The 56,568-nt window shown below is 72.7% G+C and carries 52 protein-coding genes (1 of these 52 only partly in view); 29 read left to right on the forward strand and 23 right to left on the reverse strand.

What is annotated here, in order from left to right:
• Positions 1-154: 154 nt before the first annotated feature.
• Positions 155-1,906 carry an acetyl/propionyl/methylcrotonyl-CoA carboxylase subunit alpha gene (locus ACGFNF_RS11300; RefSeq protein WP_393167358.1) on the reverse strand — a complete coding sequence of 584 codons (1,752 nt, stop codon included), beginning with the start codon at positions 1,904-1,906 and terminating at the stop codon, positions 155-157.
• A 146-nt stretch (positions 1,907-2,052) separates the two neighbouring features.
• Here ACGFNF_RS11300 and ACGFNF_RS11305 point away from each other — a divergent pair, with 146 nt between their 5' ends.
• From ACGFNF_RS11305 to ACGFNF_RS11320, 4 genes are all read left to right on the forward strand, one after another.
• Positions 2,053-2,664, forward strand: a complete 612-nt coding sequence (locus ACGFNF_RS11305) for a PadR family transcriptional regulator (protein WP_393167793.1) — start codon at positions 2,053-2,055, stop codon at positions 2,662-2,664.
• Between the two features lie 131 nt (positions 2,665-2,795).
• Positions 2,796-3,755 (forward strand): ATP-binding cassette domain-containing protein, encoded by a 960-nt coding sequence (locus ACGFNF_RS11310; RefSeq protein WP_393167360.1) that lies wholly within the window; start codon positions 2,796-2,798, stop codon positions 3,753-3,755.
• Positions 3,756-3,774: 19 nt separating this feature from the next.
• On the forward strand, positions 3,775-4,530 hold the full coding sequence (locus ACGFNF_RS11315; protein WP_393167361.1) for an ABC transporter permease: 756 nt from the start codon (positions 3,775-3,777) through the stop codon (positions 4,528-4,530).
• Positions 4,531-4,651: 121 nt separating this feature from the next.
• On the forward strand, positions 4,652-5,914 hold the full coding sequence (locus tag ACGFNF_RS11320) for an MFS transporter (protein ID WP_393167363.1): 1,263 nt from the start codon (positions 4,652-4,654) through the stop codon (positions 5,912-5,914).
• Positions 5,915-6,128: 214 nt separating this feature from the next.
• On the opposite strand, the gene ACGFNF_RS11325 is transcribed toward ACGFNF_RS11320, so the two are convergent.
• The 5 genes from ACGFNF_RS11325 to ACGFNF_RS11345 all read right to left on the reverse strand — a co-directional run bounded on the left by ACGFNF_RS11325 (position 6,129) and on the right by ACGFNF_RS11345 (position 10,959).
• The gene (locus tag ACGFNF_RS11325) at positions 6,129-6,782 is read right to left on the reverse strand and encodes an O-methyltransferase (protein WP_393167365.1); all 654 of its coding nucleotides are present in this window, start codon (positions 6,780-6,782) and stop codon (positions 6,129-6,131) included.
• 9 nt (positions 6,783-6,791) lie between these two features.
• Entirely contained in the window at positions 6,792-7,448 is a 657-nt protein-coding gene (locus ACGFNF_RS11330; RefSeq protein ID WP_393167367.1) for a Maf family protein, read from the reverse strand.
• A 100-nt stretch (positions 7,449-7,548) separates the two neighbouring features.
• Entirely contained in the window at positions 7,549-8,634 is a 1,086-nt protein-coding gene (gene mycP / locus ACGFNF_RS11335) for a type VII secretion-associated serine protease mycosin (protein ID WP_393167795.1), read from the reverse strand.
• Between the two features lie 1,486 nt (positions 8,635-10,120).
• Positions 10,121-10,606, reverse strand: a complete 486-nt coding sequence (locus ACGFNF_RS11340) for a hypothetical protein (RefSeq protein WP_393167369.1) — start codon at positions 10,604-10,606, stop codon at positions 10,121-10,123.
• 143 nt (positions 10,607-10,749) lie between these two features.
• On the reverse strand, positions 10,750-10,959 hold the full coding sequence (locus ACGFNF_RS11345; RefSeq protein WP_357577876.1) for an acyl-CoA carboxylase subunit epsilon: 210 nt from the start codon (positions 10,957-10,959) through the stop codon (positions 10,750-10,752).
• Between the two features lie 92 nt (positions 10,960-11,051).
• Here ACGFNF_RS11345 and ACGFNF_RS11350 point away from each other — a divergent pair, with 92 nt between their 5' ends.
• Positions 11,052-12,989 carry a protein kinase gene (locus ACGFNF_RS11350; protein WP_393167371.1) on the forward strand — a complete coding sequence of 646 codons (1,938 nt, stop codon included), beginning with the start codon at positions 11,052-11,054 and terminating at the stop codon, positions 12,987-12,989.
• 91 nt (positions 12,990-13,080) lie between these two features.
• The gene (locus tag ACGFNF_RS11355; RefSeq protein ID WP_393167373.1) at positions 13,081-13,311 is read left to right on the forward strand and encodes a hypothetical protein; all 231 of its coding nucleotides are present in this window, start codon (positions 13,081-13,083) and stop codon (positions 13,309-13,311) included.
• A 98-nt stretch (positions 13,312-13,409) separates the two neighbouring features.
• Here ACGFNF_RS11355 and ACGFNF_RS11360 read toward each other — a convergent pair whose 3' ends face one another.
• Entirely contained in the window at positions 13,410-14,162 is a 753-nt protein-coding gene (locus tag ACGFNF_RS11360) for a GH25 family lysozyme (RefSeq protein WP_393167375.1), read from the reverse strand.
• 164 nt (positions 14,163-14,326) lie between these two features.
• Positions 14,327-14,872: a Uma2 family endonuclease gene (locus ACGFNF_RS11365; RefSeq protein WP_393167377.1), complete on the reverse strand. Its 546-nt coding sequence runs from the start codon at positions 14,870-14,872 to the stop codon at positions 14,327-14,329.
• A gap of 101 nt (positions 14,873-14,973) precedes the next feature.
• Here ACGFNF_RS11365 and ACGFNF_RS11370 point away from each other — a divergent pair, with 101 nt between their 5' ends.
• From ACGFNF_RS11370 to ACGFNF_RS11380, 3 genes are all read left to right on the forward strand, one after another.
• A complete protein-coding gene (locus ACGFNF_RS11370) occupies positions 14,974-15,723 on the forward strand; it encodes a M50 family metallopeptidase (RefSeq protein WP_393167379.1) in 750 nt (249 codons plus the stop codon).
• Positions 15,724-15,792: 69 nt separating this feature from the next.
• On the forward strand, positions 15,793-16,293 hold the full coding sequence (locus tag ACGFNF_RS11375) for a SigE family RNA polymerase sigma factor (protein ID WP_132233334.1): 501 nt from the start codon (positions 15,793-15,795) through the stop codon (positions 16,291-16,293).
• On the forward strand, positions 16,286-17,149 hold the full coding sequence (locus tag ACGFNF_RS11380) for a hypothetical protein (RefSeq protein ID WP_393167382.1): 864 nt from the start codon (positions 16,286-16,288) through the stop codon (positions 17,147-17,149). The genes ACGFNF_RS11375 and ACGFNF_RS11380 overlap by 8 nt, the downstream gene beginning before the upstream one ends.
• A gap of 109 nt (positions 17,150-17,258) precedes the next feature.
• Here ACGFNF_RS11380 and ACGFNF_RS11385 read toward each other — a convergent pair whose 3' ends face one another.
• Positions 17,259-18,842, reverse strand: coding sequence for an acyl-CoA carboxylase subunit beta (locus tag ACGFNF_RS11385; RefSeq protein ID WP_393167384.1), 1,584 nt, complete (start codon positions 18,840-18,842; stop codon positions 17,259-17,261).
• A 105-nt stretch (positions 18,843-18,947) separates the two neighbouring features.
• On the opposite strand from ACGFNF_RS11385, the gene ACGFNF_RS11390 reads away from it, so the two are divergent.
• Together ACGFNF_RS11390 and ACGFNF_RS11395 are read left to right on the forward strand one after the other, a co-directional pair.
• Positions 18,948-19,823, forward strand: coding sequence for a biotin--[acetyl-CoA-carboxylase] ligase (locus tag ACGFNF_RS11390; RefSeq protein ID WP_393167386.1), 876 nt, complete (start codon positions 18,948-18,950; stop codon positions 19,821-19,823).
• A gap of 84 nt (positions 19,824-19,907) precedes the next feature.
• Positions 19,908-20,480: a PH domain-containing protein gene (locus ACGFNF_RS11395; protein ID WP_132233342.1), complete on the forward strand. Its 573-nt coding sequence runs from the start codon at positions 19,908-19,910 to the stop codon at positions 20,478-20,480.
• An 86-nt stretch (positions 20,481-20,566) separates the two neighbouring features.
• Here the strand turns inward: ACGFNF_RS11395 and ACGFNF_RS11400 are convergent, their stop codons facing one another.
• Entirely contained in the window at positions 20,567-21,313 is a 747-nt protein-coding gene (locus tag ACGFNF_RS11400) for a GtrA family protein (RefSeq protein ID WP_393167797.1), read from the reverse strand.
• A gap of 65 nt (positions 21,314-21,378) precedes the next feature.
• The gene (locus ACGFNF_RS11405; RefSeq protein WP_132233346.1) at positions 21,379-21,924 is read right to left on the reverse strand and encodes a GtrA family protein; all 546 of its coding nucleotides are present in this window, start codon (positions 21,922-21,924) and stop codon (positions 21,379-21,381) included.
• A 383-nt stretch (positions 21,925-22,307) separates the two neighbouring features.
• Here ACGFNF_RS11405 and ACGFNF_RS11410 point away from each other — a divergent pair, with 383 nt between their 5' ends.
• The 4 genes from ACGFNF_RS11410 (at position 22,308) to ACGFNF_RS11425 (ending at position 28,058) form a co-directional block, all read left to right on the forward strand.
• Positions 22,308-24,149: a phosphoenolpyruvate carboxykinase (GTP) gene (locus ACGFNF_RS11410; protein WP_357577885.1), complete on the forward strand. Its 1,842-nt coding sequence runs from the start codon at positions 22,308-22,310 to the stop codon at positions 24,147-24,149.
• Between the two features lie 43 nt (positions 24,150-24,192).
• Positions 24,193-25,053, forward strand: a complete 861-nt coding sequence (locus ACGFNF_RS11415; protein ID WP_393167389.1) for a hypothetical protein — start codon at positions 24,193-24,195, stop codon at positions 25,051-25,053.
• Between the two features lie 1,045 nt (positions 25,054-26,098).
• On the forward strand, positions 26,099-27,256 hold the full coding sequence (locus ACGFNF_RS11420) for a geranylgeranyl reductase family protein (protein WP_393167391.1): 1,158 nt from the start codon (positions 26,099-26,101) through the stop codon (positions 27,254-27,256).
• Between the two features lie 31 nt (positions 27,257-27,287).
• Positions 27,288-28,058: an isoprenyl transferase gene (locus tag ACGFNF_RS11425; protein WP_393167393.1), complete on the forward strand. Its 771-nt coding sequence runs from the start codon at positions 27,288-27,290 to the stop codon at positions 28,056-28,058.
• Between the two features lie 119 nt (positions 28,059-28,177).
• Here ACGFNF_RS11425 and otsB read toward each other — a convergent pair whose 3' ends face one another.
• The 3 genes from otsB to ACGFNF_RS11440 all read right to left on the reverse strand — a co-directional run bounded on the left by otsB (position 28,178) and on the right by ACGFNF_RS11440 (position 30,063).
• A complete protein-coding gene (otsB, locus tag ACGFNF_RS11430; RefSeq protein WP_357577888.1) occupies positions 28,178-29,002 on the reverse strand; it encodes a trehalose-phosphatase in 825 nt (274 codons plus the stop codon).
• Positions 29,003-29,106: 104 nt separating this feature from the next.
• Positions 29,107-29,460, reverse strand: coding sequence for a hypothetical protein (locus tag ACGFNF_RS11435; RefSeq protein WP_393167395.1), 354 nt, complete (start codon positions 29,458-29,460; stop codon positions 29,107-29,109).
• Positions 29,461-29,622: 162 nt separating this feature from the next.
• Positions 29,623-30,063, reverse strand: coding sequence for an XRE family transcriptional regulator (locus ACGFNF_RS11440; RefSeq protein ID WP_151455784.1), 441 nt, complete (start codon positions 30,061-30,063; stop codon positions 29,623-29,625).
• A 264-nt stretch (positions 30,064-30,327) separates the two neighbouring features.
• Between ACGFNF_RS11440 and ACGFNF_RS11445 the strand changes: the two genes are divergently transcribed.
• From ACGFNF_RS11445 to ACGFNF_RS11470, 6 genes are all read left to right on the forward strand, one after another.
• Positions 30,328-30,672 (forward strand): hypothetical protein, encoded by a 345-nt coding sequence (locus ACGFNF_RS11445; protein ID WP_089003683.1) that lies wholly within the window; start codon positions 30,328-30,330, stop codon positions 30,670-30,672.
• Between the two features lie 31 nt (positions 30,673-30,703).
• A complete protein-coding gene (locus ACGFNF_RS11450) occupies positions 30,704-31,039 on the forward strand; it encodes a hypothetical protein (RefSeq protein ID WP_357577890.1) in 336 nt (111 codons plus the stop codon).
• Positions 31,040-31,420: 381 nt separating this feature from the next.
• A complete protein-coding gene (locus ACGFNF_RS11455; protein WP_393167398.1) occupies positions 31,421-32,836 on the forward strand; it encodes a PhoH family protein in 1,416 nt (471 codons plus the stop codon).
• 277 nt (positions 32,837-33,113) lie between these two features.
• Positions 33,114-33,812, forward strand: a complete 699-nt coding sequence (locus ACGFNF_RS11460; RefSeq protein WP_393167400.1) for a lytic transglycosylase domain-containing protein — start codon at positions 33,114-33,116, stop codon at positions 33,810-33,812.
• 112 nt (positions 33,813-33,924) lie between these two features.
• Entirely contained in the window at positions 33,925-34,578 is a 654-nt protein-coding gene (locus tag ACGFNF_RS11465) for a rhomboid family intramembrane serine protease (RefSeq protein WP_393167402.1), read from the forward strand.
• A gap of 118 nt (positions 34,579-34,696) precedes the next feature.
• Positions 34,697-35,665 carry an NAD(P)/FAD-dependent oxidoreductase gene (locus tag ACGFNF_RS11470; protein ID WP_151455781.1) on the forward strand — a complete coding sequence of 323 codons (969 nt, stop codon included), beginning with the start codon at positions 34,697-34,699 and terminating at the stop codon, positions 35,663-35,665.
• A gap of 194 nt (positions 35,666-35,859) precedes the next feature.
• Here ACGFNF_RS11470 and ACGFNF_RS11475 read toward each other — a convergent pair whose 3' ends face one another.
• Together ACGFNF_RS11475 and glpX are read right to left on the reverse strand one after the other, a co-directional pair.
• Positions 35,860-36,837, reverse strand: a complete 978-nt coding sequence (locus ACGFNF_RS11475) for a DMT family transporter (RefSeq protein WP_393167404.1) — start codon at positions 36,835-36,837, stop codon at positions 35,860-35,862.
• Positions 36,834-37,865, reverse strand: a complete 1,032-nt coding sequence (gene glpX, locus ACGFNF_RS11480; protein ID WP_132233372.1) for a class II fructose-bisphosphatase — start codon at positions 37,863-37,865, stop codon at positions 36,834-36,836. Before glpX ends, ACGFNF_RS11475 begins: the two co-directional genes overlap by 4 nt.
• Before the next feature lie 152 nt (positions 37,866-38,017).
• Here glpX and ACGFNF_RS11485 point away from each other — a divergent pair, with 152 nt between their 5' ends.
• From ACGFNF_RS11485 to ACGFNF_RS11495, 3 genes are all read left to right on the forward strand, one after another.
• Positions 38,018-38,731, forward strand: a complete 714-nt coding sequence (locus ACGFNF_RS11485; protein WP_393167407.1) for a DUF4245 family protein — start codon at positions 38,018-38,020, stop codon at positions 38,729-38,731.
• A 117-nt stretch (positions 38,732-38,848) separates the two neighbouring features.
• The gene (locus ACGFNF_RS11490) at positions 38,849-39,658 is read left to right on the forward strand and encodes a hypothetical protein (RefSeq protein WP_393167409.1); all 810 of its coding nucleotides are present in this window, start codon (positions 38,849-38,851) and stop codon (positions 39,656-39,658) included.
• Positions 39,659-39,903: 245 nt separating this feature from the next.
• Positions 39,904-40,758, forward strand: coding sequence for a hypothetical protein (locus ACGFNF_RS11495; RefSeq protein ID WP_393167411.1), 855 nt, complete (start codon positions 39,904-39,906; stop codon positions 40,756-40,758).
• 229 nt (positions 40,759-40,987) lie between these two features.
• Here the strand turns inward: ACGFNF_RS11495 and ACGFNF_RS11500 are convergent, their stop codons facing one another.
• Complete coding sequence (locus tag ACGFNF_RS11500) at positions 40,988-41,200, reverse strand: exodeoxyribonuclease VII small subunit (RefSeq protein WP_357577913.1); 213 nt, start codon at positions 41,198-41,200, stop codon at positions 40,988-40,990.
• A gap of 85 nt (positions 41,201-41,285) precedes the next feature.
• Positions 41,286-42,452: an exodeoxyribonuclease VII large subunit gene (xseA, locus tag ACGFNF_RS11505; protein WP_311414055.1), complete on the reverse strand. Its 1,167-nt coding sequence runs from the start codon at positions 42,450-42,452 to the stop codon at positions 41,286-41,288.
• Positions 42,453-42,637: 185 nt separating this feature from the next.
• Here xseA and ACGFNF_RS11510 point away from each other — a divergent pair, with 185 nt between their 5' ends.
• Entirely contained in the window at positions 42,638-43,627 is a 990-nt protein-coding gene (locus tag ACGFNF_RS11510; RefSeq protein ID WP_393167413.1) for a 4-hydroxy-3-methylbut-2-enyl diphosphate reductase, read from the forward strand.
• A 42-nt stretch (positions 43,628-43,669) separates the two neighbouring features.
• Entirely contained in the window at positions 43,670-44,125 is a 456-nt protein-coding gene (locus tag ACGFNF_RS11515) for a hypothetical protein (RefSeq protein WP_393167415.1), read from the forward strand.
• A gap of 276 nt (positions 44,126-44,401) precedes the next feature.
• On the opposite strand, the gene ACGFNF_RS11520 is transcribed toward ACGFNF_RS11515, so the two are convergent.
• Together ACGFNF_RS11520 and ACGFNF_RS11525 are read right to left on the reverse strand one after the other, a co-directional pair.
• Complete coding sequence (locus ACGFNF_RS11520) at positions 44,402-47,671, reverse strand: S8 family serine peptidase (RefSeq protein WP_393167417.1); 3,270 nt, start codon at positions 47,669-47,671, stop codon at positions 44,402-44,404.
• 162 nt (positions 47,672-47,833) lie between these two features.
• The gene (locus tag ACGFNF_RS11525; RefSeq protein WP_393167419.1) at positions 47,834-49,012 is read right to left on the reverse strand and encodes a DNA recombination protein RmuC; all 1,179 of its coding nucleotides are present in this window, start codon (positions 49,010-49,012) and stop codon (positions 47,834-47,836) included.
• Positions 49,013-49,198: 186 nt separating this feature from the next.
• Here ACGFNF_RS11525 and ACGFNF_RS11530 point away from each other — a divergent pair, with 186 nt between their 5' ends.
• Both ACGFNF_RS11530 and ACGFNF_RS11535 read left to right on the forward strand, forming a co-directional pair.
• Positions 49,199-50,347 carry a hypothetical protein gene (locus ACGFNF_RS11530; protein ID WP_393167421.1) on the forward strand — a complete coding sequence of 383 codons (1,149 nt, stop codon included), beginning with the start codon at positions 49,199-49,201 and terminating at the stop codon, positions 50,345-50,347.
• Positions 50,348-50,574: 227 nt separating this feature from the next.
• On the forward strand, positions 50,575-51,342 hold the full coding sequence (locus ACGFNF_RS11535) for a hypothetical protein (RefSeq protein WP_393167423.1): 768 nt from the start codon (positions 50,575-50,577) through the stop codon (positions 51,340-51,342).
• A 113-nt stretch (positions 51,343-51,455) separates the two neighbouring features.
• Here ACGFNF_RS11535 and ppc read toward each other — a convergent pair whose 3' ends face one another.
• From ppc to ACGFNF_RS11550, 3 genes are all read right to left on the reverse strand, one after another.
• A complete protein-coding gene (ppc, locus tag ACGFNF_RS11540; protein WP_393167425.1) occupies positions 51,456-54,242 on the reverse strand; it encodes a phosphoenolpyruvate carboxylase in 2,787 nt (928 codons plus the stop codon).
• 128 nt (positions 54,243-54,370) lie between these two features.
• Positions 54,371-55,408, reverse strand: coding sequence for a hypothetical protein (locus ACGFNF_RS11545; RefSeq protein WP_393167427.1), 1,038 nt, complete (start codon positions 55,406-55,408; stop codon positions 54,371-54,373).
• Between the two features lie 75 nt (positions 55,409-55,483).
• The gene (locus ACGFNF_RS11550; protein WP_393167429.1) at positions 55,484-56,140 is read right to left on the reverse strand and encodes a hypothetical protein; all 657 of its coding nucleotides are present in this window, start codon (positions 56,138-56,140) and stop codon (positions 55,484-55,486) included.
• Positions 56,141-56,254: 114 nt separating this feature from the next.
• Here ACGFNF_RS11550 and ACGFNF_RS11555 point away from each other — a divergent pair, with 114 nt between their 5' ends.
• Positions 56,255-56,568, forward strand: the 5' end (the start) of a protein-coding gene (locus ACGFNF_RS11555; RefSeq protein WP_393167431.1) for a S66 peptidase family protein. It continues 727 nt past the right edge of the window; the window shows 314 of its 1,041 coding nt (coding positions 1-314); its start codon is at positions 56,255-56,257; its stop codon lies beyond the right edge, outside the window.

A 56,568-nucleotide genomic window follows, 5' to 3' on the forward strand; every position in this document is an offset into this window, starting at 1 on the left:
ACCCGCGCCTACGCCGACCGCCGACGTACCCAAGGCAAAACCGACCGCGAAATCAAACGCTGCCTCACACGCTACGTCGCCCGAGAGCTCTACCGGCGCCTCGAAACCCCACCCCAACCACTTGACGCGGCATAGGAGCGTCCGCCCGGCGGGCTCAGGCGATGGTGCAGATCGCCGCGCCGGCGGTGATGACGGCGCCGACCTCGGCCGCGAGGCCGCTGACCGTGCCCGCCTTGTGGGCGTGCAGCGGCTGCTCCATCTTCATCGCCTCCAGCACCACGACCAGGTCACCCTCGGCCACGGTGTCGCCGTCGGCGACCGCGATCTTGACGATGGTGCCCTGCATCGGGGAGGTGAGCGCGTCGCCGCTGACCGCGACGCCGGCCTTGGTCCCGCCGCCCCGGCGGGCCGGCTTGCGCGCGGCGGGCGCGGCGGTGGCCGTACCCCCGCCGAGGCCGACGGGGAGGCTGACCTCCAGCCGCTTGCCCCCGACCTCGACCACGACGGTCTCCCGCTCGGCCGGCGCGTCGGCGGGGCCGGCGGCGGCGGTGAACGGCGCGACGGTGTTGTCGAACTCGGTCTCGATCCACCGGGTGTGCACGGTGAAGGGCTCGGCGGTGAACGCCTCGTCCCGGACGACCAGCCGGTGGAACGGCAGCGCGGTGGCCATGCCCTCGACGACCATCTCGTCCAGGGCGCGCCGGGCGCGCTCCAACGCCTCGGTACGCGTCTCGCCGGTGATGATCACCTTGGCCAGCAGCGAGTCGAAGTTGCCGCCGATCACGTCGCCGGCGGAGATGCCGGTGTCGACCCGGACGCCGGGGCCGGTGGGCAGCCGCAGCGCGGTGACCGTGCCGGGGGCGGGCAGGAAGTTGCGGCCCGGGTCCTCGCCGTTGATCCGGAACTCGATCGAGTGCCCGCGCGGCGTCGGGTCCTCGGTGAACCGCAGCCGCTCGCCGTCGGCGATCCGGAACTGCTCGCGGACCAGGTCGATGCCGGCGGTCTCCTCGGTGACCGGGTGCTCGACCTGGAGGCGGGTGTTGACCTCCAGGAAGGAGATGGTGCCGTCGGCGCCGACCAGGTATTCCACCGTGCCGGCGCCGTGGTAGCCCGCCTCGCGGCAGATGGCCTTGGCGCTGTCGTGGATCTGGGCCCGCTGCGCGTCCGTGAGGAACGGCGCGGGGGCCTCCTCGACCAGCTTCTGGTGGCGGCGCTGGAGCGAGCAGTCCCGGGTGCCGACCACGATCACGTTGCCGTGCCGGTCGGCCAGCACCTGCGCCTCGACGTGGCGTGGCTGGTCCAGGTAGCGCTCGACGAAGCACTCGCCCCGGCCGAACGCGGCGACCGCCTCGCGGGTGGCCGACTCGAACAGGTGCGGGATCTCCTCCATGGTGCGGGCCACCTTGAGCCCGCGCCCGCCGCCGCCGAAGGCGGCCTTGATGGCGACCGGCAGGCCGTGGTCGACGGCGAACGCCAACACCTCGTCGGGGCCGCCGACCGGGTCGGGGGTGCCGGGCACCAGGGGCGCGCCGGCGCGCTGGGCGATGTGCCGGGCGGTGACCTTGTCGCCGAGGTCCCGGATCGCCTGCGGGGTGGGGCCGATCCAGGTCAGCCCGGCGTCGATGACGGCCTGGGCGAAGTCGGCGTTCTCGGAGAGGAAGCCGTAGCCGGGGTGGACCGCGTCGGCGTCGGCCTTCGCGGCGACCTCCAGCAGCTTGTCGATCCGCAGGTACGTGTCGGTGGCGGTGTCCCCGCCGAGCGCGTACGCCTCGTCGGCCAGCGTGGTGTGCAGGGCGTCCCGGTCGGAGTCCGCGTAGACGGCGACGCTGCCGAGGCCGGCGTCGCGACAGGCGCGGATGACGCGGACGGCGATCTCGCCGCGGTTGGCGATGAGTACCTTGCGCACCTTGCTGGCTCCTCCCGGAGGGTCACTGACCGGGAGTGTATCGGCCACCGTGGCGGCCCTAACGATCGCTCAGTGTGGGATGCCGCACTGTTCACCGCGCCCTAGTCAAATTTGCTTATTACGCTCGTCCGGTGTCTGCCACGCGAATGATGATCCTCGGGCTGGTGCGCTGGATGCAGCCGGTGCACGGCTACGACGTGCGCCGTGAGCTGCTCAGTTGGAGCGCCGACAGGTGGGCGAACGTGCAGCCCGGGTCGATCTACCACGCCCTGCGCAAGCTGACCCAGGAAGGGCTTTTGCGCGAGGTGGCCACCGAGCAGGTGGGCGCCCGTCCGGCCCGCACCACGTACGAGGTGACGCCGAAGGGCGAGGAGGAGTTCGAGTCGCTGCTGCGCGGCCTGTGGTGGCAGCTGCACGAACCGCCGGATCCGTTCGCGGCGGCGTTCTCCTTCCTGCCCGCGATGCCGCGCGAGGAGGCGGCGGCCGCCCTGCGCAACCGGGCGAACCTGCTGCGCGCCGGTGTCGAGTGGATGCGTACGTCGTTGAGTTCTGGCTGGCTGCGTTCGACGAAGCCGGTGCACGTGGGGTGGATGTTCGAACTCTGGACCGCCCGCTCCGAGGCGGAGATCTCCTGGTGCGAGCGGATCGCGGAACGGATCGAGTCGGGGGTGTCGTACCTGCCCGAGGGGCTGGAGCGGGCGCAGGGCTGGGAGGGCTGGGAGGAGCAGCTGCCGCCCCGGCCGACGGAGGGCGAATAATCAACGTTGACCAAAAGAGCTATATCGCGTTAGCCTGCCCGGGGCGCCACGGGGGAAGCATGCCGTCCGGCGTCGTCTCCGAGGGACAGACAGGTGGCCGGTGGCACCGGCCCGGACGACCAGGAGCAGACATGATCGAGACCAGAGGGTTGCGGAAGTCGTTCCGCTCCCGAGAGGGTCGCCAGAAGAAGACCGTCGACGCGGTGCGCGGCGTCGACCTGAAGGTCACCGAGGGGGAGATCTTCGGTTTCCTCGGCCCCAACGGCGCCGGCAAGACCACCACCCTGCGGATGCTGGCCACGCTCATCGAGCCGGACGGCGGCGAGGCGACCGTCGCCGGGGTCGACCTGCGCAAGGACCCGGCCGAGGTGCGCCGCCGCATCGGCTACGTCGCCCAGGGCGGCAGCACCTGGGACGAGTCCACCGCCCGGGAGGAACTCGTCCTGCACGCCCGGATGTACGGCATCGGCAAGGCCGACGCGCACCGGCGGGCCGCCCGCGCCCTCGACGCCTTCCAGCTCACCGAGTACGCCGACCGCAAGTGCAAGACGTACTCCGGCGGTCAGCGCCGGCGGGTGGAGATCGCCCTCGGCATCATCCACGAGCCGAGCATCGTCTTCCTCGACGAGCCGACGACCGGCCTCGACCCGCAGAGCCGGGCGCACATGTGGGACGAGATCCGCCGGCTGCGGGGCGACGGCATGACCGTCTTCATCACCACCCACTACCTGGAGGAGGCCGACGCGCTCTGCGACCGGATCGCGATCATGGATCACGGCGAGGTGGTCGCGGAGGGCACCCCGACGGAGCTGAAGCGCGAGATCTCCGGCGACGTCGTCCTGGTCGGGCTCGACACGGCGGCCACCCCGCAGGCCGCGCAGCTGCTCGACGGCGAGCCGTACGTCAACAAGCTGGAGACCGCCGAGGAGGGCGGGCTACGCCTCTACGTCGACGAGGGCGCCACGGCCATCCCGCAGATCCTGCGCCGCGTCGACACCGCCGGCCTCGGGCTCAGGTCCATCGAGCTGCACCGGCCCAGCCTCGACGACGTCTTCCTCACCAAGACCGGCCGCTCGCTGCGCGAGTCCTGATCCCGACCGGAGAGATCCCATGAAACTCGCCCGTGACACCTGGCTGATCTTCCAGCGGCAGCTCCAGCTACTGCTGCGCAACCCCGTCTGGGTCTTCGTCGGCGTCTTCCAGCCGGTGATGTACCTGCTGCTCTTCGCCCCGCTGCTCAAGCCGGCGCTGAACGCGCCCACCCAGGCGGAGGCCTACAAGATCTTCGTACCCGGCCTGCTGGTGCTGCTGGCCATCTTCGGCGGCCTGTTCCAGGGCTTCGGCCTGATCGCCGAGCTGCGCGCCGGGGTCATCGAACGCTCCCGGGTCACCCCGATCAGCCGCCTCGCCCTGCTGCTCGGCCGCTCGCTGCGCGACGTGGTGTCGCTCATCGTGCAGGCGGTCATCATCACCCTGCTCGCGCTCCTGTTCGACCTGCGCGTCTCCCTCGTCGACCTGCTGCTGGCGTACCTCATGCTGGCCCTGATCGCGCTGATGACCTCGGCCGTCTCCTACGGCATCGCGCTCAAGGTCAAGAGCGAGGACGCGCTGGCCCCCCTGATGAACACCGTGGCCCAGCCCGTGCTGCTGCTCTCCGGCATCCTGCTGCCGTTGACCTTCGCCCCCGGCTGGCTGCAGGGCATCGCCGAGTGGAACCCGTTCTCCTGGGCGGTCGACGGCACCCGGGCCCTCTTCGCCGGCCAGCTCGGCGACGACAAGGTATGGCAGGGCCTCGGCATCATCGCGCTCCTCGCCGCCGCCGGCGTCGTCTGGGCCGCCCGCCAGTTCGCCCGCAGCGTCCGCTGAGGTGTAAGGAAGGGCACCTTCCTGACGCCTGCGGTAGCGGAAGGTGCCCTTCCTGACGCCGGGGGAGAGTTGCCTCTCACCACGGGCGGGGCGCCGCCCCGGCGCTTGTAGCGTGAGGCCGGTGCCCCAGCTAACCCGTGACCGGCTCACCTGGCTGACCTACGCCCAGCTGGGACTGTGGGGCTTCTTCCTCTACGGCTTCGGGCCGGTCGTGCCGCTGCTCCGCGACGAACAGGGCACCTCCGCCGCCGTCGCGAGCCTGCACAGCACCGGCATCGCCGTCGGCGCGCTGGCCGGCGGGGCGCTCTTCGCACCCCTGGCCCGCCGCCTCGGCCGGGGCCGGGCGATCTGGGTCGGGCTGGCCGGCGTGGCGGCCGGCGTCGCCGCCCTGGGCGTCGTCCGTGCCCTGCCCGCCACGATCACCGCCGTGGCCGTGATCGCCACCTTCGGCATGCTGGTGATCAGCGGCGTGTCCGTGGTACTCACCGACCGGCACGGCGCCGGCGCGCCAGCGGCGCTGACCGAGGCCAATGCCGCCTGCGCCGGCGCCGGCATCCTCGCCCCGCTGGTCATCGGCGCCAGCGTCGACGCAGGATGGGGCTGGCGACCGGCGATGGCCGTCGAGGTCGGCCTGATCGCGCTGGTCGCGCTCGCCGCCGTGACCTTCCGCGTACGCCTGCCGCAGCCCGCCCCCGCTGCCGCGGCTCCCGGCTTTCCGGCTCTCGGCTCTTCGGCTTCCGGCCTTCCGGTTTCCGGCGGGGTCGCCTCGGGGGCCGGCGTCCACGGGGCCGGCCGACGCCTGCCGGTGGCGTACTGGATCGCCTGGGTGCTGATGGCGGTCACCGGCTCGATCGAGGTCTGCCTGTCGCTCTGGACGGCCGACGTGCTCCGCTCGCACGCCGGGATGGCGGCCGGCGGCGCCTCGGCCGCCGTCGCCGCGATCGTCTGCGGCATGTTCGTGGGCCGGCTCGCCGGGGGCCGGCTCGCCCTGCGGTACCGGCCCGTGCCGCTGCTGCTGGCCGCGCTGGGCGTGTCGCTGGCCGGGTTCGCGCTCTTCTGGATCGCGCCGGTCGGCTGGCTCGCCGTCACCGGCCTGGTCGTCCTCGGCCTCGGCAACGCCCTGCACTACCCGCTGGCGATCTCGATCGCGCTCGCCGTCGCCGGGCCGGCTGCGGACCGGGCGGCCGGCTACGCGTCGTACTCGATGGGGGTGGGCTTCGGGATCGCGCCGGTCGCGCTCGGCTGGGTGGCCGACGGCGTCGGACCGCACCTGGCCTTCCTGCTGCTGCCGGCCTTCATCGCGGCGGCTGCGCTGCTCGCCGCCCGCCTGGGCCGCGCCCTGCGCCCGGCCCCCGCCGACCTCCGATCCCCGACCCCCGCCTGACGCCAGCGCCCCTCGCGGATCTTGGATCTCCGGCGGTTCTTGCGTCCTCCGTGGATCTTGCATCCCGGTTGACCTTGGGGCCCGGTGGACCTTGGGTCGCGGTGGACCTTGGGTCGCGGTGGACCTTGGGTCGCGGTGGATCCGCTGGATCTTGGTAGGCAACGGCCCCTCCAGGGGCTGTTGCCTACCAAGATCGCGCAGAGGTCGGTCAGGGTCAGTGCACTCGGGCCAGGGTGAGGCCGTCGGCGATCGGGAGCATCACCGCGTCGACGCGGACGTCGGCGAGCACCTCGTCGTTGAACGCCGCGATGGCCCGGTCGTCGGCGTTCTGCGGGGCGATCACCCGGCCACCGCGCAGCACGTTGTCGACCGCGATCACCCCGCCGGGCCGCATCCGGGGCACCAGCTCCGCCCAGTAGACCGGGTAACCGGTCTTGTCGGCGTCGATGAACGCGAAGTCCAGGTGGCGCTCGTGGGGCAGCTCGCGCAGCGTGTCGCCGGCCGGGCCGATGCGCAGCTCGATCCGGTCGTCCACGCCGGCGCGGGCCCAGTACCGCCGGGCGATGCCGGTGAACTCCTCAGAGATGTCGAAGCAGGTCAGCCGCCCGCCCTCGGGCAGCCCACGGGCGATCGCCAGCGACGAGAGGCCGGTGAACGTGCCCACCTCGACGGCCTGCCGCACCCCGAGCAGCCGGGTGAGGAAGGTCAGGAAGGCGGCCTGCTCCGGTGCGACCTGCATCTGCGCGTCGTTCGGCAGGGCCGCGCGGGTCTCCTCGGCCAGGTCCCGCATGATCTCGTCCGGCGGCGCCCCGTGCCCGACCAGGTACTCGTGCAGTTCCGACGTGAGCGGGATCGACTTGGTGGTCATGAGCGGACGCTAACCGAGCGACTCGACCGTCTGGTTGCCGGGCGCGACCTTCGTCCACAAATCTGTGAGCCGCAGGTCCAACTCGGCGAGCAGGCGGCGCAGCATCGGCAGGCTGAGCCCGATGACCGTGCTCGGATCACCCTCGATCCGCTCCACGAAGGGCCCGCCCAGGCCGTCGATCGTGAAGGCACCCGCCACGGCCAGCGGCTCGCCCGTACCCACGTACGTGGCGATCTCGTCGTCGTCGATGTCGGCGAAGTGCACGACGGTGGAGGCGACCGCCTCGGCCCGCCGCCCAGCCTCGACGTCGATCAGGCAGTGCCCGCTGTGCAGCACGCCGCTGCGCCCGCGCATCCGCTCCCAGCGCCACGTGGCGTCGGCTGCGTCGGTCGGCTTGCCGAAGATCTCCCCGTCGAAGGCCAACACGGAGTCGCACCCGATCACCAGCGTCCGCTGGTCGGCGGCCGGCCGCAGCCGGGTGAGTACCGCCTGCGCCTTCATCCGGGCCAGTTCCAGGCAGAGCTCCTCGGCCCGCTCCGTGACCACGAGGGACTCGTCGACGCCGCTGACCAGCACGTCCGTCTCGATCCCGGCGGCCTGGAGAATCTTTCGGCGGGCAGGGCTGGCGGAGGCGAGCACGAGGCGGAGCGGCAAGGACTTCGGCACGTCGCCGACGTTACCGGCTGACCTGGACGAGGACGTCTCGGGTGGGACGTGTCGACCCTTCCCTGCCCGTCTCCGTCTCCGGCTCCGTCCTCCGGGTTGCTCAGCGACTGACGCGGGGCGGCGGGTCGTCGCCCCGACGACGCCGACGGGCGATGAACGTCCACGCGCCGCCGGCTGCCACGATCACGCCGAGGGTGACCAGACCGCGAGCCGTCGCCGCACCGTTCCCGTCGCCCGCCGGCTCCGCTGCCGCCGTCGTGGTCGAGGGGGTGTGGGCCGGCACGCTCGCCGTCGCCGATCCGAAACCCAGCGGCGGCACGTCAGCCGTCAACGCCGCCACCAGGTCGATGACCCCGTGGCCGTACTCGTCGTCCCGTCCCGGCGGGCCCTTGTCGATCGCTGTGGCGGTGAGCCTGTGCGCCACCTCGGAGGCGGGCAGGTACGGGTACTTGGATCGGATCAACGCGACGGCCCCAGCGACGATGGCTGTGGAGTCCGAGGTGCCGGTAGCTCGGCGGTATCTACCGTCGACGCTAGTGCTCAGAATTTCTACGGCTGGTGCGACTACCTCGACCTCGGGACCCATCACTGATGTTTCGGCGCGTTTTCCCGTGCGGTCAATTCCGCCGACGGCGATGACACCTGGATGGCGGGCAGGATAACCAACGTTTTGCATTTGTGGTCGATTGCCCACTCCTGCGACCACTACAATATCCGCCGCCAGAGCAGCGTCCAACGCACGTTGGAGGCGAGCGCTTGCGCCACCGGCGGCGGAGATGTTGATCACGTCTGCGTTGCTTCTCACAGCGTGCTCCACCGCAGCGGCAAGGGCGTCAGTGTTTCCGTTCCGACTGGTTGTGCTGTCCAAAATCGGGATGATCTTTGCCTTTGGTGCAATGCCAAGAGCGCCGACTTTGCCTCGGCCGTGAGCTGCGATTAGGCCGGCCATTCCAGTTCCGTGGCCGTCTACGTCGTTGTGCCCGTTCCCGCTGCCGCCATGGATGACATCTGCGCCGGGAAGGAGATTTCGCAGGAGGTCGGGATGCGGAGCTACGCCCGTATCCAAAACGGCAACTGTTACGCCTGCACCTTGACTAATCCGATGGGCATCAGTAGCTCGCAAGAAGCTTAGGTGCCACTGCTCGCTTCGGATTTCATCAGGCGCCAATTCGATGGAAGTCCTGATCTGGGTAACGTTCGACGCGGTTCCGAGCGCAGCTGATGGAGTGCCTGAAGTAAAGAGGGCGACAAGTGCAAGTGCCACCCGTCCAGTAACAAGAATCACCGATTGAAGCCGATAGCGGGACCGGGATCGATTGGGCCATCTTCATCTGGCGGCCGGACTACCGGAGCAACGCCCTGATCTGTTTCCCAGGGGTGGTCCGGATCCCAGTGGCGCGGCTCGTCGCGACGGTCACGCCAACTCGTCCTAGCGGGTGGGCCAAGGGCCCCTGCGGTGTTACCCATACCAGGTAGTCCTCCGAATTGTGGAAGACCGTGCGCCGTTCCGATTCCGCGCCCACCGCCAGGGCGGGAGCCCGCCCCACCTGTCGGTGCTGTTCCTGCGCCTCCACCGCCGATTACCCCTCCGATAGGGTTGACGCGACGCGGCGAAGGATTGCTGGCGGCTGGTTGCCCGAGATTCATTCCCGGCACACCACCGATGAGCCCTCCCGGAGGCATCGCCTTAGGTGGCGTGACCTGGGGCGAGTTGCTCGGTGAGCCGGTTATGGATCGCATAGGTGGGAGAGGTTGCTGGTTGGGCGGATTTGGGTTGGTGGGCGTATTTGCAGTTCTCGGAGTAAAGGGCGGTGTCGCGCCCATGCCTGAAGTTGAAGGACTTGGCGTGATTGGTGTGGCAGGGCCAGTAGTGCCAGGGCTTGCAGGAGTCGGAGCCAGGCCAGTGCTAGCGCCTGCACCGCCCAGTACTGGTCCAACTCCGGGCGCCGTCGGTGTAGGGATCGTTTGTGGTCTGAGTGAGGAAGAGCCTGCGCTGCCCGACGTGGTTTTGGAAGTCAATGGAACCGGCACGATCGGAGGGATGACAGGAACAGAGCCCCCACCGGGGGGAAGAGCTATTTCTTCATCGATATTGGGGGCAGGCCTAGGTGGTGGTTGGCGGAGCATTACTCGGGCGTGTTGGAGTTCGCCGCTGAGGCCGTACATGATGCCGCGTGCCTGGACGTTGAGGCGTTCGAGGTCCGCGTCTGTCACAGGGCGATCGGGGACCCGGCTGCCCATGGCCGCCTTCGGGTCGGCGAGCGTCGCGTCGTACGTCTGCTTCTCCTGGACCTTGACGGCGTACGTCTCGTAGATCTTCTTCAGTTCCGTGCGGGTGGCGCTGATGGCCTGCGTGGCGGCGGAGAGTGCGGTGTAGTTGGCGCTGGCCGCGTCGTGCGTGCGCTGCACCTTGTCGATGAGCTCGTCCAGTTCGCGGACGTAGGCCCGGGCCGCCTCGTTGGTCTCCGGGGGCCATGCCTCGGCGAGCCCCTTGCGGTATTCCTGGAGCCGGCTCAGGTGCATCCGGGCGAGGTCGCAGATCTTGCGCCAGCCGGCGACCTGCTTCCAGTGGTTGGTGGTGTCGTGGTCCTGGAGGCAGGCCCACATGCTGGCGACGTCCATCAGCCGCCAGTCGGTGAGGGCGGACGTGCGGCCGCCGGTGCCCCGTTCGATCATGGCAGCACCACCGGACCCTGTCCCCGTCCCTGTCCCTGTCCCGGCGCGGGTTCCGGCCCGGTGGGATCGGGCAGCATCGGTGGCGCGCCGCGAGGTGCTGTGGGGGCCGGGTTGGCGAGGGCCCGCTCGATGTCGGTCACGCGCGCGGCGGCGAAGGCGTCGGACCCGGTGTAGCGGGTGGCGACGGTGCCGGCGGCGACGGCCAGGTGGCCGGTGACGTCGCGGACGCCCCAGACCATGTCGGCGGTGGCCTGCTGGGTCTCGTGGTGCGCGCGCAGGAAGTCGACCAGCTCGATGAACGCGTCGGCCGGGTTGGGCACCGGTGCTGTCAGGTCCGCGGCGATGTACGACAGGTGCGGGTCGTAGTTGCGTTCCACTTCGGTCTGGAGCTTGTCGGCGAACTCGCGGAGCTGGCGGATGTCGGCCTCGATGCCGCCGTAGCCGCGGAGCCAGGACGCTGGACCGTCCTCCTCGGGGATCATCGGCCCTCCCTGCCCGTCACTGCGTCGTTTCCCTGAGTGAGGTTAATAGGTCCCCGGGGGTGTCGGCAGCCCCGCCCCGGCACACACCGGCTCCCCTGCGGGTGTGCAGGGGCGCCGAGCTGCGGTGATCCGTGCGGAAAAGGTCAGCGGGGCAGGCCGGACGCCCGCCAGGCGCCGGGGCCGGCGACCGCCGCCGCGACGGGCCGGCCGGAGCGCGCCCAGGCGGACGCGGCGACCGGAGGGGTCGCGGCGGCCGGGCGGGACCGTACGACGATCGCGCCCACCAGCGCGGCCAGTTCCTCGGCGGTGGGAACCCCGCGGACGACCCGGAACAGCGGCTCTTCGGCAGACATGGCGTCAGCGTACGCGTCGGAGAGGTTGAGCTGAACCGCACAGTGGCGTGCCGGCGGTGTGAGCGTCGTCGGCTCCGGGTACCGTCTGGGCGATGTCGAACGCGCTGCCCCAACTCGTCGCTGACCGATACCGGCTTCTCTCGCCGCTCGGTCAGGGCGGCATGGGTCGGGTGTGGAAGGCGCGCGACGAGGTGCTGCACCGGGACGTGGCGATCAAGGAACTCGTCCCGCCGCCCAGCCTCACCGACGAGGAGCGCCGCGAGATGCGGGAACGCTCGCTGCGTGAGGCCCGGGCCATCGCCCGGCTCAACCACATCAACGTGGTCCGCATCTTCGACGTGCTGCGTACCGACGGCGACCCGTGGATCGTCATGGAGTACGTGGCGTCGAAATCGTTGCAGGACACCCTCGCCGAGGACGGCCCGGTGACGCCGGCGCGTGCCGTGGAGATCGGCCTGGGCGTGCTGGCCGCGCTGAAGTCGGCGCACAAGGCCGGCGTGATGCACCGCGACGTCAAGCCCGGCAACGTGCTGCTCGGCGACGACGGCCGGGTGGTGCTGACCGATTTCGGCCTCGCCACGATTCCCGGCGACCCCAACGTGACCCGCACGGGAATGGTGCTCGGGTCGCCCGCGTACATCTCGCCGGAGCGGGCCCGCGAGGGCACCGCCGGGCCGGAGGCCGACCTCTGGTCGCTGGGCGCCACCCTCTACGCGGCGGTCGAGGGCAAGTCGCCGTACGCGCGACCGTCGGCGATCGCCACCCTGGCGGCGCTCGCCACCGAGCCGATGCCGCCGCCGAAGAACGCCGGGCCGCTCAAGCCGGTGCTCAACGGCCTGCTGCGCAAGGACCCGAAGGAGCGGATCACCGCCGAGGTGGCGGAGAAGCTGCTGCGCCGCGCCGGCGGCAAGCGCACCCGCACGATCCCGCTGCTCGACGGCGTACGCCGGCCGGGGCCGAACGGTCCGCGTGAGCCGCGCCCGCCGCTGGTGCCGGCGCCGCGACCGGCCGAGAGCGGGCCCGACAGGCCGGTCAGCCCGCCGGCGCCGCGCGCGCCGCTGGCGGCGGCCGGCGCCGGTGCCGCCGCGGCGTCCACCGCCGAGGGCGCGACGGCGGCGCTCTCCTCGGACTCCGTGCCGACCGCGAAGGTCGGATCCTCCACCTCGGACGCGGCCCCGACGGCGAAGGTCGACCCGCCGAAGCCCGCGCTCGACGACACGAAGGCCGAGCCGGCGATCCCGGCGCCCGGCAGGCCGGCGAATCCCACCTCGGTGATGCCCGCGCCGGTCAGCCCGCCGTCCGGCCGGGCGACGGTCGTGGCGTCCAGCGGTACGAAGCCGAGCAACACCCGGCGCAACGTGCTGATCGGGGTGCTGGTGGCGCTGCTGCTGATCGGCCTGGTGGTGGTCGTGCCGATGCTGACCAGTGGCGACGGTGGGGACGGCGGCGGCACCCCGCAGGCCGACCCGACCGGCGTGGCGACCTCGCAGGGGCAGCCGCCGCAGTCCTCGGCGCCGGCCCCGCCCACGAGCGCCGCGCCGAGCCCGACGCCCTCGGCCACCCCGTCGCCGACGCCGGACGCGCTGCCGGCGGGCTGGAAGCTGCACAAGGACCCCGCCGGCTTCGCGCTGCCGATCCCCGCGAACTGGGTGCGCCGCAACGCCGGAGCGAACACCGTCGTCTTCGACGAGCCCAACGGTGTGGGCGAGCTGCTGATCCAGTGGACCAACACGCCGCAGCCGGACGCGTTGGCCGACTGGAAGGAGAAAGAGCCGGATCGCAGGAAGTACGTAAACAGCTACCAGTACGTCGACATCACGAGCTGTGAAGGCTTCTGGAAGACCTGCGCGGACTGGGAGTGGCTGGAGACCCGCGACGGCACGCGGATCCACGTCCGCAACCGGGGCTTCGTCACGGCCAAGAACCGCGGCTACGCCCTGCGCTGGGAGGTCGCCGCGAAGGACTGGCAGGCCAACCTGGCCAACTTCGACCGGATCGCCAAGGGCTTCGTGCCCGACCGCAAGGACTGACCCGCGGGATTCGCGCCCGTTGCGAGATCGACTCGCATGATCTTCCGCCGTACGGGGTATCTGACCTTCACAACGGAAGGGAGGGTACGACATGGGTTACCGACTCAGGGACGCCCGGCCCCGAGCGGCACTGTGGATGCTCGTGGCCCTCGGCGACATCGTCCTGCTGCTCGCCGCCGCCGGCCTGCCGCTGTTGTTCGCACTACTCAGCGTCGTCACCGTCACCCTCGCCGGGGTGGGCGTCCGGCGCTTCGCCCGGCGGAACGCGCTCGCCCGCGAGAACGCGGCGACCGTGCCCGTGGCGGCCCGACGGCAGGTCTGACGCCCTCGAGAGCGGCATGGCGGCAGCCGGACCAGTTGTCGACCGTACGGTGACAACCGATCCCGCTGCCGCCAACCGCCTCCCCAGGCGATTCAGGCTCAGGTGTTGTTGGCCAGCGCGATCAGCCGGCTCCGGTCACCGTTCCAGTGGTTGCGGTCGACCCCGCCGCTGATGCCGGCGACGCTGCCCCGGTCGGTGTACTGCCAGAAGCTCCAGAACGGCGCCCCGGCCGGCAGCGTGCCGACGGTGCTCGACCAGCGGGCGATCCAGAGCGGGTGGTTGGCCCAGGGGGCCGTCCAGCTGCCGGTGCACTGGTTCCACCAGCTCGTGGTGGTGTAGATGACGGCGTAGCGGCCGGTGCGGGAGCGGTAGGTGTTCAGGAAGTCCTGCACCCAGTTGCGCATGCCGGTCGTGCTCAGGCCGTAGCAGTAGCCGCCCGCGTACGGGTTTGCTTCGAGGTCCAGCGCGGCCGGGAGGGTGCGGCTGTCGGCCGACCAGGCGCCGCCGTTGGAGGCCAGGTAGTTCGCCTGTACCGCCCCGGAGGAGATGTTGGGCCGGGCGAAGTGGTACGCGCCCCGGATGACGCCGGCGTTGTAGGCGGCCACGTAGTTCGTGTTGAACCTCGGGTCCTTGTAGCTGGTGCCCTCGGTCGCCTTGATGAAGGCGAACTGGATGCCCGCGTTGCGGACGCTGGTCCAGTTGATGGCGCCCTGGTAGTGCGACACGTCGATGCCGGGCGTGGTGGCGGCCGCCGCGGGGGTCGCGGTCGCGACGAGCCCCGCCGCCGCGGTGGCGAGGGCCGCCAGGGTGGCGGCGAGCAGCCGCCGCAGGGATGTTCCGGTACGGGTCATGGATGCCTCCAAGGACGCCGGACTGAATAGACGTCCATCTTTGGAGGTAAGTGCCCCGAATGGCAAGAGGGGCTAAGGAAATCTTCATGAACGGCGGAAGCCGGCCACCCCGGCGGCGGGTGGCACCGCAGCCGGCGAGCGGACCGGGTGAGGCGCTCTCCGCCTCAGCGCAGCGTGGCCGGGTCGACGCGCCAGCGGATCGGCTCAGCCAGGCGGAACTCCTCGCCCGGCTTCGCCACCTGGTCCTCGACGTAGTGCGCGCCGTCGAGCCGGTGCAGCCGCAGCGAGTGGCCGGCGCCGTCCTGCTCCACCAGCAGGTACCACGGGATCCCGGCGATCGCGTAGAGCTGCATCTTGACCAACCGGTCGGCGGCCGCGTTCCCCGGCGAGACGATCTCGCAGACGAGGACCACCTCGCCCGCCTCGACGACGGTGCCCTCGTCGTCGGTGTCAGCCACCACCACGTCGGGGATGACGATGCGGTCGACACCGAGCCGGACGTTCACCGCCTCGAAAACCGCGAGGGCATCCGCCGCGCCGTCCAGGCTGTTGGCCAGCAGCCGCGACACCCGCTGGTGCCGCTTGCTCGGGGCAGGGCTGACGATCAGGCTCCCGTCGAGCAACTCGATCCGGTTCGGCGTCTCGCCCATGGCGAGGTACTCGGCCTCGGTCCACAGGCCGACGTGGGGTTCCAGGGGTGCCGCGGTCACCGGCGTCCACCTTCCGCTCCTGTCGCCACCGGATCAGCGTTCCAGGCTTCGGGCCGACGAGGACGCAGCGACACAGGTCGGGGCCGGTAGGCTCGCGCCCCATGGTGTCGATCGACGGGCTCGGCGGTCTCTGGGACAAGTTGTTCGCGGCGCAGCCGGACCCACCGCCCCTGCTGGTGCTGCTGACCGCCGCCGTCGCGCTGGTGGTCGTCTCCACCCGGCTGCCCTGGCGGATCGCCCGCAACGCCATCACCATCGCCCACGAGGGCGGGCACGCGCTGGTCGCCCTGCTCACCGGCCGCCGCCTGCACGGCATCCGGCTGCACTCGGACACCTCGGGGCTCACCCTCTCCGCCGGCCGGCCCACCGGCCCGGGGATGATCCTCACCCTGCTCGCCGGCTACGTGGCCCCGCCGCTGGTCGGGCTGACCGGCGCGTGGCTGCTCGGCGGCAACCGGATCACCCTGCTGCTCTGGGTCGCCGTGGCGCTGCTGCTGGCCATGCTGATCATGATCCGCAACGTCTTCGGCGTGCTCTCGCTGCTGGTCACCGGCGGGGTGGTCCTCGCCGTCTCCTGGTACGCCGAGCCGCAGGTGCAGGCGGCGTTCGCGTACGCCGGGGTGTGGTTCCTGCTGCTCGGCGGGGTGCGACCGGTGGTGGAGCTGCAACGGCTGCGCTCGCGGGGTCGGATGCCCGCCTCCGACGCCGACCAGCTCGCCGGCCTCACCCCGCTGCCGGCGTTCTTCTGGGTCACCGTCTTCGCCCTGGTCAACCTGGCCGCCCTCGGCGTCGGCGCGCTGCTGCTGGCCGGCCCGATCCTCACCGACGCCGGCCTGACGCCCGGAAATTGACAGGTCGACCGGGCAACCGGCGGCACCGTCCGACGCGTGTTCCCTGCGACCGTCACGGGGAGGTAGCAGGTGCCGGACGTCGACGGATTCGACGAGTTCTACCGGGGCAGCCGCCAACGGCTGCTCGGCTACGTCTACGCGCTGACGGGCGACCTCGCCGAGGCGCAGGACGCCGTGCAGGAGGCGTACATCCGAGCCTGGCAGCGCTGGTCGACGGTGAGCGCGTACGAGGAGCCGGAGGCGTGGGTGCGGGTGGTGGCGAGCCGGATCGCGGTCAGCCGGTGGCGCAGCCTGCGCAGTCGGGCCCGCGCCTACCTGCGCCACGGCCCCGGCGAGAGCGTGCCCGGCCCGGACACCGCCACCGTCGAGGTGGTCACCGCCCTGCGCCGGCTCCCCGAGGAGCAGCGCACCGCGATCGCCCTCTACTACCTGGTCGGCATGCCGGTCGCCGAGGTGGCCCGGCAGACGGCCGCCCCGGTGGGCACCGTCAAGGCCCGACTCTTCCGGGGGCGCGCCGCGCTCGCCGGGCTGCTCGCCGTCTCTGACCTGGAGGAGGCCGCCGATGCGTGACGAGACGACGTTCGTCGAGCAACTGCACCGGGACCTGCGCGAGGTCCGCTGGCCGGAGCCGGCGGAGATCCGCGCCCAGGCCCGCAGGCGCAGCAGGCGTACGGCGGTGCTGGCGGCGGTCGCGGTGCTCGTCGTCGTCTCCGCCTCCGCCGTGGCGGTCGGGGACCGGTCCGGGCGGCGGGGGCTGGCCCCGGCAGCGTCCCCGTCGCGGGCGGCGGCGCCGGTGGCCCGGGTCGAGATCCCCCCGGCGGCCCTGCTGCAACAGGACGACCTGACGGCGCGCAGCGGTCTGCAACTCAGCGAGGCCGGCCTGGGCGGGACCGTCGACGTGGGCATGGCCCTCCGCCAGTGCGCCACCAGGCGCGACAGCGGTGTGCCGGCGCAGGAGACCTGGGTGAGCCGGTCCCAGACGGTGCTGCGACCGGCGACCGGCGGAGGGCGGCTCGGCGACGTCCTGGTCGTCCAGGACCTGCACCGGATGCGGGACGACGGGGCCGCCCGGTTCTTCGACGGACTGCGCAGGCAACTCACCGTCTGCCGGGAGTGGCGGGAGGTGCGGACGATCGAGTGGGGCGGCGAGTCCGTCACCGTCGAGGACGTGCACCGCTGGGACGTGCCGCGCCGCGACTTCGCCGGTGACGAGTCCCTGCTGCTGCGCCACTCCGTCGCCGCGACCCTCGACCCGGCCGACGGGCAGGTGCCCGGCCGCCCGTCCACGCCGGACGCGACAGTGGTGGTGCGGGTCGGCGACCTGGTGAGCGTGCTGATCCTGGAACCGACCGCCGAGGCCGACCTGGTCCGCCTCGCCGGGCTGGCCGCGCGGCGCATGTGCGCCGCCGCCAACCCGTCCTGCTGACCGCCGCCCACCGATCGGGCGCCCCACCCCCGGTCCGCGCGATGTCAGGGCAGCCGTGACCTGCCACGGTCGACGGGGGACACCGCGCGGATCCCGCGGGGCAGGGGCGTCAGAGCGGGATGTTGCCGTGCTTCTTCGGCGGCAGGGTCTCGCGCTTGGTGCGCAGCACCCGCAGCGCGCGGACGATCTGGGCCCGCGTCTCGTGCGGCGGGATGACGCTGTCCACGTAGCCGCGCTCCGCCGCGATGTACGGGTTGGCGAGGGTGTCCTCGTACTCGGCGATCTTCTCGGCCCGCACGGCGGCCGGGTCCTCGGCGGCGGCCAGTTCCGAGCGGTAGAGGATGTTCACCGCGCCCTGCGCCCCCATCACCGCGATCTGCGCGGTCGGCCAGGCGAAGTTCAGGTCCGCGCCGAGGTGCTTGGAGCCCATCACGTCGTACGCCCCGCCGTACGCCTTGCGGGTGATCACGGTGACCTTCGGGACGGTGGCCTCGGCGTACGCGTAGATGAGCTTCGCGCCCCGGCGGATGATGCCGTCCCACTCCTGGCCGGTGCCGGGCAGGAAGCCGGGGACGTCCACGAAGGTCAGCACCGGGATGTTGAACGCGTCGCAGGTGCGCACGAACCGGGCGGCCTTCTCGGAGGCGGCGATGTCCAGGGTGCCGGCGAAGTGCATCGGCTGGTTGGCGACCACGCCCACCGGACGGCCCTCCACCCGGCCGTAGCCGACGACCATGTTCTGCGCGTAGAGCGGCTGGACCTCCAGGAACTCGCCGTCGTCGAGGACGTGCTCGATTACCCGGTGCATGTCGTACGGCTGGTTCGCCGAGTCGGGGATCAGCGTGTCCAGCTCCCGGTCCTCGTCGGTCACGTCGAGGTCGGCGGGCGCGTCGAAGACCACCGGCTCGTCCAGGTTGTTCGACGGCAGGTACGACAGCAGCGCCTTGACGTAGTCGATGGCGTCCTGCTCGTCCGCGGCGAGGTAGTGCGCGTTGCCGCTGCGCGAGTTGTGCGTACGGGCGCCGCCCAGTTCCTCCATGCCCACGTCCTCGCCGGTGACCGTCTTGATGACGTCCGGGCCGGTGATGAACATGTGCGAGGTCTGGTCGACCATCACCGTGAAGTCCGTGACCGCCGGGGAGTAGACCGCGCCGCCGGCGCACGGGCCCATGATCAGGGAGATCTGCGGGATGACGCCGCTGGCCCGTACGTTGCGGAAGAAGATCTCGCCGTAGAGGCCGAGCGAGGCGACGCCCTCCTGGATGCGCGCGCCCCCGGAGTCGTTGATGCCGACGACCGGGCAGCCGATCTTCATGGCCAGGTCCATGACCTTGACGATCTTCTCGCCGAAGACCTCGCCGAGGGAGCCGCCGAAGACGGTGAAGTCCTGGGCGAAGACGCAGACCTGCCGGCTGTCGATGGTGCCGTAGCCGGTGATGACGCCGTCGCCGTACGGGCGGGTCTTCGCCAGCCCGAAGTTGGTGGACCGGTGCCGGGCCAGCTCGTCCAGCTCGACGAAGGAACCCTCGTCGAGCAGCATCTCGATCCGCTCGCGGGCGGTCTTCTTGCCCCTCGCGTGCTGCTTCTCGACCGCGCGCGCCGACCCGGCGTGCACCGCCTCGTCGACCCGCCGATCCAGGTCGGCCAGCTTGCCCGCGGTGCTGTGGATGTTGATCCCGGTCTCGGTAGTCACCCTGGGAATATAACGATGGTTCAGGCCACCGCCGCTGTGCAGTTCGCCTCAGCCGGGCCGCGACGTCCCCGGTCGGCCGGACGGGGGCGGCCGTAGGCTGACGGGATGCCGGGCTCGCCGTACACCGATCTGGACCGCCCGCCGCTGTCGGCGGCGCGGCTGCGGCGGGCGCTGGTCGCCCCGCACGGGCCCTGGGCCCGCCTGGAGCTGCGCGTCCAGACCGGCTCGACAAACGCGGACGTCGCCGAGGCGGCCCGGGCCGGCGAGCCCGAGGGCCTGGTGGTGGTCGCGGAGCGGCAGAGCGCCGGGCGCGGCCGGCGGGGCCGGGCCTGGCAGTCGCCGGCCCGGGCCGGCATCGCCGCCAGCGTGCTGCTCCGCCCCGGGGAGGCCGTTGCCGACCGTGGCTGGCCGTCGGCGCCCCAGACGGGGTACGGCTGGCTGCCGCTGCTCGCCGGCGTCGCCCTGGTCGAGACGGTGACCCGGTTGGCGGAGCTGGACGCGGGCCTGAAGTGGCCGAACGACCTGCTCGTCGGAGACGCGAAGTGTGCCGGCATCCTCGCCGAGGCGGTGCCCGGGCCCTCGCCGGCCGGGCCGCCCGCGATCGTGCTCGGTGTCGGCCTCAACGTCACGCTGCGCGCCGACGAGCTGCCGGAGAACCCGACGGGGCTGCCGGCGACCTCCCTGCAACTGGCCGGCGCGGCGGCCACCGACCGGGACCCGCTGGTGCGGGCGCTGCTGCGCGGGATCGCCGACTGGTACGGCGAGTGGCGCGCGGCCGGCGGGGACGCGGTCGCCAGCGGCCTGCGCGACGCCTACCTGGCGAGCTGCGCGACGATCGACCGGCAGGTACGCGTGCTGCTGCCCGGCGGCGACGAGGTGACCAGCACCGCGACCGGCGTGGACGCCGACGGCCAGCTCCTGGTCGCCACCCCCGCCGGCACCCGGGCCCTGGCGGCCGGCGACGTCCTGCATCTCCGCTGATCGCGGACTCCCGCCGCGCGGCTGATCCCCCGGCGGGAGGGGAGCGGCTACGGTCAGCGCGTCCGTTTCTGCGAGGAGGTTCCCGTGGCGTTCCCCGATGACGTGCTCACCGAGGACGAGCACGTCGTGCTGCACCTGCACCCGCACTGGAAGGCGCTGATCCGGCCGGTCGCGGTGCTCGTGCTCGCCGTCGCGGCGGTGGTGGCCGGCCTGGTCCTGCTGCCGTCCGGCGGGGGCGGCTCGATCGCGCTCGCCGTCATCGGCGGCCTGGCCCTGCTGGCGGTGCTGTGGCTGGCCCTGTGGCCGTTCCTGGTCTGGCGGAGCACCCACTACCTCTTCACGAACGAGCGGGTGCTGCTCCAGCAAGGGGTGCTCTCGCGCGACCGGCGGGACATCCCGCTGACCCGGATCAACGACCACGCGATGAACCAGCGGTTCGTGGAGCGTCTGCTCGGCTGCGGGACGCTGACCATCGAGTCCGCCGGCGAGCGCGGCCAGTCCGTCCTGCACGACGTGCCGGGGGTCGGCCGGGTGCAGACCAAGCTCTACGAGCTGGTGGAGGCCCACCACGACAAGCACTCCCTCGGCGACGACGAGATGCGCGACATCCTGGCGGACCTGCACGAGGGCAAGCCGCTGCGCGACCCGACCGCCTGAACCGGCACGGCCCGGCCGGCGTGGCCCGGGAGCGGGCCGGAACCGGTCGGGCCGGGACGGCGCGTGGGTCAGCGGCGGCGCGTGGGTCAGCGACGGGGCGGGCGGCGGGTGGTGGCCTGGAGCTCGGCGGCCAGTTCCGCCTCCAGCTCCCGGTCGAGGGAGCCGCCGAGGCCGGCGTCGAGCGGGACGGGGCGCCCCTGGACCGGGGCCGCCGGGCCCGCGGTCGACGCGGGTTCGGGGCCGGCCGCGCCGCGCGGGGCACGCCGCGCGGCGCCGGGCGGCGGTTCGGACTCCTCCAGCTCGGAGATCGACTCCGCCAGCTCGGCCACCGGGTCCATCTCGGCCATGGTGTCCCACTCGTCGCGCGGGATGCTGTGCCACGTCTCGGCCGCGTGGGCCGGCGCCGGTTGGAAGACGAACGTGCGGTAGGACCAGAAGCGGAACAGCGTCGCGAGCAGCACGCCACCGGTCTTGGCCACGTTGAGGGCCAGCAGGCTGGTCAGGCCCAGCCCGTACTTGGCGGCGGCCAGGACGCCCAATTCGATGAGCAGGCCCGCCCCGTTGAAGAGGAAGAAGAGGACGTACTCGCGCCGCATGGCCGATTTGGGGCGATCCCGGTACGTCCAGTGACGATTCATCAGATAAGACGTGATCGTCGCCACCACGGTCGCGATGACCGTCGCCTTCAGTTGACCGTCCACGAAAACGGTCAGTGCGAGCACATTGAACACGGCGTAATTGATTACGGTGTTGACGCCGCCGACGATTCCGAACTTGAGCGCCTCGTGGATGAACTTCTGCCAGCGCTCAGGCAGCAGACGGACAAGACGCATGCGGAACACCTTAGGGCAGTGGGCGGGGCCGGCAGGCTCCGGCCGGGACGAAGGTGGGCGGTAGGTCACGCCCGGTGGTCTCGGTCGTGCTTCTCTTCCGGAACGGAGGGGGTTCCCGCTTCGACGAAGACGAACCGTCGGTAGGACCAGAACCGGAACAGCGTCCCGAGCCCGGTGCCGACGATGAAGCTGGCGATGTTGTCGGCCAGCGGGGTCTGGAACACCTCCGGCCAGATGCTGCCCAGGCCGTAGCGGCTGACCGCCAGGCAGGCCACGGCGATCCCCAGGCCGACGCCGTTGAAGAAGAAGAACAGCGCGTACTCGCGGGCCGGGTTGGAGCGCTTGCGGTGCCGCCACGTCCAGAACCGGTTGCCGACGAACGCGACGGACGCCGCGATCACCGTCGAGATGGTCTTCGCGGTGACCTGCTCGACGCCCCGCACGCTCGTCAGGTAGTTGAAGAGCGCGAAGTCGATCAGGAAGGCGATCCCGCCCACGGTGGCGAACTTGCTCAGCTCGCGGACCAGGTGGCCGAAGCGGTCCACCAGCGAGCGGACCAGACCCGGGCGGGTCTGCGGAGAGCCGGGCTCCCCGGTCGTCGTCGCGGCCACGACGCGAGCCTACCGGCTGGGGTCATCCCGCACGGGTAGCAACGGCGGACCGCTCACCCGGGTGTGCGCCTGTGGACAGAGCGTAACGAGATCCGGCGGCCTGCGGGGCGGTTCGGGTGTTCCGCCGCCCGGGGTGCGGCCGGCCCCGCCGGTGACGGTTCCCCACAGGATTTGCGTGAAACTGCGCGTGAAAGCGGGTATTAGCTCGTGATGCCGCAGCGTGCCCGTACCTTGTGCAGTTCTTCACAACCAGTCCCACTGACTGGTGACCTCACCCGGTTTACGCTGAGGCCAATCCCAGGTTTCCACGAAGACGACGCATAGCGCCGTCAAGACTCGTGCATCCCATAGATCGGTCAGCGTCGACCACAAGGAGATGTGTCATGGTTGCTCCGGCTACCGTTCGGGGTATCGATCAGGCCCCGACGTCCCACCCGAAACTGCTCGCCTGGGTCCGTGAGGTCGCTGAACTGACCACCCCCGACCGCGTCGTCTGGGTGGACGGGTCCGACGAGGAGTGGCGGCGCCTCACCGACGAGCTGGTCGAGGCCGGCACCCTGATCCGGCTCAACCCCGAGAAGAAGCCCAACTCGTTCTACGCGCGCACCGACCCGACGGACGTCGCCCGGGTCGAGGAGCGCACCTACATCTGCTCCGTCGACGAGGCGGACGCCGGCCCCACCAACAACTGGATGGCGCCGGCCGAGATGAAGCGGACGATGACGGAGCTCTACCGCGGTTGCATGCGCGGGCGCACCATGTACGTCATTCCGTTCTGCATGGGCCCGGTCGAGGCCGAGAGCCCCATGTTCGGCGTCGAGATCACCGACAGCCCGTACGTGGTCGCGTCGATGCGCATCATGACCCGGATGGGCGCCAAGGTCCTGGAGGCCATGGGCGACGACGCGGACTTCGTCCACGCGCTGCACTCCATCGGCGCCCCGCTCGCCCCCGGCCAGCAGGACGTGGCGTGGCCGTGCAACGAGACCAAGTACATCTCGCACTTCCCGGAGACCCGGGAGATCTGGTCCTTCGGCTCCGGCTACGGCGGCAACTCGCTGCTCGGCAAGAAGTGCTACTCGCTGCGGATCGCCAGCGTGATGGGCCGCGACGAGGGCTGGCTCGCCGAGCACATGCTCATCCTCAAGATCACTTCGCCGGAGGGCAAGGTCTACCACGTCGCCGGGGCCTTCCCGTCGGCCTGCGGCAAGACCAACCTGGCCATGCTGGAGCCGACCGTCCCGGGCTGGAAGGTCGAGACCATCGGCGACGACATCGCCTGGATGCGCTTCGGCCCGGACGGCCGCCTCTACGCGGTCAACCCCGAGTACGGCCTCTTCGGCGTCGCGCCCGGCACCGACTGGAAGACCAACGCCAACGCGATGCGGACGCTGGACCGCGGCAACTCCGTCTTCACCAACGTCGCCCTGACCGACGACGGGGACATCTGGTGGGAGGGCATGGGCGAGCCGCCGGCGCACCTGGTCGACTGGAAGGGCAACGACTGGACGCCGGAGAGCGACAGCCTCTCCTCGCACGCGAACAGCCGGTTCTGCACCCCGATCACCCAGTGCCCAATCCTCGCCGAGGACTACTTCGACCCGAACGGCGTGCCGATCGACGCGATCCTCTTCGGCGGTCGCCGCCGGGACACCATCCCGCTGGTGACCGAGGCCCGCGACTGGGTGCACGGGGTCTACATGGGCGCGACGCTCTCCTCGGAGACCACCGCCGCCGCCTCCGGCGCGGTCGGCGTCGTCCGGCGCGACCCGATGGCGATGCTCCCGTTCATCGGCTACCACGCCGGCGACTACTTCCGGCACTGGATCGAGATGGGCAAGGGCACCGACGGCGACGAGTCCAAGCTGCCGAAGATCTACTACGTCAACTGGTTCCGCAAGGACCCGGAGGGCAACTTCCTCTGGCCCGGGTTCGGCGAGAACTCCCGCGTGCTCAAGTGGATCATCGAGCGGATCGAGGGGCGCGCCGAGGCGGTGGAGACGCCGATCGGCATGGTCCCGGCCCAGGATGCGCTTGACGTCGAGGGCCTCGACATGACCCCGGAGGACGTCCGGATCGCGCTGAAGGTCGACCCGGAGGAGTGGCGCAATGAGCTCCCGATGGTCACCGAGTGGTTCGAGAAGTTCGGCGACAAGCTGCCGGGCGTGCTCTGGGCCGAGCTGGACGCGCTGCGTGCCCGGCTCGACGCTGCGCCGCAGCGCTGAGGACAGGTGTGACCGGAGCCCCGACGGGGCATCATCGGATCCCATGAGGACGGCCGCCGCGACCGAGGTCCGGCGGCCGTCCGCCGTCCGGGCGCTGACCGCACTGCTCGCGCTGACCGCGGCGGCCACCGTCGTGGTCGAGCTGCTCAACTGGTGGTACGCCCCGGAGCAGGGCTTCGGGCTGGCGGTGCGGACGGGCTGGGCGATGCTGCGTTCGCTCGGCTTCCTGCTGCTGATCGGGCACGTCCGTCGGGGCCGCACGGTGGCCCGGCCGTTCGGGCTGATCCTGGCGGTGACCACGGTCTTCGCGGTCGGCCGGCTGATCGTGCCCCGGCAGGGGGTGCCGCCGCTGCCGGGGCTGCTCGGGTTCGCCCTGCTCACCGTGCTCTGCGCCGCCGTGGTCTGGCTGCTCTACCGCTCGTCCGCGGTGTCCGGGCACCTGGTCCGCCACCGGCCCCGCCTGGTCATCGACCGGGAGGGCATCTCCTGGCGGGAGACCCCGCCCCGCCGGCCGGAGGTCAGCGGTTGGCTGCTCACCAGCCGGGTCGCCGCTTTCACGTACAGCCCGCTCATGCTGGTCCCGGCGCTGGTCGCCGGCGGCGCGGTGCTGGACGACCGGCTGACCGCCGTGCCCGCCGTGCTGTTCTGGTTCGCCGCCGGGATCGTGACCAGCTACGCGGTGCTCTTCTGCACCGCCTTCCTGATGCGCGGCAAGGGCTGGGCGCGCACGCTGCTGGTGGCCGTCACCGCGATCGTGCTCGCCGTCGACCTGCCGCTGTGCTGGTGGCTGCTCGGCCCGGACGGGCTGGTCCGCGACGGCGCCCCGCTGGTGGCCGCCGCCGCGCTGTCGATCTACGGCCTCTGGCGCGCGACCCGCGCCGAACGCGCCACCCGGCCGGCGTAGCGCGCGACCCGCGCCGAACGCGCCACCCGCCCGACGTAGCGCGCGACCCGCGCCGAACCCCCGGCCGGCCGCGCACGGTGCAGAGGGCGTTCCAGGCACCGCCCCTAGCCAGCCTGATCACCATCGCCACAGGGCCGAACCGCCCGGAGCCGCCCCGGCCCGTTCCCCACCAGCCTGGGGGTTGGCGCGGTGGACTGGGCTCGCACCCTCGGCCGCAACCTCGCCTCGGCGACGGGGCGGGGGAGCGGTGCCATTCGCGCTGTCGACCTGCCCCGCCCATGAGACCGCCCTCAGGTTACGGCGCGTCGAACTGGCTGACCGCCCCGAACCGCCCGCCCTTCGCCTCCGCCCACGAGACCGCCCGCGGGCCCGCCCCGCCCCTCGCCCCGCCCACGAGACCGCCCGCGGGCCCGCCTCGCCCACGAGACCGCCCGCGGGCCCGCCTCGCCCCTCGCCCCGCCCACGAGACCGCCCGCGGGCCCGCCTCGCCCACGAGACCGCCCGCGGGCCCGCCTCGCCCCTCGCCCCGCCCACGGAAGCGCCCGCGGGCCCGTCACGCTCAGCCCTTCGCCGATCTTGGTAGGAACGGGCCCCTCCAGGGGCACGTAACTACCAAGATCTCCCGCGCGCGTCATCCCGCCGTGCGTGGGGAGGCGTCGTCGCTGCCGGGGATGGTTCGGGGGACCCCGGCCGGACCTCGGCTTCTGGTTCGTGGGTCGCAGCGAGGACGCCGCGAGGGCCTCGGGAGGCCGCCGCGAGGGCCTCGGGAGGCCGCCGGGAGGGCCTCGGGAGGCCGCCGGGAGGGCCTCGGGAGGCCGCCGGGAGGGCCTCGGGAGGCCGCCGGGAGGGCCTCGGGAGGCCGCCGGGAGGACGCCGGGAGGAAGCCGCGAGGGCCTCGGGAGGACCCGGGAGGACCCGGGAGGGCCCCGGGAGGGCGCCGGTGAGTTCGCTGGTCCCCGTTGACGTGCCGGGCGGGTTTCGGCGTGGTGTGCGTCTGCGGCGGCAGGATGGCCGCAGGAGCCGGACCGGCGGTGGGAGGCGACGCGTGGGCGACGAGTCCGTGGGCGACGAGTTCGACGTGGTGGTGGTCGGGGCCGGTCCGGCGGGGTCGGCCGCCGCGCTGGCGGCCCGGCGGGCGGGGGCGAGCGTACTGCTGCTGGACCGGTCCGACTTCCCCCGCGACAAGGCGTGCGGGGACGGCATCGCCGCGCACGCGCTGGACGTGCTGGAGGAGCTGGGGGTGCCCGACGCGGTGACCGGGTACGCGTCACTGCCGGCGCTGCGGCTGGTCGGGCCGGGCGGCGGTGCCGTGGCCCGGGCGCTGCCCCGGCCGGCGTACACCGTGCCCCGCAGGGTCTTCGACGCGCGGCTGGTGGCGGCGGCGGTCGCGGCCGGCGCGCGGCTGTGCCGGCACGCGGTGCGGCACGTCGAGGTCCGGGCCGACCGGGTGGTGCTCGACGGCGTGCTGGCGGGGCGGGCGGTGGTCGGGGCGGACGGCGCCGGGTCCGTCCTCCGGCGGGCGCTCGGGCACCGGCCGAACCCCGACCGGCACCTGGCGCTCGCCATCCGGGGGTACGCGCCGGCGCTGCCCGGCCCGCCCGAACAGCTCATCGTCACCTCGGCGCCGCGCTGGCCGGCGTACGCCTGGTCGTTTCCGATCGGGGACGGCCGGGCGAACGTCGGGTACGGAGAGGTGCTGCGGGGCGAGCCGCTGACCCGGGCGCACCTGGTCGACCGGCTCGGCGCGCTGCTGCCCGGCACGGACCCGGCCACGGTCACCGACCTGCGGGCCCACCACCTGCCGCTGTCGACGCACCGTCCCGCCGCCGGGCGCGGCCGGCTGCTGCTCGCCGGCGACGCGCTCTCCCTGATCAACCCGTTCACCGGCGAGGGCATCTTCTACGCGCTGCTCTCCGGCGCGCTCGCCGGCGCGGCGGCGGCCGGCTCGCCCGAGCAGGCCGCCCGGCGGTACGCGGCGACGCTGCGCCGCCGCCTCGGCACCCACCTGCGGCACAGCTCGCTCGCGGCGTGGCTGGCCCGGCGCCGGCGGGTGGTCGACGCCGCGGTCCGCGCGGCGGGTCGGGACGACCGCGTCTACCGGACGGTGGTGGAGCTGGGGCTGGGCGACGGGCGGCTCGACGCCCGCACGCTGGGCATGATCGGCATCGGTCTGTCGGCGTGGGAGCGGACTCCGAGGCGGTGATTTGGCGCGTAGGTCGCTACGCTGCAAGGTGATGACTCTGCGGGACCTGATCTATTCCGTGTACGAGCGTCGCCTGACGGCGAAGCTCGCGGGCAAGCCGGTGCCCCGGCACGTCGGCGTGATGTGCGACGGCAACCGCAGGTGGGCCCGGGAGATGGGCTACGTCGACCCGAACGACGGCCACCGGATGGGCGCCGTCAAGATCAAGCACATGCTGGGCTGGTGCAACCAGGCCGGCATCGAGCACGTGACGCTCTACCTCCTGGCCACCGACAACCTGCGCCGACCGGCCAAGGAGCTCGACCCGCTGCTCCAGATCATCGAGGACCTGGTGGTCGAACTGGCCGAGGAGGGCAATCCCTGGCGGCTGCGCATGGTCGGCGCGCTCGACCTGCTCCCGGCCTCGACCGCCGCCGCGTTGAAGGCCGCCGAGGAACGCACCCGGGACCGCAGCGGCGGGACCGAGGTCAACATCGCGGTCGGCTACGGCGGCCGGCGGGAGATCGCCGACGCGGTGCGGTCGCTGCTGCTTGAGTACGCCGCCAACGGCGGCACCCTCGAGGAACTGGCCGAGGTGCTGGACGTCGAGCACATCGCCGAGCACCTCTACACCCGGGGCCAGCCCGACCCCGACCTGGTCATCCGCACCAGCGGCGAGCAGCGGCTCTCCGGCTTCATGCTGTGGCAGTCGGCGCACTCGGAGTTCTACTTCTGCGAGCTCAACTGGCCGGACTTCCGGCACATCGACTTCCTGCGTGCCCTGCGCTCGTACGCCAGCCGCCAGCGCCGCTACGGCGCCTGACCGACCCGGAGCACCTCGCCGGCCCGGCCGGCCCGAGCGCTTCCCCGGCACGGCCGCGAGCGCTTCCCCGGCCCGGCTGGGCCGCGAGCGCGCCCCCGGCCCAGCCGGCCCCGAGGGCGTCAGGTGAGGTGTCGGGTGGCGTCGGTGAGGAACGCGCCGAGGGCGGCGGGGGAGTCCAGGGTCAGGTCGGCGGCCTCCGCGACCTCGCGGCCCGTCTCCGGGTTGGCGACGGCGACGCAGACGCCGAAGAAGTCCGGATCGGCGGCGGCCCGGGCCCGCAGCGCGGCGAACGCCTTGATGTCGGAGACGTCGTCGCCGAAGTACCAGGCGCCCTCGGCGTCCCGGACGATCTCGTCGATCACCATGCCCTTGTCGCGGTCGACCGGGGGCTTGAGCTCCAGCACCATCCGCCCGGCCTGGACCTTGAGCCCGAGCCGCTCGGCCTGGGCCTGGCCCCACCGCTCCACGGCCGCGCCGAGCTGCGGCGCGGTGCGCCAGTGCAGCGCCACGGAGAGCCGCTTGTACTCCACCAGCGCGCCCTCGGGCAGCTCGGCCCGCGCCAGGTCGGCCAGCTCGGCCATGGTGGGCACCCAGGGCAGGGCCGCCGGCTCCGTCACGGTCTCGCCGCCGGAGTGGCTGTGCTCCAGGCCGTAGAGGCCGTACAGGTCGACACCGGTGAGCCCGCCGAGGTGGTCGCGGAGGAAGTCGACCGGGCGCGCGGAGACGATCGCGATCCGCCGTACGACCGGGGCGAGCGCCTCGATCGCCGCCAGCACCTTCGGGGCGGGACGCACGGCGGTGGGATCGTCGTCGACCGGCGCCAGGGTGCCGTCGAAGTCGAAGAAGAGCACGGTCCCGGCCGCCCTCCCGGCGGTCGTCCGCCAGGCCTGGTCGGCGTCCAACGGGTTCCTCGGCTGCTGGTTGCCCAGATTCAACGGCGGCACGCGCGACAGCGTACCCCGGGCGGGGCGGCTCAATCCCCGGCCGAGAGGTGACCTCCGGCCAGCGCCTCGGGGGGCGCGCGGTCGGGGTGCGACGGGCCCGACGGTCAGCGTTCGGCGGCTCCCCGTCCCCGCCGGCCGAACGGCACGACGGCGGCCTCCTGGCCGTGGTTGAGCAGGTAACCCTCGACGAAGCCGCTGTTGCGGTCGCCGGTGCGGTCCTCGATCTCCTGCAACTTGTTGACCAGGAATTCGGTCAGCGCGCTGACCTTGTTGTCGAGCCGGTCGTGCAGCTCGGCGATCACGGCCAGGATCACCGCGGTGCCGGCGGAGGTGAGCGCGACGAGGTTGACGAGCAGGGGAAGCTGCCCGCCGTTGACCGTCAGGGTCACCACGTTTCCGGTCACGCCCAGTGTCAGCGACACGGTGGCGATCACGACTGCCATCCACTTCAGGGTCATGGACAGACCCCTCCTTCTGTCCCGCAGGGCTGGGTTCGGCCTTGTCCCGTCCCCCCGCCGACGACGAGCCCAAGCAGTACGAGTACGGACGCTAGCGCGCCCGTTCCGGCCCCGGAGCGAAACGAATGAGTCTGACCTGCCGTTCTTTCGCCATCTGAGGAACTAGCCGGCCTGTTTACCTCGTTTTCGGACATGGACCGGGAGGGTGGGGCGATACGCGAGATATCTGATGGTTTCCCGGATGTGGAACTTCTCCGCGTCGGAGACGTCGGGGTCCACGAGCCGCCGCAGCAGCGCCTCCACGTCCGGGTCCATCGGCGGCGTGGCCGGGGTGCTGCGCGGGGCGGTCGCCCGTTCCCAGCCCAGCGCGGCGAAGGCGGTCGCCGGGCTGAGGCCGAGGCCCTCGCAGAACGCCACCACGCGTTCGGCCTCCGGGTCGCTCGCCCAGTCGCCCCGGACCCAGCGGTTGATGGTCTGCCGGGAGACGCCGGTGCGACGGGACACCTCGGTGCCGCTCCACGCCCGGGTGGCCCGGGCCTCGTCGAGCGCCCTCCGGACGAAGGTGGCGAAGGCGATCTTCCGTGCGTTGGCCGTCTCGGTCACCCGGTGACGGTACGACCATCCGGCAACCGGTGCGTGTCCTGGCGCGCTGTTGTCACGCGGACGTGACGTGTTCTTCGGGATGCCGGTAAACGATCCGGCACCGCTTCTGAGGGGTGTCACCTGGGCAGAATAGATGCCCGTAGAGGTCGCCGTAAACGGACGAAAAGCTGATACTGTCACGCCCATGAGACAATCTACGGTGTGTCACGTGCATGAGACGATCAGTGCTCACATGCGTCACGCCCCCGGCGCGAGGGGGGTGTGGTGACCGAGCTAGCCACCCGTGCCCAGGCCTTCGGCCTGATCGCGGAGGGGGTGGCCACGGGCCTGAGCGCGCCATGGCGGCTCTACCTCGCCCGGGGCTGCCGTTACCTGTCACTCAGCGTCGGCGACCGCACCGAGTGGGACGCCTGGCGTACCCACCTCGGCTGCCCCGAGGTCAGCGTCCGCGTCTACGACGCCGGCGGGGAGATCCGCCGCTCCTCGGTGGCCGAGGTCGTCCTGGACGGCTGCCGGATCAGCGTCGAGCTGGTCGAGGAGGTCAGCACCGACGACCTGGACCGGCTCCTGGTCGCCGAGCCCACGCCGACCGAGCCGGAGGAGCGATGAAGCGGGACCCGCGGCGCACCGGAGCCGCCGGATGAGCCCCTTCCTCGCCGTCTTCCTCGTCCTCGTCCTCGGCGCCACGAGCTACGCGGCGGGGCGGCTGCACGGCCAGCTCAGCTACCGCATCGGCTACCGGTTCGGCTACCGGCAGGGCTACTTCGACGGCGACCGGGGGGCCTGGAACCGACGTCGCCGCGACGCCCAGGCCGCCATCGCGTCCGCCCTGGCCGGCCCGTCGCCCGCCGCCACCCGGGTCACGGGCACGGTGGTGCGGCCCGGCACCACGTACACCGGTTCGTCGTTCTCGACGCCGGTCGCCCCGGTCGCCGGGCGGCACCCGACCGGCACCCTGGTGCGGCGGACCGGTTGAACCCCGGTCGACGGGGAGCCCGAGGCCCCGTCGACCGGAACCAGGACGCGGTGCGTCGTCCGCGGCGGACACGCACCGTCGGGACCACGTCAGACCGGTGACGGTGGTTCCCGCCGGCCGGGGTGCGCGCAGGGGGCATGCATCCCGGCCGGATCCGCCGCCGGCCGAGTTCACCCGCCGGTCCCCGGAGATCCACCGCCGACCTCTAGCCGACAGGGTCCGACGCGGCTAGCGTCTAGGCATGGCACGGGGTTCTCCCGGGCCAGCCGGTCCGCCCGGATCTGCGACCTCGCGCACGGGGTTCCGCATCCGACCCCGTGTCCCCGGGCACCGGAGGAGGCGGAACGCGGGTGGCGGGTGCCCATCCGTCGGAGCAGGCCTGTGACGACTCGCCGTACGCCCGCCGGGACCGACCAGACCCCGGCCGCGACTGCCACGACCCGCCGCGTCACCCGGAGCCGCCGCGGCGCGTCCGCCGCCCCGGTGGACACCGAGGAGCCCCGACCAGCGGGCCAGGCGTTCGTTCTGGACACCTCGGTGCTCCTGTCCGACCCGGCGGCCTTCCACCGATTCGCCGAGCACGAGGTGGTCCTGCCCCTCGTGGTCATCTCCGAGTTGGAGGGCAAGCGGCACCATCCGGAGCTGGGCTGGTTCGCCAGGCAGTCCCTGCGCATGCTGGACGAGCTGCGGGTCCGGCACGGGCGGCTGGACCGTCCGGTGCCCGCCAACGACTCCGGCGGGACGTTGCGGGTGGAGCTCAACCACTCCGACGACGGCGTGCTGCCGCCGGGGTTCCGCACCGACTCCAACGACACCCGGATCCTCTCCGTCGCGCTGAACCTCGCCGCCGAGGGGCGGGAGGTCACCCTGGTCAGCAAGGACATGCCGCTGCGGGTCAAGGCCGCCTCGGTGGGCCTGCGGGCGGACGAGTACCGGCACGGCCAGGCCAGCGACCCCACCTGGACCGGGATGGCCGAGCTGGAACTCGCCGAGGAGCAGATCGGCCGGCTCTACGCCGGCGAGGCGCTGGACCTGGACGCCGCCGCCGGGCTGCCCTGCCACACCGGCCTGGTGCTGCACTCGGGCCGGGGCTCCGCGCTCGGGCGGGTGCTGCCCGACAAGACCGTACGGCTGGTCCGCGGCGACCGGGAGGCGTTCGGGCTGCACGGCCGCTCGGCCGAGCAGCGGATCGCGCTCGACCTGTTGCTGGACGAGTCGGTCGGCATCGTCTCGCTGGGCGGGCGGGCCGGCACCGGCAAGTCCGCGCTGGCCCTCTGCGCCGGGCTGGAGGCGGTGATGGAGCGCCGCCGGCACAAGAAGGTGGTGGTCTTCCGCCCGCTCTACGCCGTCGGCGGCCAGGAGCTGGGCTATCTGCCCGGCTCGGAGTCGGAGAAGATGTCGCCCTGGGCGCAGGCGGTCTTCGACACCCTCGGCGCGGTGGTGCACGAGAACGTGCTGGAGGAGGTCACCTCGCGGGGCCTGCTGGAGGTGCTGCCGCTGACGCACATCCGGGGCCGCAGCCTGCACGACGCGTTCGTGATCGTGGACGAGGCGCAGTCGCTGGAGCGCGGCGTGCTGCTCACGGTGCTCTCCCGCATCGGCCAGGGCTCCCGGGTGGTGCTCACCCACGACGTCGCCCAGCGGGACAATCTCCGCGTCGGCCGGCACGACGGGGTGACCGCCGTGATCGAGGCGCTCAAGGGCCATCCGCTCTTCGCCCACGTCACCCTCAGCCGTTCGGAGCGCTCGCCGATCGCCGCGATGGTGACGGATCTTCTGGAGGACATCCCGCAATGACGGTCGCTATGTAGGGTTTTGTCCGCATTCTCTTTGTGGCGCAGATCACAATCGGCGCTCTTCGTTTCCCATCAGCCTCACCGTGCGCGATGGTGTCCCACGAGCGCCCACGTACCGAGAAGATCGTTGGTGATCGTTCGTCACAGGACACGCCAGCATTCACCGGGGTACGTCGGCTGCGACCGGCACCGGGTCGGGGCGCTCGCGACGCGCGGACGCGACCCACCCGGGTTGACGCCCCGCGCCGTGTCCTTGCACCCGACGAAGGGACCACTTCGTGAGTCGGCTGTGGAGCCGGTTCGGCGCCCGTACGGCCGCTGTCGCACTGCTCTCCGTGGGCGTTGCCGGCGGTGTCTACCTGGGTGAAGACCGACAGACCCAGCAGCAGGGCCTGACCGCGCAGGTCGGCGTCGCTGTCGAGCAGGCCGAGTTCGAGTACCAGCGCGAGCGGCAGGCCGCCCAGCAGGTGCAGTCCGCGAAGCAGCGGACCGCCGAGTACCAGGCGAAGCTGCGCGCCGCCGCGGCCGCCAAGGAGGCCGCCAAGCGCGCCCGCGAGGCCGAGGCCGCCGCCGCGTCGCGGAAGAAGGCCCGCGAGGCCGCCGCCAAGGCCGCGGCCGAGAAGGCCGCCGAGAGCAAGCCGTACGACGGGCCGATCCCGGCCTCCTGCGCCGAGTTCAGCGGCAACCGTGAGGTCGGCTGCGCCCTCATGGTGAAGGCGGGCTTCGGGATGGACCAGTTCCCGTGCCTGAACAAGCTCTGGGACAAGGAGAGCGGCTGGAACCACAAGGCCCGCAACCCCTCGTCCGGGGCGTACGGCATCCCGCAGTCGCTGCCGGGCAGCAAGATGGGCTCGGTCGCCGACGACTGGCAGACCAACCCGGCGACCCAGATCAAGTGGGGCCTCGGCTACATCGAGGGCCGCTACGGTTCGCCCTGCAAGGCCTGGGCCCACTCGCAGGACGTGGGCTGGTACTGATCGACCTCCGACGGCGGGGTGTGTGGGCGTCCACACACCCCGCCCTCGTCGTTCCGGGTACGGATCGCCGCAGAAGTGGCGGCTGCGCCCGACACCTGATAGCTCTTGACGGGTGACCCTGCACCCGGGAAGCGGCGACCCGCACCGGTTCGGCACCGAGGCGTTCTACGCCGCGCTCGGCCGGGCCTTCGTCGCCATGTGCGCGGTGGTGCCCTTCCTCTTCCTCATCGAGGCCCTCGACCAGGGACTCGCGGTCGGTCTCGACGCCACGGCCGGAATCATCCCGAAGCGCATCGACGGGCTCGACGGGGTCTTCTTCTCGCCCTTCCTGCACCACGGCTTCGACCACCTCTACAGCAACAGCATCCCGCTGATCCTGCTCGGCACCTTCGTGCTCGCCGCCGGCGCCCGCCGCTTCCTCTGGTCGACGCTCGTCATCATCCTGGTCAGCGGGCTGGGGGTGTGGTTCACCGGCTCGTCGACCTCCGTGGTGGTCGGCGCGAGCGGGGTCATCTTCGGCTACCTGGGCATCCTGCTGACCCGGGGCATCGTCGAACGGAGCTGGTGGAACTTCGCGGTCTTCCTGCTCGTCGGCCTGCTCTACGGCTGGCAGCTGGTCGGCATCCTCCCCACCGACGAGCGGATCTCCTGGCAGGGGCACCTGTTCGGGCTGCTCGGCGGGATGGTCGCCGCGATCATCTTCCGGCGCCGCCGGGGGGACCTGGGCGGCCCCCACCGCTCGGAGTCCACGCTCACCATGCCCTGAGCGCCGACGCGCCGGTGCCGCGCGGCGCCGGTGGGACATGCTTGCCCCGGGCGCGCCGCCGGCCCTACCGTCGGGATCAGCACGCGTTGATCCGTGAGCGGAAAGCGACGGTACGCACATGCGCGAGGTCGATGTCGCGGTGATCGGGGCCGGCCCCGCCGGGCTGTTCGCGGCCTACTACGCCGGATTCCGAGGGCTCTCCGTCGCGGTCGTCGACGCGCTGCCCGAGCCCGGCGGCCAGATCACCGCCATGTACCCGGAGAAGCTGATCCACGACGTCGCCGGCTTCCCGGCGGTCAAGGGGCGGGACCTGGTGGCCAACCTCGTCGCCCAGGCGGCTCCCTTCGACCCGTGCTACCTGCTCGGCACCCGCGCCGAGAAGCTCTCGTACGCCGACGGGCAGCCGGTGCTCGGCCTCGCCGGGGGCGGGCAGCTGCGGTGCGGGGCGGTGATCGTCACCGGTGGGCTGGGCAGCTTCACGCCCCGCCCGCTGCCGGTGGCGGAGCACTTCGCCGGCGCCGGGATCGTCTACTTCGTACCGCAGCCGACGGAGCTGGCCGACCGGGACGTGCTGATCGTCGGTGGCGGCGACTCCGCCTTCGACTGGGCGTCGACGCTTGAGCCGCTGGCCCGCTCGGTGACGGTGGTGCACCGGCGGGAGAAGTTCCGGGCGCACGCGGCCACCGTCGCCCGGGTGCTGGGGCTGCCGGTGCGCGTGATCGTCAACGCCGAGGTGACCAGGCTGCACGGCGACGGCACGGTCACCGGCGCCGAGATCACCGTACGCGGCGGCGCGGCCGAGCTGCTGCCCGTGGACACGGTGGTGGCCGCCCTCGGCTTCACCGCCGACCTCGGCCCGCTGGCCGAGTGGGGGCTGCGGCTGGACCGCCGGCACATCGTCGTCGACAGCGCGATGGCGACGAACCTGCCCCGGGTCTTCGCGGCGGGCGACATCACGGAGTACCCGGGCAAGGTGCGGCTGATCGCGACCGGCTTCGGCGAGGCCGCCACGGCGGTCAACAACGCGGCGGTGGCCATCGACCCGAGCGCGCACCTGTTCCCCGGGCACTCGTCCGACGGCACCTGACGCATCGCTGCCCGACGCCGCGACGGCCGCGACGGCGCGGGCGCGCACCGCGCAGTCGGACGCCCGCGCGATGCACGCCCCGCCCCGGCCGCGACGGCGCGGGCGCGGGGCGTGGTCGGCGCCGGCCGGGTTCCGTTCCGGCACGCCGCCCGGCACCGGCGGGCCCCGTCCGGCACGCCCATCGGCGTGCGGCGTCAGCGGCCGGGGCGGGGCGGCGGGGCGAGGGCGGCGACTCCGACCGCGACCAGGGTCAGCGCCGCGCCGAGCAGGGTGACGGGACCCGGGCGGGAGGCCGCCGTGGGTAGCAGCAGGTCCAGCAGTACGGCGCCGACGATCTGCCCGGCGATGGTGGACAGGCCGAGCAGCAGCACGCCGGTGAACCGGACGATCGCCGCGGCGATCGCGATGAACACGATCCCGATCGGCCCGCCCAGGTAGAGCCACGGCTCGGCCGGCGCGCCGCCCGCCGGCCAGCCCCGGAGCGCGACGTCGACGGCGAAGGCGACCAGCAGGGCCACCGTGCCGACGGAGAAGTTGACGAGCGTGGCGGTCAGCGCGCTGCCGGCGGCCATCCGTACCCGGCCGTTGACCGCCTGCTGCCAGGCGATGGCCACCCCGGCGAGCAGCGGCAGCAGGGCCAGCACGAGGGTGCCCGGGTCGCCGAGCCGGTCGCCGACGGCCAGCAGGACCGCGACCACGGTCAGCGCCGCGCCGGCCAGCCGCTGGCCGGTGACCGGCTGGCGACCGCCCGGACCGACCCCGGCCCGGTCGACGGCCAGGCTGCTGCCGGACTGGCCGGCGACCACCGCGACGGTGAAGACCGCCACGCCGAGGGTGCCGATGGTCAGCCCCTGGGCGGCGACCAGGAGCGCGCCGCACGCCCCGCCGAGGCAGTGCCACGGCCGCAACGTGCCGTCGGTGAGCGCGCCGCGCAGGGCGACCAGCCCCCGCCGCCCACCCGGGGTGGCGGGGACCAGCACCAGCAGCACCAGCAGGCCCACCCCGAACGAGACGACCGCGGCGGCGATCCCGTCGGCCAGGCGTACGCCCAACTCGCCGTTGATCCGGGACTGCACGGCCACGGCCAGCCCGGAGGCGGTCGCGAGGCCCACGCCGGTGATCCGGCGGGCCGCCGACGTGGCTGGGGTGGCCAGCGTCCCGGCGACGCTCACTCCTGCTCGGCCAGCGGGCGGCCGTCGAAGTCGACGGCCGAGTAGAGCGCGAGCTTCTCCAACCGGTGGTACGAGTCGATCACCCGGATCGTGCCGCTCTTCGAGCGCATGACGATCGACTGCGTGTACGCGCCACCGGCCCGGTAGCGGACGCCCCGCAGCAGGTCGCCGGAGGTGACGCCGGTGGCCACGAAGAAGCAGTTGTCCCCGGTGACGAGGTCGTCGGTCGTGAGCACCCGGTCCAGGTCGTGCCCGGCGGCGAGCGCCTTCTCCCGCTCCTCGGCGTCGCGCGGCCAGAGCTTGGCCTGCATCGCCCCGCCCATGCACTTCAGCGCGCAGGCGGAGATGATCCCCTCCGGGGTGCCGCCGATGCCCATCAGCACGTCGACGTCGGACTCGCCCCGGGCCGCCGCGATGGAGCCGGCGATGTCCCCGTCGGAGATGAACCGGATGCCCGCCCCGACCCGGCGGATCTGCGTGACCAGGTCGTCGTGGCGGCTGCGGTCCAGCACGCAGACCGTGACCTCGGAGACGTCGGTGCCCTTGACCTTGGCGATCCGGCGCAGATTCTCGGCCACCCCGGCGTTGATGTCCACCACGTCGGCGTACGCCGGGCCGACGGCGAGCTTCTCCATGTAGAAGACCGCGCTCGGGTCGAACATCGCGCCCCGCTCGGAGACGGCGAGCACCGCCACCGCGTTCGGCATGCCCTTGCTCATCAGCGTGGTGCCGTCGACCGGGTCGACGGCGACGTCCACCTCCGGGCCGGTGCCGTCGCCGACGTGCTCGCCGTTGAAGAGCATCGGGGCGTTGTCCTTCTCACCCTCGCCGATCACCACGACGCCCCGCATGGGGATCGAGTTGATCAGTTTGCGCATCGCGTCGACGGCGGCTCCGTCGCCGCCCTCCTTGTCGCCCCGGCCGACCCAGCGACCGGCGGCCATCGCCGCGGCCTCGGTGACCCGGACCAGGTCGAGGGCGAGGTTGCGGTCGAGATCCTGTGGGATCCGCGTCCTGGTGTTCGTCATGACGGCTCCTCCTCGCGACGTTGCGGGGCGGCAGGGTGCGGCGTCGCCGCTGCCGGGTTTGTCGCTGATCCTCACACGATCGCTCACCCGGCGCGGGGTCGGGGCGGTGATGGCCCGGATACGGCCGGTCGGGAGGCTGCGAAGATGGTGGGGTGGAAGCCGCACAGCCTGCCGATCGCGTACCCGCCGACTCGACGCCGCCGGACGGCCAGCCGCCGGTCGCCCCGACCCGGGCCGCCGCCGTACCGGAAGGGGAGCCGGCGCTGGTCGAACCCGCCGGCGCCCCCGGGGCGGCCCCGCCCGACGGCGGGGCGGAGACGGGCGAGCGGCCCGCGCCGCCGCCCGCGGTCGACACCCGCAAGTCGGAGCGCTCGCCGAAGGACATGGCGATCTCGCTGCTCGTGCTGCTGATCCCGATCGCCCTGCTGCTCGCCTTCTACCGGGGATTCCTCGGCGGCGACCAGCCGACGACCGTCGACCCGGCGCCCGCCCTCGAATCGGCGCGGGCCGCCAACGCCTTCCCGGTCAGCGAGCCGGCGGAGCTGGGCGACGGCTGGCGTACGGTCAGCGCGAACTTCCAGACCGTCGAAGGCGGGTCGAGCCTGCGCCTCGGCTACCTCACCCCGGAGGGGCGGGCCGCCCAGTTGGTGCAGAGCAGCGTGCCTCCGGAGCGGCTGCTGCCCGCCGAGCTGACCGCCGAGGGGCAACCGCAGGGCCAGACGGACCTGGGCGGGCGTTCCTGGCAGCGGTACACCGCCCGCGGCAACGAACAGGCCCTGGTCCTGCTCGAACCGAACCGGACCGTGATCGTGGTGGGCGACGCCCGGGACAACGAACTGCGGCACCTGGCCTCGGCGATCCGGTAGCCCGCTCCCACGGCTGCCCCCCGGGTGTCGGTCGGATCGGCTACGCTGCCCCGGCTCACTGCCCGGCGGCGGAAGTCCGCCAGGTGCTCATCGTTTCGTGAAGAGAGACAACTAACTGTGAACATTCGACGGTGGAGCGTCGGCGTGCTCGCCGCCACCCTGCTCGTTCCCGGCCTGACTGCCTGCAAGTCGGACGATCCCGCGCCGACCGCCGCGGGCTCGGCGGCGTCGGCCGTGCCGGCCGACCCCAAGGAGGCGCTGCTCGCCTCCACGAAGGAGATCGAGAAGGGCAACTTCACCTTCACCCTCACCGGTGCCGGGCTGAGCGGCAAGGGCCTGGTGCACAAGCCCAGCAACAGCGCCCAGTTCAGCATGAAGTTCGACGACGAGTCCGGCGGCATGTCGATGGGCATGGAGCTGATCTACATCGAGCCGGACAGCTGGGTGATGCTCGACCTCGGCGAGCTGGGCGCCATGATCCCGGGCGCGGAGAAGTGGAAGGGCAAGTACCAGCACCTCGACCAGTCCAAGGTCAAGGGCGCCGGCGAGCTCAGCCGCTACATGGAGGAAGTCGACCCGGCCGGCAGCGCGAAGCTGACCAAGGGCATCACCGAGGTGCAGAAGACCGCCGAAGGCAGCTACACCGGCAAGCTCGACGTGTCCGCCGCGGGCGACGCCGCCACCCTGGACGCCGACCTGGTCAAGGCCCTCGGCGCGCAGGCCAAGACGCTGCCCTTCACCGCCAAGCTGGACGCGGAGGGCCGGCTCACCGAGCTGGTGATCTCGGTGCCGGCCGCCGGTGAGACCAAGGCGCACGACATCAAGGTCACGTACGCGGACTACGGCAACGCCGCCGCCGCGCAGAAGCCGCCGGCGGACAAGGTGGTCGAGGCGTCCCCCGAGACGTACGAGATGTTCAAGAAGTAACAGCGACACACGGAAACGGGGCGGCTTCGGCCGCCCCGTTTCCGCGTTCCGGCGTCACCCGTCCGGGGCAACCGGACATCCCGGTGATTGTGCGACGCGGCGACAGGGAACAGGAGTGGGGCGGACCCGGACCGGTCGCCCCCGGCAGCCGGCCTCAGGGGGTTCGCGCGGCGCAGCCGACGTGGTGCGTCGCCCGGTTTCCGGCCGCCGCCAGGTGCGTCGGGTGACCCATGTGGGAGACACGTATGACTGTTCGACGCCTGAGCGCCGGCCTGGTGGCCGCCGCCCTCTTCACTCCCGGCCTGGCCGCCTGCAACTCCGCCGGGACCCCGACGGCGGGCTCGTCCGCCTCCCCGACCGTCTCGGCGTCCGGCACGCCCGCGCCCTCCGGCAGCGCGGCCCCGGCGTCCGGTGACGCCAAGCAGGCGCTGCTGGCCTCCACCCGTGAGATCAGCAACGGCAACTTCCGGTTCACCATGTCCGGCGTCGGCTCGACGGCCGAGGGGCGGGTCCACGAGCCCACCCAGAGCGCCGAGATGCGGGTGACGATCGGCAAGCCGACCGACGACCTGTTCATGAAGCTGGACCTCGTCCACTACAAGCCGGACAGCTGGGTGAAGGTCGAACTCGGCGGCACGACCGCCAACAGCGTGCCGGGGGTGCAGAAGCTCAACCTCGGCAAGTACCAGCACCTGGACCAGACCCGGATCAAGGGCAACCGCAACCTCGGCTTCGACTTCGACAAGGTCGACCCGGCCGGCAGCGAGGTGCTGACGCAGGGCATCACGGAGGTACGCCAGACCGGCGACGGCGCGTACGCCGGCACGATCGACGTGTCGAAGGCGGCCGAGGCGGGTTCGGTGGACCCGACGGTGATCACGGCCCTCGGGGCGCAGGCGAAGTCGGTGCCGTTCACCGCGAAGCTCGACCCGCAGGGCCGGCTCAGCGAGATGGTCATCCAGATCCCGGCCGCCGGCCAGAACAAGGCGCAGGACATCAAGATCACGTACTCGGACTACGGCAGCGCCACCGCCGCCCAGAAGCCCCCGGCGGACCAGGTCGTCGAGGCCCCCGCCGAGCTCTACAACCTCTTCAACTAACCCCACCCCCCGGCGCGCTCCCGCCCGGGCCGCTCCCGCCCGCGCTCCCTCGCGCGCTCCCGCCCGCCCGCGCCGATCATGCAGTTGTGGTGGGTGACACAAGGTGCAGAACGCCCTGTATCGCCCACCACAACTCCATGATCGCCGGGCGAGCCAGGGTCCGAGCGGGGGCGTGCGGGAGCCCGGGCGGGGCGAGCGGGGGCCCTAGCGGGGCCCGGGCGGGGCGAGGTCAGGAGGCGGGGTCCTGGCGGGCGGCGTCGATGCGGGCGCGGGCGCCGTCCAGCCAGCGCTGGCAGGTATCGGCCAGCTTCTCGCCGCGCTCCCAGAGCGCCAGTGACTCCTCCAGCGTGGTGCCGCCGGTCTCCAGCCGCTCGACGACCGACGCCAGCTCGGCGCGGGCCTGCTCGTAGCTGAGCTGTTCGGCCTTCTTCTCGTCAGTCATCGCTGCCATCCCACCACATCGTGATCCCGTCGCCGTTCAGCGTCGACCGTCGCGGCCGGCCCGCCATCGTGTGTTCCGCTTCCGTTCAGCCGTCGACCGTCGCGGCCAGCTCGCCCTCGGCGAGGCGTACCCGGAGCGGGTCGCCCTTGCCGACCTCGGACGCGGCGCGCAGGACTTGGCCGTCGGCGCGCTGGACGATCGCGTAGCCCCGGTCGAGGGTGGCGGCGGGGGAGAGGGCGCGCAGCCGGGCCAGGGTGTGCCGCAGGTCGTCGTCGGCGGCGGCGAGCCGGTGGTCCAGGCAGCGCCCGGCCCGCTGGCGCAGCCCGGTCAGGTCGGCGAGCCGCTGGTCGACCATCACCTGCGGGCGGGCCAGCACCGGTCGGGAGCGCAGGCCGTCGAGCCGGTGCGACTCGCGGTCCACCAGGTTGCGCACCGCGCGTTCGAGGCGGTGCCGGGCCTGCCGGATGACGCGCACCTCCTCGGTGAGGTCCGGAACCACGCGCTTGGCGGCGTCGGTCGGCGTCGAGGCCCGTACGTCGGCGACGTAGTCGACAAGCGGCGCGTCGGTCTCGTGGCCGATGGCGCTGACCACCGGCGTGCGGCAGGCGAAGACGGCCCGGCAGAGCGCCTCGTCGGAGAAGGGCAGCAGGTCCTCGATGCCACCCCCGCCCCGGGCGATGACGATCACGTCGACGGTCGGGTCGGCGTCCAGCACCTTGAGCGCGTCGACGATCTGGGGGACGGCGCTCGGCCCCTGCACGGCCACGTTGACCGTGCGGAACTCCACCGCCGGCCAGCGCCGGCGGGCGTTGGTCAGCACGTCCCGCTCGGCGGCCGAGGCGCGACCCGTGATCAATCCCACCCGGTTGGGCAGGAACGGCGGCCGGCGCTTGCGCGCCCGGTCGAACAGCCCCTCGGCCGCGAGCAGCTTCTTCAGCTTCTCCAGCCGGGCCAGCAGCTCGCCGAGGCCGACCTGTCGGATCTCGTCGGCGCGCAGGCTCAGCGTGCCCCGGGCCGCGTAGAACTCCGGCTTGGCGTGCAGCACGACCCGGGCGCCCTCGCGCAGCTCAGGGGCGCCGACGTCCAGGACGTCCCGGTTGGTGGTGACCGTCAGGCTCAGGTCGGCCGACGGGTCCCGCAGCGTGAGGAAGACGGTGCTGGCGCCCGGACGGCGGCTGATCTGCGCCACCTGCCCGTCCACCCACACCCAGCCCAGCCGGGCGATCCAGGCGCCGACCTTCTGGCTGACCACCCGGACCGGCCACGGCTCCTCGGACGTGCTCCGCCCCACCTCGCCTGTGCTCACCCGCCCACCCTACGGCCCGTCCCGGACAGTTCCGCGCGGCTCGGCCGGGGGTGGGCGGCGGGCGGCCGGCATCGCGCCGTCGTGGCGTCGCGGCCCGTGTCGCCCTCTCAGGCGGCACGTACGATGGGCGGGTGACTCAGGCTGAAGCGACGTCCCGGACCGGCAAGCGCGTGATCCTGGCCAAGCCCCGCGGCTACTGCGCGGGCGTGGACCGCGCGGTGCAGACCGTGGAGGAGGCACTCAAGCTCTACGGCGCCCCGATCTACGTACGCAAGCAGATCGTGCACAACAAGCACGTCGTGCAGACGCTGGAGGCCCAGGGCGCGATCTTCGTGGAGGAGAACGAGGAGGTGCCGGAGGGCGCCACCGTCATCTTCTCCGCGCACGGGGTGGCCCCGGAGGTCTACGAGCAGGCCCGGACCCGCTCGCTGCGGGCGATCGACGCGACCTGCCCGCTGGTCACCAAGGTGCACCAGGAGGCGAAGCGGTTCGCCGCCGAGGACTACGACATCCTGCTCATCGGCCACGAGGGGCACGAGGAGGTCATCGGCACCTCCGGCGAGGCCCCCGAGCACATCCAGCTCGTGGACGGCCCGGAGGACGCCGACCGGATCACCGTCCGCGACCCGAACAAGGTCGTCTGGCTCTCCCAGACCACCCTCTCGGTCGACGAGACGCTGGAGACGGTGGCCCGGCTCAAGAAGCGGCTGCCCATGCTCCAGTCGCCGCCCAGCGACGACATCTGCTACGCCACCTCCAACCGGCAGCACGTGGTCAAGGAGATCGCGCCCGAGTGCGACGTGATGATCGTCGTCGGCTCGGCCAACTCCTCCAACTCCGTACGCCTCGTCGAGGTCGCCCTGGACGCCGGGGCGCGCGCCGGGCACCTCGTCGACTTCGCGCACGAGATCGACGACGCGTGGCTGGAGGGGGCGCGCACGGTCGGCCTGACCTCGGGCGCCAGCGTTCCCGACCAGCTCGTCCAGGAGGTCCTCGCCCACCTCGCCGCGCGTGGCTTCACCGACGTCGACGAGGTGGTGACCGCCAACGAGCGGTTGACCTTCTCGCTGCCGCAGGAGCTCAAGCGGGACATGAAGGCCGCCGCCGCGGCCCGTGGCTGACCGGCGGGAACGGTGGGCGGTCCCGCTGCGTCAGACCAGGGTATGAGGACTCTTCGGCTCGCCGTCTCCGCGCTGGCCGTCTGCGTGGCGCTGAGCGCCTGCGGCGGGCAGGACGGTACCGGCGACACCCCCACCCCGACCCCGACGGGAGCGCAGCCGGTGACCAGCCCGCCCAGCCCTGATCCGAGCAGCTCCGCGGTCCCGCCGACCCCCGGCGACCCGGTGGACCCGACGGGGCCGGCCCTGCCCCCGCCCACGAGGCCCAGCGGCGGGCCGACGAAGACGCCGCCGGCCGGCGGCACCACCCTGACCGGGACCGTCACCTCCGGGGTGGAGCCCAACTGCCTGCTGCTCGACAACTACCTGCTGGTCGGCGGCCCGCGTGACCTGCTGAAGCCGGGCACCAAGGTCACGGTCACCGGCCGGGTCCAGCGCGACCTGCTCACGACCTGCCAGCAGGGCACGCCCTTCCTGGTCGAGACCGCCCGCCGGGGCTGAGCGGCACCGCCCGCCAGGGCTGACCGGCACCGCCCGCCAGGGCTGACCGAACGACCGTCCGCCCCGCGTGGGTGTGCCTGCCCACCAGGGGCGAGCGCGTCCGTCCGTGGCGGCGTCGGGCGGGCTGAGCCCCCTGCGTCGCGACGGACGTGGCGAGCGCGTCCGTCCGTGCTGTGTCGGGCGGCCCGAGCACCCCGCGTCGCGACGGAGGTCACCGCAACGGGCGGAGCCCGCCCCCGGGTGGGGACGGGCTCCGGTGTTCCGGTGCGGGACGGGTCAGTTCACGGCGCCGATGGAGACGGCACCGCGGCCGACGACCGCGCCCTCGGTGGTCACCACGGACAGCTCACCGAAGAGCGCCCGACCGGCGACCGGGGTGGACTGGGCGGTCACCGTACCGGTGAGGGTGGCGGTGGCGCCGTGGGCCAGGTTGAGCGGGGTGGCGGGCGCCGAGAGGCTGCCCAGCGCCGCCGCGGAGAACGAGTCCCGGTAGTCGTAGGCGGTGCTGCCACCGGCCCCGTCCACCGCGTAACCCTCGACGACCACCCGGTAGGTGCCCGCCGGCGGGTTGTTGATGGTCACGGCCTCCTCGGAGTCGCCGTCGGCGGCCCGACCGACCTCCGTGGTGCCACGGAAGACGTAGAGGTCGAGGTCGGCCGCGGCGCTGGCCGGGTTGCCGATCCGGGCGGTGAAGCGGGTCGCGCCCGCCGGCACCTCCACGGTGTACTCCTGCGACGCGCCCTCGGCGATGGTGGGCCGCTCAGCGTGGACGCTGGAGAGCGGGCCGCCCTGACCGGTCACCGCGACCGGGCCGAAGGTGTTGGTCAGCGACCAGGTCACCGGGGTCGCCGCACCGGCGGTGACCGACGGCAGCTCGACCACGGCCGGCTCGACCGCGACACCCTGCACCCGCGCCGTGAGCTGGAACGGGTTGTTCAGCGACGGCGAGGTCCGACGGGACTCCACCTCGATCTCCCAGACCCCGGCGATCGGGTTCTGGTAGTCGCGCTCCTGCGGCTTGCAGGCGTTGGCGTCGGAGAAGTTGGTGTAGCAGGCGAGGCTGGAGGTGCTCTCCACCGGGACGCCGTACGGGTTGAACGCGATGAACCGGGTCTGCGAACCGGTGGCGATGCCCGACAGGTTCACCTGGAGGGCGCCAGTGCCCGGCGGAACCGTCACGAAGTACGAGGTGAAGCCGTTCCGGTCGACCGAGCCCTCGGCCGAGAAGGAGAAGTTCGGCTTCTTCACGTCGTTCGAGGCCACGACGACGGTGGAGACCTCGAAGTCGATCACCGAGGTGGCCGGGTCGTCGATCGTCATGATCGCGCCGTGCGCGCCAGCGGTGGCGGGCTTGGCGGTGACCGGGACGGTGACGGTCTTGTTCAGCGGGAGCGAGACGGTCTTCGGCGCCGTGAAGGTGCCGTCGTTGCCGCGCAGACCCACGTTGTGCTTCACGATGCCGGCCGGCCCGCTGGTGCGGGTGAGCTTGACCTGGTAGCTCTTCGACTGGCCGATCCGCTGCCCACCCTCGGTGGAGGCGCAACGGTTGTAGAGGCCGGTGCCCAGGTTCGGGGTGCCCAGTTGACCGGACAGGACGGTGCAGACCGGGGCCTCGGAGGTGTAGGAGCGCGTCTCCACGCCCTTGCGCAGCAGCTTCCACGCGCCCGGCACGTTGAACATGCCGTAGCCCTGGCCGTACGTCGGGACGTCCTTGATCGGCTTGGCCGAGCTGTAGATCGCCCGGCGCAGCGCGGCCGGGGTGACGCCCTTGTCGGTCGCCTTGGCGGCCGACAGCAGCAGCGCGGCGGCGCCGGCGGCCTGCGGGGAGGCCATCGAGGTGCCGTTCAGCATCGCGTAGCCCGGGGGCAGCGCGTAGCCGGCCTCGGGGACCGCGTTGCCGGGCTGCCAGGTCGGGGCGGTGGAGATGGCCGAGCCGGGGGCGGCGATGTTCGGCTTGACGCCGCCGTCCTCGCGCGGGCCCCGGGAGGAGAAGTTGAACAGGGCGTTCTTCTTCTTCACCGCGGAGCCGTAGTTGGCCAGCCAGGTGTCCTTGCTGATGCTCGCCGCGACGCTGACCACGTTGGCCGCCACCGACGGGTCGCCGATGGTGTTCAGGCCCGGGCCGGAGTTGCCGGCCGAGATGAACATCTGCACGCCGTAGGTGGTGATCAGGTTGTTGTACAGCTCGGCGCGGGCGTTGTTGCCGTCGTTCAGCGCCGGCAGACCGCCGATCGACATGTTGACCACGTCGACCTTGCGGTTGATCACCAGGTCGGCCATGCCGGTGGTGAGGGCGGCGTAGGTGCAGCCGCCGCCCCACGAGCAGGCCCGGGCGGAGACCAGCTTGGCGCCGGGCGCGGCACCGTCGAAGGCGCCGTTGCCGAGCATGTCGTTGGCGGCGGTGATGCCGGCGACGTGGGTGCCGTGGGTGCTCTCGACGATGCCGATGTTGACGTAGTCCACCAGGCCGGGACCGCCGACGGGGGTGGTGTCCACGTCCTCGCGGTACTCGACCACGAACGGGATCCGCTCGACCACCGGGGTGGCCGCGTTGTCGGTACCGAAGTAGCCGACGTCGAACTTCTCCTTGTACGGCCGCATCATGGCGTCGTCGGTGAAGTCGTTGTTCTGGTTGACGTCCACCCAGATGTTGTGGGTGGCCGGGTCGTAGAGGATGCCGAACGTGTCGGTCCGGTCCCCGTCGCGGTTGACGTCACCGGCCGGGTCGCTGGCAGCCGTGATCGACTCGGCGAACCGGTTGAACCGGTAGGTGCCCGCCGGGGCCGTCCAGGTCGCGCCGCCGGAGGTGAACGTCGGACCGGTCACCTCGGTGAGCATCGGGCGCCAGGTGGCGTCCTCGAACGGGTCCGTCGCGGTCACCCAGTCGACGATCTTCCGCTCACCCGTGGTGGTCTTTTGCAACGCCGGGTGACCGAGGTCCACACCGGAGTCCATGATGCCGATCGTGACGCCGCGGCCGTCCCACTGGGGGTTCTTGGCGACGAAGTCGACGGCGCCGATCTCGTTGGTCGGCATGTAGGGGTTGGCGGCCGGGGTGTCGGCCCCGGGGCCGGTCAGCGTCGTGGCCTGCTTCGCCGCCTTCTTGCCGGAGGGGGCGACCTCGGGCGTCGGGTCGGGCAGCTGGATGGTCTCGTCGAGGTCGACGGCGGAGACGCCGGGCAGCGTGGCCGCCTTGACCACCTTGGAGGTGGGGACCTTGGCCAGGACGTAGCCGATGCTGTCGTAGCGCTCGGTGACGGCCGCGCCCAGGTTCTTGAGGTCGGCGGCGACGTCCTTCGCCTCGCCCTTCTTGGTGGCCACGATCAGGGTGACGGTCGGGGCCTTCTTCGCCTCCGCCTCGGCGAGGAGCTTGGCGTCGTGCGAGCCCAGCGCCTCCACAGGGGTGGCCTGGGACGCGTCGGGTGCGGCGGTCGGCGCGGCGCTCGCGGTGGCGGCACCACCGGCTACCGTCACCGCGCTGGCCGCCACGACCGACGCGAAGAGCGCGGCGGAGGTCCGCCGGCTCAGGTTTCGGGGTTTGCTCACGTTCTCTTTCCTCCAGAGAACAGGGCCCTCAGATGCAGGGCACGCGTGAGGCGAATCCTTCGCGCTGCCGCTGGTCACTGTCACTACCGTGGAGTTCGTTGTGACCACTTCGTGACATGGGTGGGCGTCCATTGTCACATCGGTGGTGATAGGTATCGGCCGTCAGTCCAGTGTCGACCGACCGGTCGGCGCCCCGGCCTCGGCGTTTCCGAGCAGCTCCGGGGCCTGCGGCTGGCGGGGCGCCAGCTCCACCTGCGCCGGCGCGGCCAGCTCCTGGTCGGATACCCCCAGCTCGGCGAGCTTGCGGGCGCTGACCAGCACGCGCGCCTCCAACGACCCGACGGCCCGGTTGTACGCGGTCACCGCGCCGCCGAGCGACGAGCCGAGCTTGCCGACGTGCTCACCCAGGGTCGACAGTCGTCCGTAGAGCTCCCGGGCCAGCGAGTGCACCGCGACCGCGTTGCGCGCCAGCGCCTCCTGCCGCCACGAGTAGGCGACCGTACGCAGCAGCGCGACCAGGGTGGCCGGGGTCGCCAGCACCACGTTGCGGGCGAACGCGTGCTCCAGCAGCGTCGGGTCGCGCTGCAACGCGACGTCGAGGAACGGATCGGCCGGCACGAAGAGCACCACGAACTCAGGCGTGCTGTCGAACGCGGCCCAGTAGGTCTTGGCGGCCAGCGCGTCGACGTGTCCGCGCAGGTGCTTGGCGTGCGCGTCGAGGTGCGTGTCGCGGCCCCGCTCGTCGCGGGCCTCCATCGCCGTCAGGTAGGCGTCGAACGGCGCCTTGGCGTCCACCACCACGGACCGGCCGCCGTGCAGCCGCACCACGAGGTCGGGACGGACGCCCTGGTGGTCGGTGGCGGCGGTGACCTGCTCGGAGAAGTCGCAGTGCTCCAGCATGCCGGCCGCCTCGACGATCCGGCGCAACTGGTGCTCGCCCCAGCGGCCCCGCACCTGGGGTGCCCGCAGGGCCGCCACCAGCTGCTTCGTCTCGGTACGCAGCTCGCCCGAGACCGTGCTCATCGCGCGGACCTGCTCGCGCAGTTCGGCGTACGCGTCGATCCGGTCGTGCTCCAGCTCGGCGACGCGCTGCTCGTAGCGGCGCAGCGTGTCGTGCAGCGGGGCGACGGCGCGGGCCACCGCCTCCTGGGACTGCGCGGTGGCCTCGTAGCTCAGCGCCCGCATGGACTGTTCGAGCCGCCCCTCGCCCTCCCGGGTGGCCCGCAGCGTGGCGTCCAGCCGGGCGATCTCGGTCGCCGAGCGGGTCCGGGCGGCGTACCAGCCCGCCGCGCCCCCGGCGCAGAGGCAGACGATCACCACGGCCAGCGTCGAGAAGTCCACCCCCGGAGCTTGCCAGACCGGCGCGCCACGCGCCGCCGTGCCGCTCTCGTCGCACCCGCCGCCTTTGTCGCGGATGTACGTTGTGGCCGATCGTGCCGAGCGGCGTGGCGGGTCGGGGTCGTTCCGGGGCAGACAGGAAGTGGCGACATGGCCCAGAGTGACGACAGGACCTCGGAGGGAGGCGGCGTGGCTGGTCGGTTGCGTCCCGTACGGACACTCGTCGCCACAGCGGCGGGAGTCCTCCTCGCCGGCCTGGCCGCGCCGGTCGCGGTGGTCGCCGCACCGCCCGGCGGTGCCGTCGGCTGGCGGGACCTCGGGACGCTGGGCGGCGACTGGAGCGTCCCCGTCGGGCTCACCGACTCCGGGCTGGTCCTCGGCGACAGCCAGACCGCCGACGGCCGCATCCACGCGTTCGTGTGGCGGGACGGGACCCTGACCGACCTCGGCACGCTGGGCACGGACAGCCACGGCGCCGCCGTCAACGAGCGGGGCGTGGTGGTCGGCACCACCGTCCTGGCCGACGGGCGGACCAGGCCGTTCCGGTGGCGCGACGGCGTCATGACCGACCTCTCCGCCGTCCACGGGCCGTCCTCGGCCGTCGGCGTCAACGAGCGCGGCGAGGTGATCGGCACGAGACACACCGACGACAGCGGCCAGTACGGCCGGGCGTTCCGCTGGCGCAACGGGATCAGCACGGACCTGCCCGGTCGCGGTGGCGACACCCTCGCGGCGGCGATCAACGATCGCGGCGACGTCGTCGGCTTCACCAACAGCGCGGACGGGTCCAGCACCGAGGCGGCGCTGTGGCGCGACGGCAGGCTGGTCCGGCTGACGCCGCCGGCCAGCGCGACAAGCATGGCCACCGGCATCAACGACCGGGGCCAGGTCGTCGGCACCATGCGGGTCGACGGCTCCGGATGGCACGCCTTCCTGTGGTACGACGGCGTCTTCACCGACCTCGGCACCGACAGCTACCCGGTGGGCGTCAACGGGCGCGGGCAGGTCGCCGGCAGCGCGCAGACCCCGACAGACATGCGCGCCGTGCGGTGGCACCACGGCGTCGTCACCGATCTGGGCACCCTCGGCGGCTCGTACAGCCAGGCCATGGCGATCAACGGCGCCGGCACCGTGGTCGGTGAGGCGACCGTCGCCAGCGGCGCGAAACACGGCGTGGCCTGGGCGCGGGGCCGCAGCGTCGACCTCGGCCCGCTGGATCTCGGCCGCTCCGGCGGCCGGGTGGGCTTCGTCAACGACCGTGGGCTCGTCGCCGGCCAGCTGGCCGCCACCGGCGGCGACGTGCACGCCGTCCTGTGGAACCTCGGCCGGCGCCACTAGCCCGGCCTGCCGCTGCCCCTGCCGCTGCCCGGCCCGCCGCTGCCCTCGCCCGGCTGGGCCCGGCTCGGCCCTGCCCTCGCCCGGCTGGGCCCGGCTCGGCCCTGCCCTCGCCCGGCTGGGCCCGGTTCGGCCTGGCACGGACCTCCTCGGCTCTGCCTCCGATCCGCGCCGCCGAGCTGCGTCGATCGGAGGCGTGGCGCTGGCCTGGCCTGGGTAACGTCGCAGACATGAGATATCTGCCGCTGCTCATCCTCGTGGTGCTGCTGGTGGGTGCGGTCGTCTGGTGGCGTCGGGAGAGCGCCGCCCGCGCGGAGCGCCGCCTCGCCGACGCGCGGGCCGACGCCCAGCGCTGGTACGAGCGGCTCGGCGGCCAGGTGATGAACCTGCACGGCGACCACCCGGCCGTGCGTCAGGCGCTGGTCGACGCCGGGGAGCGTTACAACGCGGCCGGCAGCCAGTTGGAGCAGGCCCGCAGCGTCGAGCAGTACCGCCTGGCCCGGGAGACCGCGCTGGAGGGGCTGACCTACGCCCGGGCGGCCCGGGTGGCGCTCGGCATCGACCCCGGCCCCGAGCTGCCCCCGCTGGCCGCCGCGCAGGGCGCCGGGCAGCTCACCCGGGAGCGTCAGGTCGACGTGCAGGGGCAGACCTTCAAGGCCGGCCCGCAGCCCGGTCGCGACACCCCCTACTACTACCCGGGCGGGCGCTACCAGGGCCGGCCGGTGCCGGCGGGCTGGTACTCCACCCCGTGGTGGAAGACCGCACTGGGCGCCGGCGCGGGTGTCCTCGGCGGCATGCTGATCGCCGACGCGCTCTTCTCGCCCGGCTTCGGCGACCCCGGGTACGGCTACGAGGCCGGCTACCAGGAGGGCTTCGGCGACGGCACCGGATTCGGCGAGCAGGGCGGGGACTTCGGCGGCGGCGGGGACTTTGGCGGCGGCGGAGATTTCGGGGGCGGCGACTTCGGCGGCGGTGACTTCGGCGGCGGCGACTGGTAGGGCCGACGCCGACGGCAAGACCGACACCGGTGGCGCTGGCCGGCTCGGCGGCGCCGTAGAGGAAGGGCACCCCTCCGCTGCGGGAAGCGCGGAAAGGTGCCCCTCCTCGCTGCTCAGCCCGTGTTGCGCATACCGGCGGCGATGCCGTTGACCGTGGTCAGCAGCGCCCGCTCCAGCGCCGTACCGTCGCTCGGCGCACGCCGGCCGCCCGGCGCCGTGGCCACCGCCCGGCCCGCCGCCCCGGACTCCCGGTACTGGCGCAGCAGGGCCACCTGGAGGTGGTGCAGCGGCTCCAGGTACGTGTCGCGGACGGCCAGGGTGCGCTGGAGCACCGGGGAGTTCTCCAGCAGGGCCGGCGAGGAGGTCACCGCCAGCACCTCCTGCTTGGTCAGCTCGTACTCCTGCTCGATCTTGTGGAAGATCGGGTGCAGCTTCTTCGGCACCAGCGTCTCGACGTACCGGCGGGCGATGCTCAGGTCGGTCTTGGTGAGCATCATCTCGACGTTCGACAGGAACGTGCGGAAGAAGTGCCAGTTGCGGTGCATCTCGGCCAGCACGTCCTCCATTCCCGCCTCGCGGGCCGCGGCCAGCCCGGAGCCGACCCCGAACCAGCCAGGCACGATCTGCCGGGTCTGGGTCCAGCCGAACACCCACGGGATGGCGCGCAGCCCGGCGAGCCCGGCCCCGGTGTTCGGCCGTTTCGCCGGCCGGGAGCCGATGTTCAGCGCGCCGAGCAGCTCCGTCGGCGTCGACGCCCAGAAGTACGCGGGCAGGTCCGGGTCCTCGACCAGCGACCGGTACGACCGGAAGGCCGAGTCGGAGACCAGCTCCATGGTGGCGTCCCAGCGTTCCAGCATCTCGGCGGGCTGCCGGGGCGCGGTGTGCAGCAGGGTGGCCTGGAGCACCGCGGCCAGGGTCAGCTCCAGGTTCTCCCGCGCCAGCGACGGCAGCGAGTACTTGTCGGAGATGACCTCGCCCTGCTCGGTGACCTTGATCGCGCCGTCCAGGGTGCCGTACGGCTGGGCCAGGATCGCCTCGTGCGTGGGCCCGCCGCCGCGACCCACCGTGCCGCCGCGGCCGTGGAAGAGCCGCAGGTGTACGCCGTGCCGGGCCGCCACGTCGCGCAGCGCGCGCTGGGCCCGGTGGATGGACCACTGGCTGGTGGTGATGCCGGCCTCCTTGTTGGAGTCGGAGTAGCCCAGCATCACCTCCTGCACGTCGCCCCGCGCCGCCACCAGGGCCCGGTACGCCGGCAGCGAGAGCAGCTCGTCGAGCAGTTCGCCGCCCGTGTTCAGCTCGGCCGGGGTCTCCAGCAGCGGCACGAAGCCGATCCGGGACCGGCCGCTGTGCACGTCGACCAGGCCGGCCTCGCGCGCCAGCACCACGGCGGCGAGCACGTCGTCCACGCCGAGCGTCATCGAGACGATGTACGACTCGATGACCTCGTTGCCGAACCGGTCCTGCGCCTCGCGGATGGTGCCGAACACGTCGAACGTCTTGCGGGTCGCCTCGGTCAGCGGGGTGTCCAGCGTGGAGAGCGGCCGGCGACCGGTCAGCTCGTCGGCGAGCAGCTTCGTGCGTTCCTGCCGGCTCAGCGACGGGTAGTCGGAGACCTCGCCGACGGCCGCGTAGAGCTGGGCGAGCACCGCGTGGTGCGCCTCGGCGTGCTCCCGGACGTCCATGGTCGCCAGGTGCAGCCCGAACGCGGAGACCGTACGGATGGTCGAGGCGAGCCGGCCCACGGCGGTGAGCTGGCCGGCGTTGCGGGCCAGCGAGGCGCGCAGCAGCTCCAGGTCGGCGACCAGCTCGGCGGAGCCGCGGTAGTCCCGCCCGGGCACGTGCGCGGTGCCCTGGCGCAGCCGCTGCCGGGTGTTGGCCAGCTTCGCCTTCACGCAGCGGGCCTTGAGCCGGTAGGGCTCCTCGGCGTTGACCCGGCGGAACCGGGCCGCCACCTCGGGCAGCGCGTCCAGGTCGGTGGCGAGGCTCGCGGAGAGGTCGAGCGACACCCCGCGCAGCCGCCGGGACACCGAGACCTCGTCGATGAGGTGGTCCATCGCCTTCTCGGTGGCCGCGATGCCGTGCTCGTGCTGGATCGTCAGCACCTCGCGGGTCACCGCCGGCGTGACGAACGGGTTGCCGTCGCGGTCGCCGCCGATCCAGGTGCCGAAGGACAGCGGCCGGGCGGTCGGGGAGGTCTCCACGCCGAGGGTGCGCAGCGTGTCGGCGAGGTCGTCGAGGACCTGCGGGGCGGCCTCGGCGTACAGGTCGCGCAGGTAGTAGATGGCGTTGCGGGCCTCGTCGGTCGGGTCCGGCCGGTCCAGCCGCAGCTCGTCGGTCTGCCACATCAGGTCGAGCAGTTCCGCGAGGCGGCGGTTGGCCGGGCCCTCGTCGCTGGCGCCGTAGAGGATCGCGTTCGCGGTCTCGGTGTCCAGCTCGTCGGCGATGGCGCGCAGCTTGGACAGGATCGACCGGCGGGCCGCCTCGGTCGGGTGGGCGGTGAAGACGGGCCGTACCGCCAGCCGCCGGGCCGCCGCGGCGATCTCCTCGGCCGGCACCCCGCGCTCGGCGATCATCTTGGCCGCCTGGTCCAGCCAGCCGCCCTGCACCGCCCGGCGGCGCCGCAGCTCCCGGGCCCGGTGCACCTGCTCGGTGATGTTGGCCAGGTGGAAGTAGGTGGAGAAGGCGCGGGCCAGCTTGGTGCCGGTGGTGACGTCCAGGCCGGCGAGCCGCTGCGCGGCGGTGGGGGCGTCCGAGCGCACCTGGGCGCGGATCTCCTCGACGAGGTCGAGCAGCGGCCGGCCCTCCTGGCGGGCGAGGGTCTGCCCGAGCAGGGTGCCGAGGCGGCGGATGTCGGCCCGCAGGGCGGCGTCGGGGCCGTCGTGGTCGTGCTGGTCGGTCACGATGCGCTCCTTACGCGAGTACGAAGGACAGCGCTGTCCGACTCCCTGGATCGTATCCGCGTCCCCCGCCGGGAAGGAGGGGACCCTTGCAATCGTCTGCGGTAGAGGAAGGGGCCCTTCCTGACATCTCAGCCGGCGCCGGGCGCATCTGTGCTGGTGGGGCCGGGTGCGGGGCGTCGACCGGTGCGACGGCGGGCCTGGAAAGGGGTGGCGCTGAGCACACCCGCCACGCCCAGCGCCGTCCAGATGGTGAGCCCGGCGATCGGCCAGCCGGTCGACCGGCGGTCGAAGTAGACGACGGACTTGAGCAGGTCGGTGGCGAGCCCCGGCACGTTCCACCGGTGCATGCCGCGCAGCCAGGTCGGCAGGAACTCGGGGGCGTAGATGCCGCCGGAGCCGGGGTTGCCGAGCACGACCAGCAGCAGGATCACCAGCCCGGTGCCGAACAGCCCCAGCCAGCCCTGCACCGCCGAGGCGATCATCGCCGCCGCGAGGACCGCCAGCGCCCCGCTCGCGGCGACGCCGACCAGGTCGTGGTCCCAGACGTCCAGGACGGGGCCCACCACGATCGCGCCGGCGGCCCCGAGCACGAGGCTGTAGACGGCCAGCGCGGCGATCCGCAACCCGGCGCGGCGCAGGCTGCGCGGGGCGGTGCCGTTGCCCAGGCCGAGCACGGTGGCGGCGAGGTAACCGCCCAGCACGTACCCGACGGCCAGGTAGAACGGCACGAGCCCGCGCGGATCGGTCGCGGCCACCGGCACCTCGTCGGTGACCCGCAGCGGCATCTCCGCCTGCCGGGCGGCGGTGTCGAGAACCCGGACGACGACGTCGGTAGCGGCCGGCGCGGCGGCGCTCGCGGTGGTCAGCACCAGTCCGCCCTCGGCGCCGGTGGCGAGCACCCCGTACACCTCGCGGGTGAGCAGGCCGTCGTCGGCGGCGCGCGGGTCGGCGTACTCGACGGCGTCGAGGGTGCCGCTCTGGTTGCGTACGGCGGCGAGGACGGCCTGTGCCTTCTGGTCGCCGCGCACCACCCCGACCGGCACGTCGCGGGGCGTGGGACGGTGCAGCGCGCCGACGTACGCGGTGATGAACGCGGTGGCGAGCACCAGGGTGCCGAGCAGCAGCGCGGCGGTACGCGGCAGCCCGTCGCGCATCTCCTGGTCCACGCCGCCAGCCTAGGGCGGCTCGTGCCCGGAATGTGGGGTTTCCCGGCCCGGCCGGGGCGGCCGGCGCCGCGTCGATCAGGTGAGCTGGCAGCGGCCTGCGCTGTAGTGGCCGACCGCCGCCATGATCTCCGCCTCGGACCGGTCCGCGAAGTTGAGCGTGGCGACCAGCCCCGAGCCGTAGAAGGCGCTCAGGGCCGCGCTGTCGAGCGCCGTGAACGCCCCGAGGTGCTGGAGCGCCCGTGCGTCGCGTGGCGTGACCACCAGCATCTTCTCCAGGCTCCACCGGCGCCGGGAGATCCGCGCGACGCCCTCCCACGGCAGCCAGATCGCCTGGCCCCGGGTCGGCCGGGTGCGGATCCAGAGCCCGGCCGGACCGAGTGCCAGCACCGGGCCGCCGGAACCGATCAGCCAGAGCTGGATCCCCAGCGGCAGGGCGACCAGGGCCAGCAGGCAGCCCACCACGCCGAGGATCGCGACCACGGACTGGGAGCGCAGCTGCGGATCGGCCGAGTTCACCATGCCGAGACCGGCGCAGCAGGCGATCGGGAGGATGAGGAGCAGCACCACCCCCATCATCAGCAGGCCGCGTTTCGCGACGTTGGGCCGTACCACGAAGGGCTGGTCCTCCGGGATACGCCTGGTCACCGGCGGCGGCACGGGGCCTGCCCACGGGCCGCCGTGCGGTGGGCCGTGGTGGAAGGGCTGCGGCGGATGTCCGGCGGGGGTGCTCACGCGGCCTCCGAATACTCGATCAACTCCGGCGGGGCCAGCCTAGAGGCCGTCCGCCAGCGTCCCGGCGGGTCGGACCGGCGGAAAACCGCTGGAGCCGGTCGGTAGCGTCCGATCATGACGTCGCCGAGCTATCCCCCCAAGCCCCGACCGGGAGACCGGGTCGCGGTCGTCTCGCCGTCCGCCGGCCTGCCGGCCCTCTTCCCCCACGTGTACGAGTTGGGCCTGCGCCGGCTGCGCGAGGAGTTCGGCCTGGAGCCGGTGGAGTACCCGACCACCCGGGTGCTCGGCGCCGACCCGCGCGACCGGGCCCGGGACCTGACCGCCGCCTTCGCCGACCCGACGATCGCCGCCGTGCTCGCCACGGTGGGCGGGGACGACCTGATCACGGTCACCCCGCACCTGGACGACGCCGTGCTGCGGGCCAACCC

Source organism: Micromonospora sp. NPDC048868 (assembly GCF_043198195.1).
Taxonomy (GTDB): Bacteria; Actinomycetota; Actinomycetes; order Mycobacteriales; family Micromonosporaceae; genus Micromonospora; species Micromonospora reichwaldensis.

What these genes read in the sequence shown, in the direction of transcription:
- ACGFNF_RS11535 (WP_393167423.1), top strand. Translation starts at nt 50,575, where the DNA reads ATGAGATATCTGCCGCTGCTCATCCTCGTGGTGCTGCTGGTGGGTGCG.
- ACGFNF_RS11425 (WP_393167393.1), top strand. Translation starts at nt 27,288, where the DNA reads ATGACTCTGCGGGACCTGATCTATTCCGTGTACGAGCGTCGCCTGACG.
- ACGFNF_RS11400 (WP_393167797.1), bottom strand. Translation starts at nt 21,313, where the DNA reads ATGCGTCTTGTCCGTCTGCTGCCTGAGCGCTGGCAGAAGTTCATCCAC.
- ACGFNF_RS11355 (WP_393167373.1), top strand. Translation starts at nt 13,081, where the DNA reads ATGGGTTACCGACTCAGGGACGCCCGGCCCCGAGCGGCACTGTGGATG.
- ACGFNF_RS11315 (WP_393167361.1), top strand. Translation starts at nt 3,775, where the DNA reads ATGAAACTCGCCCGTGACACCTGGCTGATCTTCCAGCGGCAGCTCCAG.
- ACGFNF_RS11415 (WP_393167389.1), top strand. Translation starts at nt 24,193, where the DNA reads ATGAGGACGGCCGCCGCGACCGAGGTCCGGCGGCCGTCCGCCGTCCGG.
- ACGFNF_RS11470 (WP_151455781.1), top strand. Translation starts at nt 34,697, where the DNA reads ATGCGCGAGGTCGATGTCGCGGTGATCGGGGCCGGCCCCGCCGGGCTG.
- ACGFNF_RS11360 (WP_393167375.1), bottom strand. Translation starts at nt 14,162, where the DNA reads ATGACCCGTACCGGAACATCCCTGCGGCGGCTGCTCGCCGCCACCCTG.
- ACGFNF_RS11345 (WP_357577876.1), bottom strand. Translation starts at nt 10,959, where the DNA reads ATGTCTGCCGAAGAGCCGCTGTTCCGGGTCGTCCGCGGGGTTCCCACC.
- ACGFNF_RS11515 (WP_393167415.1), top strand. Translation starts at nt 43,670, where the DNA reads ATGAGGACTCTTCGGCTCGCCGTCTCCGCGCTGGCCGTCTGCGTGGCG.
- ACGFNF_RS11435 (WP_393167395.1), bottom strand. Translation starts at nt 29,460, where the DNA reads ATGACCCTGAAGTGGATGGCAGTCGTGATCGCCACCGTGTCGCTGACA.
- ACGFNF_RS11340 (WP_393167369.1), bottom strand. Translation starts at nt 10,606, where the DNA reads ATGATCCCCGAGGAGGACGGTCCAGCGTCCTGGCTCCGCGGCTACGGC.
- glpX (WP_132233372.1), bottom strand. Translation starts at nt 37,865, where the DNA reads ATGACGAACACCAGGACGCGGATCCCACAGGATCTCGACCGCAACCTC.
- ACGFNF_RS11390 (WP_393167386.1), top strand. Translation starts at nt 18,948, where the DNA reads ATGCCGGGCTCGCCGTACACCGATCTGGACCGCCCGCCGCTGTCGGCG.
- ACGFNF_RS11380 (WP_393167382.1), top strand. Translation starts at nt 16,286, where the DNA reads ATGCGTGACGAGACGACGTTCGTCGAGCAACTGCACCGGGACCTGCGC.
- ACGFNF_RS11325 (WP_393167365.1), bottom strand. Translation starts at nt 6,782, where the DNA reads ATGACCACCAAGTCGATCCCGCTCACGTCGGAACTGCACGAGTACCTG.
- ACGFNF_RS11305 (WP_393167793.1), top strand. Translation starts at nt 2,053, where the DNA reads ATGATGATCCTCGGGCTGGTGCGCTGGATGCAGCCGGTGCACGGCTAC.
- ACGFNF_RS11410 (WP_357577885.1), top strand. Translation starts at nt 22,308, where the DNA reads ATGGTTGCTCCGGCTACCGTTCGGGGTATCGATCAGGCCCCGACGTCC.
- ACGFNF_RS11495 (WP_393167411.1), top strand. Translation starts at nt 39,904, where the DNA reads ATGACTGTTCGACGCCTGAGCGCCGGCCTGGTGGCCGCCGCCCTCTTC.
- ACGFNF_RS11370 (WP_393167379.1), top strand. Translation starts at nt 14,974, where the DNA reads ATGGTGTCGATCGACGGGCTCGGCGGTCTCTGGGACAAGTTGTTCGCG.
- ACGFNF_RS11500 (WP_357577913.1), bottom strand. Translation starts at nt 41,200, where the DNA reads ATGACTGACGAGAAGAAGGCCGAACAGCTCAGCTACGAGCAGGCCCGC.
- ACGFNF_RS11450 (WP_357577890.1), top strand. Translation starts at nt 30,704, where the DNA reads ATGAGCCCCTTCCTCGCCGTCTTCCTCGTCCTCGTCCTCGGCGCCACG.
- ACGFNF_RS11310 (WP_393167360.1), top strand. Translation starts at nt 2,796, where the DNA reads ATGATCGAGACCAGAGGGTTGCGGAAGTCGTTCCGCTCCCGAGAGGGT.
- ACGFNF_RS11350 (WP_393167371.1), top strand. Translation starts at nt 11,052, where the DNA reads ATGTCGAACGCGCTGCCCCAACTCGTCGCTGACCGATACCGGCTTCTC.